Consider the following 57671-nt stretch of genomic DNA (forward strand, 5'->3'; position numbering starts at 1 on the left):
GAGGAGCAGAGGCGAGCGGGGCTCGTCCAGGTCGGCCACCGCCTTCGCCAACAGTTCGTTGAAGCGGGCGACCTCGGCGGCGAAGGGAGCGTCCGACTCGGCGCGCACGTTGGGGATGACGGGGAGGACGACCATCCGTACGCGCGCGTTCGCCGCCCGCGCCCCGGCGATGAACTCCCGCACGTTCCCCGCCGTCTGCTCGGCGTTCGTGTAGAAGCCCAGGTCGATCAGGCCCAGCGACACCAGCAGCACATCCGCCCGGCAGGACCGCACCGCCTCGCCGATCAGCGGCGCCATGTGCAGCCAGCCCTCGCCCCAGCCGGCCAGATGGGCGCGGGGGAAGTCGGGGTCGGCGTACTCGTACGACGTGGGCGTGTCGGTCGCCTTGTCGTACAGCGTCTCGCGCGGGCCGACGAGGGCGAAGGGGCCGCCGTACGTATCGCGCAGGTGCTGCCACATGCGGTAGCGCCATGTGTGTTCGCCGGCGCTGCCGATGGTCATGGAGTCGCCGACGGGCATGAACCTGAGCATCCGCTCATGATGGACGATCACTACCGGGCGGTAGGGGCGGGAGGGGTGTGAAGCGCACCACGCTGTGAGGGGCCGCCCCCACCGCCCGCCTCGCCTTCGAACCGCCGAACCGCCGAATCGCCGGAGCGGATGGCAGTCTTGGGGCATGCGCCGACCGTTCGCCCTTCTCGCCGGGATCCTGCTCGTGGGTACCTGTGCCCTGCCCGCCTCCGCCGCCGACGGCGACGAGGGCTTCACGATCAAGGACCCGCGCATCACGGAGTCCAGCGGCCTCGCCGCCTCACGTCAGCACCCGGGCATCTACTGGACGCACAACGACCAGGACAAGGGCGCCTATCTCTACGCCGTGGACAGCAGCACCGGCGAGACGGTCGCGACGATCACCATGACGGGCGTCGGCACCCCGCGGGACGTGGAGGCGATCTCCATGGGTCCGAACAACGAGCTGTGGGTCGGCGACATAGGCGACAACGACGGCCTGCAGTGGCCGTATGTGTGGATCTACCGTCTCCCCGAGCCCAAGACCCTCAAGGACCAGACGATCCGGGCCACGCAGTACGTGGTGAAGTACTCCGACGGCAGCCGCGACGCCGAGTCGATGGCCGTGCACCCCAAGACCGGACGGGTGTACATCATCGACAAGCAGGAGGAGGGCGGCCACCTGTACGAGGGGCCGGCCGAGCTCTCCCCCTCGGGCGCCAACGTCTTCAAGCCCACGGTCCCCGTCGACCTGTGGGCCACCGACGCCGCCTTCTCCCCGGACGGCGGCACGCTCGCCGTACGCGGCTACCTGGGCGGCATCGCGTACGACTGGAACGGCGGCAAGCTCAAGCGCCTGGATCGCATCAGCGTGCCCCTCGGCACCCAGGGCGAGTCCGTCACCTACACCCCCGACGGCACCAAACTCCTACTCGGCAGCGAAGGCGCCGACAGCGAGGTGGTGGCCAAGGACGCCCCCGCCGCCGGGTCCTCCGACTCCTCCTCCGGCAGCGGCAGTTCGGCCTCCTCCGACGACGACGGCAACGGCCCCGACGGCAACCTCAAGGTCGGCGCCTTAGCCGTGGTCGTCGCGTGTGTCGTCCTGTTCGGGCTGCGGCGGCTGTTCCGACGGGGGTGAGCCGGGGGCTGATAGCTTCACCGGGGCCCAGGACGCGATCTTGTACGAAGGTTCAACCGTCTCCTCATGGACAATCCACCCATAGCACCCGACACCGCGCAGGTGCTCAAACACAACCGCACGCTGCTCCACCGGCACATGGCCACGCGCCTCACGCTGGCCGTCGCCCTCTTCGCCGTGCCGTATGTGGCGCACCTGGTCGGTTATGACGCCGCCATGCCCGCGTTCGCCGTCCCGGGCGGCTTCTTGGTGCTGATCTTTCTCCTGCTCCGGTTGCGCCACGGGTCGCGGCTCAAGGTGTGCGAGAAGGTACTGCGCACCTACCCCCTGGAGTACCGCACGCGGGTGTCCAAGAAGAGCTCGGAGTGGAAGTACCTCGGCGATGTGTACACCGTCCGGCTCTCGGTGCGCGGGCAGCACGGTGCCCCGTCGCTGCGTGCGGTCAACGCCTCGACGGTGCGCGGCTGGCCGAAGGGGGCCGAGGAGGGCGGCGCCTGGTTCGCCGGTGACCCGGCCTTCGGCGGTGTCATGATCGTGCCGGGGAGCAACGCCATGCTCTTCGTGCAGCCCACGCCCTGGGCGAAGTACGAGCAGGAGCGCGCGCAGGCCGGTCCGCAGCGCGCGGCGCTTGCCGAACAGGCCGGAATCTTCCGGCTGTTGGAGAGGGAACCGAACATCATGGTGGGCGGATGAAGCGCGTCCTCGGGTGGGTGTGCGGTGTCGCTCTCGCCCTCGTCGGCACGTTCTGGTTCGTCACCGCCACCGCCGACCTCGCGCTGTCGGCCGGGATCTACGGCACCGCGGGCACGTACCGGGTGGAGCGCTGCTACGACACCGACCTCAGCGGCAAGAACTCCGAGTACGACTGCCACGGGAGCTTCACGCCGGACGGCGGCACCGCTGCCGACGCGGAATACGTGCGCCTGGAGAGCACCGGACACGACTACCCCGACGGCTACGAGTTCGACGCACGGCAGGGCATCGAGCCGGACACGGTTCAGCGGGTCGGGTTCTGGGGCGTCGTGGGCGAGCTCTGGCAGGTCGCGGTCTGCGTGGTGATCCTCGCGGTTCTCGCGTACCAGGCGATCAAGCCGCGCGGGCAGGCCGCACGCCGCGAGTCCCACCGCCGCGAGCCGTCCCGGCGCCAGAAGGTCGCCGACCGGGTGGGCTACGCCGTCGTGGTCGCCCTCCCCGTGGCCGTCCTGAGCTGGATCGCCATGGTCGCCGAGCCGACGCCCTAGCGCATCTGGCCCTGTCCCTGAGCGGGACCCTCCAGCGGCCGTACCTCATAGTGCAGTGTCGCCGTCCCCATCAGCCGGTGCGTCAGGGGTACCACCACGCCCTGCAGGACGGGGTGCTTGTGGCGCAGGAGCTTCGCCGCGCGCTGGTCCTCCGCGCTGCCGGGGTCCAGCAGCCGGGCCCGGGCGTGGATCTCCGGGCCGGTGGTGCGGCCGCGGAAGGTGGCGGGGGCGACCTCGATCCCGGGATCGCGGCGCAGGCGTCTGACCTTGCCCGCCTTGCCCGGGGTGCGGAAGTACGCGTGGTCGCCGTCGACGGCGATGTTCACGGGGGTGCCGACGCCCGTGCCGTCCCCGCGATGGCTGGTGAGCAGCACGGCCCACTGCTTGACGAAGGGGGCGAGCTCGGGGACGGCGGGCTCGGTGCGCGGAGGGTTCATGTCTCCATGGAGGCACCGCCGGGCCCGCTTGTCATCCCTTCCCGCCCTGACCCTCCGTCCGTCGGGCGACGAAGGCCTCCAGCCCGTCCAGGATCCGCTGCAGCCCGAACTCGAAGTGGTCGAAGTCGGGGCCCCAGGTGTTCTCGTCGAGGGAGGCCATGAGGGGGTAGCGCCCGGTCGCCAGGACCTCCTCCAGGATGGGGGCCTGCGCCGCCCAGAACTCCGTGTCCGTCAGTCCCGTCCGGCGCTCCGCCTCCTGGTGGTAGAGCTGGGTGCGCGCCGCGCCGACCACATAGCCGTCGATCATGATGATCGCGGAGACCAGCTCGACGTCGGGCAGGCCCATCGGACGGATGCGTGAGAGCACCTTCTCCATGCCGTCCAGGGCGCTCGGGCCGAGGATCGGGCGGGACTGGTTGACCTGGAGCAGCCAGGGGTGGCGGCGGTAGAGGTCGAGGGTCGCGCGGCCCAGCGCCTCCAGCGCCGAGCGCCAGCCGCCGTCGCCGAGGTCGGCCGGGTTCTCCGAGGGGCGCTGGACGCGGTCCAGCATCAGGTCGAGCAGTTCAGCCTTGCCGGGGACGTACCGGTACAGCGACATGGCGCCGGTGCCCAGCTCGGCGGCGACCCGGCGCATGGACACCGACTCCAGGCCCTCGGCGTCCGCGACCCGGACGGCCGCTTCCACGATCTTGTCCAGGGTGAGCGTCGGCTTGGGCCCCCGGCTCGGGCGCCGGCCCGTGTCCCACAGCAGCTCCAGCGTGCGGACGATGTCGCCGCTGCCGCTGGTCTCCGTACCGCTGGTGCCGCCCTTGCCGCTCGTCATGTGACTCAGCTTAAGTCCTCGGGAAAAAACTGGGTACGGTGTACTCGCAATCGGGTACGCTGTACTCAGTTTGTGGATCGATTTGTAGATCGATTTATGGATCGGTCTGTGGATCGCTTTATGGAGAGGGGGACCCGACCTATGGGTGACGACGGATACGCGGTACGGGCCGAGGGGCTGGAGAAGCGTTACGGCGAGAAGCGCGCGCTCGACGGCTTCGACCTGACCGTCCGCGAGGGCACGGTGCACGGCCTGCTCGGGCCGAACGGCGCGGGCAAGACCACCGCCGTACGCATCCTGTCCACGCTGATCAGGCTGGACGGCGGCCGCGCGACGGTGGCCGGCCTGGATGTGGCCCGGCAGTCGCGCGAAGTGCGGGCGCGCATCGGCCTCACCGGGCAGTACGCCGCGGTGGACGAGGTGCTCACCGGCCGGCAGAACCTGGAGATGTTCGGCCGGCTCTTCCACCTCGGCGGCAGGCGGGCCAAGCTGCGCGCCACCGAGCTGCTGGAGCAGTTCGACCTGACCGACGCCGGCGACAAGGGCGTCGGCAAGTACAGCGGCGGCATGCGGCGCCGCCTCGACCTCGCCGCCTCGATGATCCTCGCCCCGGCCGTCCTCTTCCTGGACGAGCCGACGACGGGGCTCGACCCGCGCAGCCGGGGTGAAGTCTGGGAATCGGTACGGGCGTTGGTGGCGAGTGGCACGACCGTACTGCTGACGACCCAGTACCTGGAGGAGGCCGACAAGCTGGCCTCGCACATCACCGTGATCGACCAGGGCCGGGCCATCGCCGACGACACCCCGAACGGACTGAAGGGCCTCGTCGGCGGCGACCGTATCGAGGTCGTGGTCGCCGAGCGGTCCGACATCCCGCGTGTGGTGAAGGCCGTGGCCCGGGTCTCGGACGGCGAACCCGAGGCGGACGAGGAGGAGTCGCGGGTGCACGCTCCGGTCGTCGACCGGGTCCTCGCCCTGACGGAGGTCGCGCGGACGCTGCAGGACGAGGGCGTCCAGGTCGAGGACATCGGGCTGCGCAGGCCGAGCCTCGACGACGTGTTCCTGCGCCTGACCGGACACCGCACCGAGAAAGCCGGGCAGAACGGGCAGACCGATCAGACCGATCAGAGCGCGAAGGCCGCGAAGGCCGAGAAGACCGCGAAGGGGGCCGTCGCATGACCGCCGTAGACCTGACCGTCCCGGCCGAGCGCGGCCGCCTGTACTGGACCCTCGCCGACGTCTGGAACATCGTCCGCCGCGGCCTGACCCACTACCAGCGCCAACCGATCAACATCGCCTGGCAGTTGGGCTTCCCGATCCTGTCCGTCCTGCTCTACGGCTATGTCTTCGGCAGCGCGATGAAGCCGCCCGGCGGTGGGGACTACACGCCCTTCCTGATGCCGGGCATGTTCGTGATGACGATGGCGTTCGGCTTCATCAACACCGCCACACTCGTCGTCTACGACTCGACGAAGGGCGTGATCGACCGTTTCCGCTCCATGCCGATGGCCTCCTCCGCGGTGGTCGCCGGGCGCGGGATCACCGATCTGCTCGCCGCCTGCGCGGAGCTGGCGATCATGATGCTGACCGCCTTCGCGATGGGCTGGCGGCCGGACGGCGGGCTCGGCTTCCTCGGCGCCTTCGGTCTGCTGCTGTGGCTGCGGTTCGCGCTGATCTGGATCGGGGTGTGGCTGGGCCTGCTGGTCCCCAACCCGGAGGCCGCGGGCGGCCTGTTCGCCGTCGCCTTCCCGATCACGATGATCTCCAGCATCTTCGTCGCGCCGGTGCAGATGCCCGACTGGCTCGGCTGGGTGGCGGCCTGGAACCCGATCTCCTCGACGGCGGCGGCCACCCGCGAGCTGTTCGGGGTGCCGGCCGGGGTCGTGGCCGGGGACTCCTGGGTCGAGCAGCACGCGCTGTTGATGGCCGGGGTGTGGCCGGTGATCCTGACGGCGATCTTCCTGCCGCTGGCGGTGCGCAGGTTCCAGAAGCTGAGCCGGTGACGTCGTAAACGTAAAGCCGCCGTAGTTCTTGACGTGTTCATGTGACCCGACTTCCATGGAGGTGCGGGAGGTGGGAGCGCTCCCATCCGTTCCGGGCCCGCGCCTCCGAGAGGAAGCAGCGACATGTTCCGCAGCTTGCGAAGAGCGCTGTGCGTGGTGGCCGCGGCGCTCCTGTTGCCGCTGGCCGGGGCCGGAGCGCAGCCGGCCCACGCCGCCGGGCCCGGCGCCGCACCGGCCGCCGAGGCGGGCGCCGGCTACTGGCACACCAGCGGCCGGCGGATCCTGGACGCGGCCGGGCAGCCGGTCCGGATCGCCGGGATCAACTGGTTCGGCTTCGAGACCGGCAACCACGTCGTCCACGGCCTGTGGACCCGCGACTACAAGAGCATGCTCGACCAGATCGAGTCGCTGGGCTACAACACCCTCCGCCTCCCCTTCAGCGACGACATCCTGCGGCCCGGCACCATGCCGGACAGCATCAACTTCGCCGACGGCAAGAACGCCGATCTGCGAGGGCTGACGTCCTTGCAGGTGATGGACAGGATCGTGGCGTACGCCGGTCAGGTCGGCCTGAAGATCGTCCTGGACCGGCACCGGCCGGACGCGGGCGGCCAGTCGGCGCTCTGGTACACGGCCTCGGTGCCGGAGTCGACCTGGATCGCCAACCTGAAGACACTGGCCGAGCGTTACCGGAGCGACTCCACGGTCATCGGCATCGACCTGCACAACGAGCCGCACGATCCCGCCTGCTGGGGCTGCGGCGACACGGCGAGGGACTGGCGCCTGGCGGCCGAGCGTGCCGGCAACGCGGTCCTGTCCGTCAACCCAGACCTCCTGATCATGGTCGAGGGCGTCCAGTCGTACGACGGCGCGAACGGCTGGTGGGGCGGCAACCTGATGGGCGTGGCCCAGCACCCGGTGCGGCTCGACGTCCCGAACCGGCTGGTCTACTCGGCCCATGACTACGCGACCAGCGTGGCCCAGCAGCCCTGGTTCGGCGACCCGTCCTTCCCGGACAACATGCCCGGCGTCTGGGACCGGTACTGGGGCTACATCTTCAAGCAGGACATCGCCCCGGTCTGGCTCGGCGAGTTCGGTACGACCCTCCAGTCGACGGTGGACCAGAAGTGGCTGGCGGCGCTGGTGACGTATCTGCGCTCGACGTCGGTGTACGGCGCGGACTCCTTCCACTGGACGTTCTGGTCGTGGAACCCCAACTCCGGTGACACGGGCGGGATCCTTCGGGACGACTGGACGACGGTGGACACGGTGAAGGACGGCTACCTGGCGAGCATCAAGGCGCCGGGCTTTCCCGGAGGCGGGGGAGGCGAGCCGGATCCCGACCCGGGCGGCGGTACGGCTGCCTGCAGCGCCGCCTACGCCGTCAGCAGCGACTGGGGTGGTGGCTTCAACGCCGAGGTGAAGGTGACCAATACGGGGACGACGCCGGTCAACTCCTGGAAGGTGACCTGGACCTGGTCCGGGTCCCAGCGGGTGACGTCCATGTGGAACGCGACGTACACGCAGAGCGGAACGACGGTGACCGCGTCCAACGTCGCGCACAACGGGTCGGTGGCGGTGGGCGGTTCGGCGAGCTTCGGGTTCGGTGGGGCGCCTGGGGGTGGGGGTGTGCCGGTGGTGAGCTGCGCGGCGGCTTGATCGCCCAGCCCCCGAATGGAAATTGCCAGCGGCATGTTCACTCGTACGGCTGATCATGCGGCCGAACGGTCGCGGGACGTGTGTTCGCCCGATTACGTTCCGTCGCATGGTCAGTTCACAGCATGACGCCATACATCGGATCTTCCGACAGGAGCCGGATCTCTTAGCCCGCCTCGTGCCGGAGACGGGCGTCAAGTTCCCCGAGTACAGCTCGATCGAGCCGCTCGACACCGATCTCACCGAGATCAGGCCGTTGGAGCGCCGGGTGGACAGTTCTTCCGGGTCCGTACGGCCAACGACGAAGGCGGGTTTCTGCTCGCTGTCGAGTCGCAGACCAAGCCGGACCCGAGTAAGCACAACAGTTGGACGTACTACTTGGCTCACATTTACGCCAAGTACCGGTTGCCGCCGATTCTGGTGGTGGTGTGCCGGGACAAGAAGACGGCGGCGTGGGCGGAGGAACCCATCCGCATCGGGTGCAGCTTCCACACCAGCATGGAGGTATTTCCCTTGGTTCTCGGGCCGATCGGTGTGCGTCCGATCACCGACCCGGAGGAGGCGGCGAAGGACCTGGCCCTCACCACTTTCTCCATCCTCATTAACGCCAAGGACCCGGGCATCCTTGCGATACTGGACGCGGTGGCGCCGGTGCTGGGGCCCAACGCGGACTGGGCGGAGTACGTCGAGATCGGTCTGGACGAAGGTCCCGGCCGCGAACACTGGAGGGAACTCATGGCCGTCTACACCCCGAACTTCCCCGGCGGCGGCAGCGTGATGGAGGAGGCGTGGCGCGAGGTCCATGCCGACGGTGAGGCGAAGGGTGAGGCCAAGGCCATCCTTCGGGTTCTTGGCGCGCGGGGTGTCGAGGTCCCCGAGTCCGTCCGGGAGCGGGTCATGGCATGCGCCGACCTTGAGGTGCTGGAGACCTGGGTCGACCGCTCCTTGACGGTGACGAGCGCCGAGGAGTTGTTCGTCGAGGAGTGAAGCCGGAGGCGGAGCCGTCGACCCGGGCCGCTGACGAAGGGCGCCCCGCAGGATGTACTCCGCGGGGCGCCCTTCGCTGTAGTACGGGAGACTGCTACTTGCTGACGGCGAAGCGCATCAGGGCGTGCTCGTCACCCTGCTTGATCTTCCCCGTTTCATTGATCACTTCGAGTTTCCACGTGCCGCCGGCCCTTATCGCCTTGGCCACTGCGCAGGCGTTGTCCTGGGTGAGCAGGCTGGGCCAAATGTCGGCGACCTGCTGAGAGCTGCCTCCGGTCGCGTCATAGACCTTGAAGCTGATGTTGCGTGCCTTCTGGAAAGAACTGCCCTTCTTGTACGCGGCGGCCACGAACACGATCGACGTGATGCTGGACGGGAGCGAGGCGAACTCGACGGTTACCGTCTCGTCGTCCCCGTCCCCGTGTCCGGTCTGGTTGTCGCCGCTGTGGACCATCGAGCCGTTGCCCAGGGGGTCGAGGGAGTCGAGACCCGCGAGGCGCACCGGGTCCCCGTCATGCATGGCGATGGCGATCAGGTCGAGGTCGGTGCCCTTCTTCTGGCGCAGTTTGCCCAGCACCCCGCCGCTGGCGCCGACGGTGGGGTCCCAGGAGACCCCGATGGACATGTGGGTCACGCCGTCCAGGTCTGCCGGTCCGTCTTCCTTAGTGAGTGTGATCATGCGTGGGCCATCCCCTTGTCAAGGCGGTCTGATGACGAACGCCCGGCGGTCTGGTCGCCGGGCGCCCTCGTCGTCGTACGAATGTGAAACGCCGTACGGGAGGCTGTAGTTTCTCGATCACATGATCGACACGCTTGGGCAGTGTCAGTAGCAGTTACGGATCTTCCACACCGGAGACCAGTTGTACTGGCCACTGGCGTTGATCGGGACGTTCTTCAGCACGTTGCCGCTGGAGCCGTAGAACGTTGCGGTGGCGCGGCTGCCGGTCTGGTTGTTGTAGTAGTAGCCGGTCCCGTTCCAGTACGACAGGGAGTAGGTGCGGCACGTGTAGAGCTTGAACACCTTCCACGTGTCGGGCCTGGTGGGGTCGTTCACGGCAAGGCAGAGATTGCCCGAACCGCAGTTGGTGCTGTTCCCCTTCTTGACGTACGTGTACGGCGCGGACGGTGACACTGTCGGCGACTTGGCCGCCACCGTCTGGCCGTCCTTGGCCGACGCCGGAGCCTCCGCGGCGCTGGCGCCGGGGGCCAGGGCCGCGACCATGAGACCTGCGGCGGCAGCCGCCGTACCGAGAATCGAACGCGTGCGCATGTGTGTGAATCCCCCTACCTCAGCGTGAGGTTGTTGCGGTCGGCTCCATCATGCGAGTGGGGGAAGGACATGACATCCTCGGACAAACGAGGTTGTGGCCGGGACTACACGCTGTTACGCACATGCGGCACGTACTAAGGGCGCCGGGCGATGTCTCGCCGGGCGCCCTTCGTCGTCGTACCGCTCGGGATGGCTACAGCTTCTCGATCACATGGTCGACGCACTTCGTCAGCGCCTCGATGTCCGCCGGGTCGATCGCCGGGAACATCGCCACGCGGAGCTGGTTGCGGCCGAGCTTGCGGTAGGGCTCGGTGTCGACGATGCCGTTGGCACGCAGGACCTTGGCGACGGCGGCGGCGTCGACCTCGTCCGTGAAGTCGATCGTGCCGATGACCTGGGAGCGCTTGGCCGGGTCGGTGACGAACGGGTTGGCGTACTTGATGTCCTCGGCCCAGCCGTACAGCGTGCGGGCGGAGGTGGCGGTGCGGCGGACCGCCCAGTCGAGGCCGCCCTGGCCGTTGATCCACTCGAGTTGCTGGTTCAGGAGGAAGAGGGTGGCCAGCGCCGGGGTGTTGTACGTCTGGTTCTTGCGGGAGTTGTCGATCGCTGTGGGGAGCGAGAAGAACTCCGGGACGTGGCGGCCGCTCGCGTGGACGCGCTCGGCGCGCTCGATCGCGGCCGGGGAGAACACGCCGATCCACAGGCCGCCGTCGGAGGCGAAGGACTTCTGCGGGGCGAAGTAGTACACGTCCGTCTCCGACACGTCCACCGGGAGGCCGCCGGCGCCCGACGTGGCGTCGACCAGGACCAGCGCGCCCTCGTCGGCGCCTGCCACGCGCTTGATGGGCATGGCCACACCGGTCGAGGTCTCGTTGTGGGTGAAGGCGTACACGTCCACGCCCGCCTGCGCGACCGGCTCCGGGTGCGTGCCGGGGTCGGCGGAGATGACGTCCGGCTCGGCGAGCCACGGGGCGAGCTTTGCGGCCTTGGCGAACTTGGAGCTGAACTCGCCGAAGGTGAGGTGCTGCGACCTGTTCTCGATCAGTCCGTGCGTCGCGATGTCCCAGAAGGCCGTCGAGCCGCCGTTGCCGAGGATGACCTCGTAGCCGTCGGGGAGCTGGAACAGGTCGCGGATGCCCTCGCGCACCTGGCCGACCAGGTTCTTGACCGGGGCCTGGCGGTGGGACGTGCCCATGAGGGAGGTACCGGTCGCGGCCAGCGCGTCCAGCGCTTCCGTCCGCACCTTGGAGGGGCCAGCGCCGAAACGTCCGTCGGCGGGCTTGATGTCAGCGGGAATCTGGATCTCAGCCACGAAGGGGAGCGTAGCCGTTTCGGGAAACCTGGGCGAAACGTCGTCCGTCGGATGAGACGGCGTTGTCGCGTTCACCCACTGGGGGCTGCCACCCCCAGTGGGTGGGTGGGGGATCAGTCCCTGGGATCATGTGCCGCTACCGCTTACGCCGGGAGACACGAACCGCCGGTGAAGAGGGGAGATGTGGTACTCGGGCTCGCCCGGCATCCCGATGTCCTTGACCGCAGGCATGATCTGCTCGGTCAGGAAGCGGTCCCAGTCCGCCTGGCTCTCCCAGACGTCGATCACATGCATCCCGTCGTCTTCGAACCATGCCTCATGCAGAACGATGCCGGGAGGGGGCTGTTCCTCCCAGCGCACCCTCTGCCGCGCGGCGTCGTACTGCTCGGGTGTTGCCCCGGCCCATCGCATCGACATCACAACAGACATGACGATCCCGTCCTCCTCGCTGTGACCTTCCGTACGGCCACAGGTCTGTGCTGTTACAAGTGACGCTAGGCAACTGCGGTCGGAAGCGCGCGCTGTGACGGCCGGGCGGGGGACACCGGGGCTCAGCCACACGACGGTGCCGCACAGCCGGTGCCGTTCTCATCCTCATACGTCAAACGGGCCGGGCCAGACGGCCGAGGCGTCGTCGCGGTGCGGGGCGGGCAGGTGGACCGGGCGGACGGGAAGACGGCCGATGCGGCCCTCGGTGGTGACCGTCCAGGGGGCCGGGCGGCCGGAGTAGCACAGGGTGGTGAGGGCGAAGACGCCGTCGGCGTAGACCTCGACGTACTCGCCGACGGTGAGGATGCGCAAGGACGCGGCGGGTTCCGGCAGGAGGGTTTCGCCGAGGCGGTCGCCGTCGGGGCCGGTGACCCAGAGGTTCTTGCCGTCGCAGCCGACCGTGAGCGCGGGGCGGTCTGAGGCGGAGACATGTGTGCGCAGGGTGATCTCGGTGCGGCCCGAGATGTCGAGGTCGCCGACCGCGTGCAGGGGGGCGTCGGCGTCGTACGTCTCCTCGCCGAGCCAGCGGTCCAGGCCCGGCCACCACTCCAGGCGGGGTGCCGAATCCCGCGGCACGACAAGGGACTTGGGCTGCGCGAGCATGCCGCGGCAGCGGTCGCCGGTGTCGGTGAGGCCGACGCGGCGCGGGGTGGTGTGCAGCACGACGCGGGAGCCGTCGGGGGCGGGGATGACGCGGGGGGCGTAGGAACCCGTCGGGCCCAGGGGGCCGCGGCGGGTCCACGGGCCGCGCAGGCGCGGGGCGGTCCACGCCTCGAAGCCCCGCGCGGCGCCGATGGAGCCGAGCAGCAGCCAGCCGCCGTCGTCGAGGCGTTCCAGGACCGGGCACTCCAACTCATCCACGTCGCCGGGGGAGATGAGCGGCGGGTGGACGGTCCAGTGCTCCAGGTCCTCGGAGGTGGCCAGCGCGACGCAGCCGCTCACCTCGACGGGCAGCGAGACATCGCTGGCGCAGATCACCATGGCCCAGCCGTCGGACTCGTCGTCGCGCACCACGAACGGGTCCCGCCAGCCCATGCGTTCGCCCGTGCGGTACCAGCGCGCGTCCGCCTCGACGACCGGACCCGTGCCGTGGCGGCGCCAGCCGGTACCGTCGGTGTGGTCGGAGTGGGCCAGGCCGACCGACTGGAGCGGCCAGCCGTCCGGGGTCAGTCCGGAGACGCCCGTGTAGAACATCGCCAGCCCGGCGCCGTGCGGGAAGGCGTGCATCGTCCACACCGCCTGCTGGTCGAAGCGGCCGGGCAGTCCGTTGCCGAAGGCCGTGCCCTGCGGCTCCCAGCGGACCAGGTCGGTGGAGGTGGCCCGGCCGTACGACGTCTCCATGCGCAGGTGGTCGAACTCCGTCGTCCACGGGCCCTGAAGGTGCAGCACGGTGTACGTGCCGTCCGCGTCGCGCAGGAGGTCGAAGTCGTTCACGCAGAGGCCGGGCGGGGCGTATCGCATGGACAGGTCCTGTCTGCCGGCAGCGGTACTCAAACGTGTGCGCTGCGTTCTGGCTGGTGAGCGTTTCTCTGAGAGTCAGCCGAAGTAAATCTGAACGCAAACGCTTGCGCAACCGGGTGGGCGGGTTTACGGTCTCGTCACTCGCCCCTCACGCCGACGTGAAATCCGAGAACGTGAATTCCGAACCCTTCACGTGACCCTTCACTCGGCGTGCACCTGATCAAGGAGCGTCCCGTGACGGTCAGCATCACCGATGTCGCCGAGGCCACCGGGGTCTCGGCGTCCACCGTGTCCCGCGCCCTGCGCGGTCGCCCCGGAGTGTCGGAGGAGATGCGGGCACGGATCGTCGCGGCCGCCGCCGAGCTGGGCTACACCGCCTCGCGCTCGGCCTCCAGCCTGGCCAGTGGGCGCACCTACACCATCGGCGTCGTCGTCCCGTACGTCGGCCGCTGGTTCTTCGGCACCGTCCTGGACGCCGCCGAGAAGGCCTTCAGCGCCGCCGGCTACGACGTCCTGCTGTACAACCTCGGCTCACCGGAGGCACGCAAGCGCTTCTTCACCAAGCTGCCCATCCGCAAGCGGGTCGACGCCGTGCTGTCCCTGCTGATCCCGGACCCGGAGGAGACCGCCGCCCTGCTGTCCCTCGGCGTCCCGCTGGCGACCACGGTCGGCGGCGCCAGGCCCGGCTTCATGGTGGTCGGCATCGACGACCGCGGCGGGGCGCAGAGCGCCGTACGGCATCTGGTGAACCTCGGCCACCGGCGGATCGGCATGATCTCCGGGGCGAGCGAACCGCTGCACTGGACGACGCCGCTCGACCGCCGGCAGGGCTACCTGGACGTACTGGCCGACGCCGGCATCGAGCACGACCCCGACCTGGAGGCGGACGGCGGCTACACGGTCGAGGGCGGCGAGCGGGCCATGACCGAGCTGCTGGCCCTGCGCCACCCGCCGACCGCCGTGTTCGCCCAGTCCGACGAGATGGCGATGGGCGCGCTGCGCGCCCTGCGCCGGCACCGGCTGAGGGTCCCGGAGGACGTGTCCGTCGTCGGCTTCGACGATCACGAACTGTCCGAGGTGGTCGGCCTGACCACCGTGTCCCAGCCGGTCGCGGCCCAGGGCCAGGAGGCCGCCCGGCTGCTGCTGGCGCGGCTCGACGGCCCGGACGCCGGGCCGCGCCGCCCCGTCGAGATGCCCATCCGCTTCATCCTCCGGGAGACGACCGCCCCGCCGAACCCCGGCCGACAACGCTGATCCCGCACCCCATCGCACCCCCTCGCCCCTCAGATTCCTCGCACCCACCGCACACCCCGCACGGAGGCACAATCATGATCACCGGCCCCAGAAGGTACCGTCGCACGGGCCTGACAGCCCTGGCCCTCCTTCCCCTGGCCGCGCTGGCCGCCTGTGGCGGAGGAGGCGGCGGCAGCGACACCTCCGCCGAAGAGGGCAGCGGCAAGGGCACCATCAGCGTCTGGGCCCACCAGGGCCAGACGAGCGAGGCGACCGCGCTGCAGAACGCGGTGAAGTCCTTCAACTCCTCGCAGAGCGACATCAAGGCCGAGCTGAAGCTGATCCCCGACAACGACTACACCAAGACCATCACGGCCACCGACGCCTCCGAGCTGCCGGACGTGCTGGAGTTCGACGGCCCGACGATGGCGAACTTCGTCTACAACAGCAAGCTCGCCCCGCTCGACGACTACCTCTCCGCCAAGACCCTCGACAACGCCACCGACGCCATCAAGGCGCAGGGCGAGATCGACGGCAAGCACTACGGCCTGGGCATGTTCGACTCCGGTCTCGGCATGTACGCCAACAAGAAGCTGCTGGACGCGGCTGGCGTGAAGTACCCGACGAGCCTGGACGACGCCTGGACGGCCGAGGAGTTCGACAAGGCGCTCGCGGCCCTCAAGGCCAAGGACTCCGACGGCAAGGTCCTCGACATCCAGGAGGGCAACGGCCTGGCCACCGGGTGGGGCACCTACGGCTTCTCCCCGATCGTCTGGTCGGCCGGCGGCGCCCTGCTGAAGGACGGCAAGGCCGCGGGCGCCCTCGACAGCCCCGAGGTCGTCTCGGCGCTGAAGACCTTCCAGTCCTGGAAGCCGTACGTCGACCCCAACACCGACGGCAACGCCTTCGCCAAGAGCAAGGTGGCGCTGAGCTGGGTCGGCCACTGGATGTACCCGGCCTACAGCGAGGCCCTGGGTGACGACCTCGTCGTCCTGCCGCTGCCGGACTTCGGAGGCGGCACCAAGACCGGGCAGGGTTCGTGGGCCTGGGGCATCGGCGCGGGCAGCAAGAACGGCAAGGCCGCGGGCGCCTTCCTGGACTACCTCCTGAACGACACCAACGTCGGCGCGATGACGAAGGCCAACGGCGCGGTGCCCGCCACCGAGTCGGCCCTCGCCAAGAGCGAGCTGTACAAGCAGGGCGGCCCGCTCCAGCTCTTCGCCGACCAGCTCGCCAAGGCGTGCGGCGACAGCGACATCAGCAAGTCCTGCGTCGCCGTCACCCGCCCCGTGACCGCCGGATACCCCACGGTCACCGCCAAGTTCAGCGAGGCCCTGAACTCGATCTACGGCGGCGGTGACCCGAAGGAAGCCCTGGAGAAGGCCGCCCGCGCCATCGACCGGGACTTCACCGACAACGCCGGCTACGAGATCCCGTAACCCGCAGGACGCATCGGCCGGGCGGGCCGTCGGCAACGTAGCGACGTACACGTAGAGACGCATGCATAGCGACGCATGCGTAGAGACGCATGCATAGCGACGCACACGTAGCGACGTACACGTAGCCACGTCACCGACCACGCCCGCCCCCGCCGGAAAGAGGACCCTCCCGTGAAAACCGTGGAACCCGCGCCCGCCGCGGCCCCCGGCGGGGCGCAGACCGCATCGTCCGCGCCCTCCGCGAAACCCTCGCGCCCGTCGCGCGGGAACCGTGACTGGCTGCACGGGCTGCTGATGTCCGCCCCGGCCGTGGGCGGGCTGATCGCCTTCGTCGGCATCCCGTTCGGCTACGCCGTGGTGCTCTCCTTCTACAACGTCCGCCTCGGCTCGCCGCTGGAGCCCACCTTCTTCGGCGTGGAGCACTACCGGCGGCTGTTCACCGACCCCGACCTGTCCGGCCCGTTCCTGCGGGCGCTGCTGAACAACCTGACCTTCGCCGCTGTCGTCGTACCGCTCCAGACGGGTCTGGCACTGGCGCTCGCGATCCTCCTCAACCGCAAGCTGAAGGCCATCGGCCTGTTCCGGTCCTTCTTCTTCATGCCGGTCGTCTTCCCGATGGCGCTGGTCGCCGTGATCTGGCGGCTGATCCTCGCCCGCAGCGAGCAGGGCATGCTCAACTCCCTGCTGGACGCGGTGAGTTTCGGCAACTGGGGAGCCTTCGACTGGCTCGGCGACGGCCTCACCGCGATGGCCTCGATCATCGTGCTGTCGGTGTGGCAGGGCGTCGGCTTCCAGATGGTCATCCTGCTGGCCGGCCTCCAGCAGATCCCGGGCGAGCTCTACGAGGCGTCCCAGCTGGACCGGGCCTCGCGCTGGCAGCAGTTCCGGCACGTCACCCTGCCCGGCATCCGCGGCACCCTCGTGTTCGTCGCGATGCTCACCTCGGTGCTGTCCTTCCGGGTCTTCGACCAGGTGTACATCCTCATCCGCGGCGGCGGCCTGGACGAGGGCGCCACCCGCACGGTGATGTACCAGGCCGTCACCACGGCCTTCGACCAGAACAACATCGGGCAGGCCGCGGCCATCACGGTGGTGTTCTTCCTGATCGTCGTCGCCCTGACGATCGTCCAGCGCCGCGTCGTCCGGCCCGACAACGAGGACTGACCCCACCATGGCCATGACCCGTACGCCCGTACGCCGCGTCGTCGACTACACCGTCCTGAGCGTGCTGGCGTTCATCTTCGCCCTCCCCGCGCTCTACCTCTTCCTCGGCAGCCTCAAGCCGTCCGACGAGGTCCTCAACGGCCTGTCCGGCTTCCTGCCCACCCACCTCTCCTTCGACAACTACGCCGCCGTCTTCGACAGCCTCAACTCCGACAGCACCGGCTACTTCTGGCAGTTCATGGGCGTGTCGGTGCTGCTCGCGTTCGTGGTGGTCACGGGCGGGCTGATCGTCAACTCGATGGCCGCGTACGGGCTGACGCGGCTGAAGTGGCGGGGCCAGAACGCGGTGTTCACGCTGGTCCTGCTGCTGATGCTGATCCCGTTCGAGTCGGTGGCGGTGCCGCTGTTCTACATGTTCAACGGCCAGCGCAACACGATCTACATCCAGGCGCTGCCGTTCATCGCCAACGCCTTCGCCATCTACCAGTTCCACACGTTCTTCCGGAAGATCCCGCCGAGCATCGAGGAGGCGGCCCGGCTGGACGGCGCGGGTCCCTGGCGGACCTTCTTCGCGATCATCGTGCCGATGTCCAAGCCGGTGTTCGCCTCGGTCGCGATCCTCACCTTCCTCATCCAGTGGGGCTCCTTCCTGTGGCCGGTGCTGATGGTGTCCGACCCGTCGGTGCGTCCGCTCCCGCTCGAGATGAGCGTCTTCCAGGGCCAGCAGCCCCCGGACTGGGGCCAGATCCTCGCCTTCGGCGTGCTGCTGGTGCTGCCCGTGCTGATCGTCTTCGCGTTCTTCCAGCGGTGGTTCGTGGAGGGGGTGGCCAGTTCCGCCGTGAAGGGCTGAAGGCTGAGATCTGAGATCTGCTGGGACTGAGATCTGAGATCTGAGGGCGGCCGGTCCGTCACTGTCAGTGGTCGGATGCATCCTGGATGCATGACGGATCTCGAAGCGCAGTTGCGGGCCGTTGTCCGGGGTGACGTGGGGTTCGACGTCACGTCCCGGGCGCTGACGACCATGGACGCGTCCAACTACCGGCGGGTCCCGCTGGGCGTGGTCGCGCCGCGTGACGCCGATGACGTGGCGGCGGTGCTCGCGGTGTGCCGGGAGCGCGGGGTGCCGGTGGTCGCCCGCGGTGGAGGCACGTCCATCGCCGGGCAGGCCACCGGCACCGGTGTCGTCCTGGACTTCACCCGGCACATGAACCGGCTGCTGTCGCTCGACCCCGGGACCCGCACCGCCGTCGTCCAGCCCGGCCTCGTCCTGGACCGCCTCCAGGAGGCCGCCGCCCCGCACGGCCTGCGCTTCGGCCCCGACCCCTCCACCCACAGCCGCTGCACGTTCGGCGGGATGATCGGCAACAACTCCTGCGGCTCGCACTCGGTGGCGTGGGGGACGACCGCGGACAGCGTGCGCGAGCTGGACGTGCTCACCGCGCGCGGGCAGCGGCTGCGGCTCGGGCAGGGGTGGGCCGGGGCGCCGGAGGGGCTGCGGGAGGTGGCCGAGGGGGAGTTGGCCCGGCTGCGGACCGGGTTTCCCGAGCTGCCCCGCCGTATCTCGGGGTATGCGCTCGACGCGTTGCTGCCCGAGAAGGGTGCCGATGTCGCCCGGTCCTTCTGTGGCTCGGAGGGGACGCTGGGGGTGCTGACGGAGGCGGTCGTACGCCTCGTGGAGGCGCCACGCGCGCGTGCGCTCGCCGTGCTGGGGTACGGCGACGAGAGCGCGGCCGCGGAGGCGGCGGCCGGGCTGCTGCCCTATGGGCCGCTGACGGTGGAGGGCATGGCGGCCGACCTCGTGCCCTCGGCTGCCGTGCTCCCCCGGGGCGGGGCCTGGCTGTTCGCGGAGACGGGCGGCGAGTCGGAGGCGGAGGCACGCGCGCGTGCGGAGGCGATCGTGCGGGCGGCCGATGTCGTCGACGCGCTGGTGGTGACGGACCCGGGCGGGCAGCGGGCCCTGTGGCGCATCCGGGAGGACGCCAGCGGCACGGCGACCCGGATGCCGGACGGCAGCGAGGCCTGGCCGGGTTGGGAGGACTGTGCCGTGCCCCCACACCGCCTCGGCGCGTATCTGCGGGACTTCCGCGCGCTGCTGGCCGCGCACGGGCTGCGCGGGACGCCGTACGGGCACTTCGGGGACGGCTGCATCCACGTCCGTATCGACTTCGACCTGCTGACGGAGGGGGGCATCGGCAGCTTCCGGCGGTTCTCGCAGGAGCTCGCCGAGGTGGTCGTGGCGCACGGGGGCTCGCTGTCCGGGGAGCACGGGGACGGGCAGGCGCGGGCCGAACTGCTGCCGAAGATGTACGGGACGGAGATGGTCGCCCTCTTCGAGCGGGCGAAGGGGGTGTGGGACCCCGACGACCTGCTCAACCCGGGGATGCTGGTCCGCCCGGCGCCCCTGGACGCCAACCTCCGGTTCGCTGTCCTGCCCCGCGAGCCCGTGGACGTGGCCTTCGGCTACCCGGCCGACGACGGCGACTTCTCGGCGGCGGTACGGCGCTGCGTCGGGGTCGCCAAGTGCCGTACGACATCGGTGACCGGCTCGGCCGTGATGTGCCCGTCCTTCCGGGCGACCGGCGAGGAGGAGCACTCCACGCGCGGGCGTGCCCGGCTGCTGCACGAGATGCTCGCCGGGGAACTGGTGACCGACGGGTGGCGCTCGACCGAGGTGCGGGACGCGCTGGATCTGTGCCTGGCCTGCAAGGGCTGCCGGTCCGACTGTCCGGTCGAGGTCGACATGGCCACGTACAAGGCGGAGTTCCTGCACCACCACTACGAGGGACGGCGGCGCCCGGCCGCCCACCACAGCATGGGGCGGCTGCCGCGGTGGCTGCGCGCGGTGGCACGTACGCGTACGGCGCCGTTGGTCAACGCCCTCGCCGCCGTACGGCCGTTGGCGTGGGCCGCGAAACGGGTCGGTGGGATCGCTCCGGAGCGGGAGATCCCGCGGCTGGCGACACAGACCTTCAGCCGCTGGTGGGAGCGGCGGGACAAGACGGCCGCCGTGGGCGACGGCGACCTGGTCATCCTGTGGCCGGACACCTTCACCGAGCACCTCTCGCCGTCCGTGGGCCGGGCGGCCGTACGCGTGCTGGAGGCGGCCGGACTGCGGGTGGCGCTGCCGCCGACGGTGCGCCTGCGTAGGGCGCCGGGCGGTGCGGGAGTGGCGGTGGCCATGGACCCGAAGTCGCTCCTGAGCGGCCGGGAGCGCGTCTGCTGCGGACTGACGTACGTCTCCACCGGGCAGCTCGACCGCGCCCGCGCGGTGCTGCGGCGCACGCTCGACCTGATGGAACCGGTGCTGGAGACGGCCGCCCCGGTGGTCGTCCTGGAGCCGAGCTGTGCGGCGGCACTGCGCGCGGACGTCCCGGAGCTGCTGCACGACGATCCGCGGGCCCGCCGCCTGGCCGACCGCGTCCTGACCTTCGCGGAGGCGCTGGAGCGGCTGGCGCCGGACTGGACGCCGCCCCGCGTGGACCGGCCGGCGGTCGGGCAGACCCACTGCCATCAGCACGCGGTACTGGGCGACTTGCCCGACCGGCGACTGCGCGAGGCCGCCGGCCTGACCGGGGACCTGAGCGGCGGCTGCTGCGGTCTCGCGGGCAACTTCGGCTTCGAGAAGGGCCACTTCGAGGTGTCGGTGGCCTGCGCGGAGGAGCAGTTGCTGCCGGCGGTGCGGGAGGCGGGGAAGGGCGCGGTCGTGCTGGCGGACGGATTCTCGTGCCGGACGCAGGTGGAACAGCTCGCCGGGGTGCGGGGGCGGCATTTGGCGGAGGTTCTTGCGGAGGGGCTGTGTGGCGATGCGGTGGGCGAACTGTGAATCGACTCGACCTGCATTGCCTACCGATCAGTCATGTTTTAGGCATGCGATCAAAGAGCTCACGCAGAACGCAAGAACGCATAAGTGAGCAGAACGCATAAGTGAAAGGACGGACTCCGCCCAATGAAGCCCCCCACCAAGAAGCCGCTGCGCCGCGCGCTCGCGGTCGCCGCCGCCGGACTCGCCGCAGCGCTTCCCCTGTCCGGCACTGCGTCCGCGTCTCCGCAGGCCCCGCTGTTCGGGCACGCCCACCGCACCGTCACCACGGCCGACGGCGACACCTTCCGGCTGCGGCTGGCCGCCGCGCCCACCGTCCTGCCCGCCGACGGCGGCACGGCGTACGTCGGCGGCACCGGCTACAACCGGGCGCAGGGCGTCTTCCTCGCCTTCTGCGTCGTCCCCGACAGCGTCCGGGTCGGCGACCCGTCGACGTACACCGAGCGGCCCGGGCCCTGCCTCGGCGGCCGGGAGGCGCAGGACGGATCGTCGCGCCGCATCACCGACACCGGCACGGGCACGCCCGGTATCACGATCCCGTACGAGGAAGGCGGCTCCTTCCATACGTCCCTCAACCTCCGGCCCGAGATCGCGGACGGCGTCGTCTGCGACGTGACCGTCCGCTGCGCGATCATCACCCGCGCCGACTTCACAGCCACCGACCTGCGCCTGTACGACCAGTACATCCCGGTCCACTTCAGCCCCGCGCCCGCCGGCTGAGCACACAGCCGTGCGGCTCGCCCTTCGCGCGGATCGGCAATTGGCCCGTTTGGGTCGGCTTCGACGGCCGTGAACAGGCGGGACCGGGGTTGCCGGTGACCCAAAGCGGCCACTCGCTCATGACTGAGCCACCGCTCAACTTCGAAGGCCCCTTGTCGGTCGTCTTCTTGGCCATGACCGGCGAGAGTTCGACGCCGTGCGCCCGGACGCCACGCTGTGCGAGATGGGCGAGAGCGACGGTCATGTGATCAACCGTGCGCGGCAGGCGCTGCGCACGCAGTGAAGAGGGGCCGGAAGTTCGGCCCCTCTCGGTAACACGGTTTGCCCTCGGGGCCGGACCAGGGCAGCAGTCGGGGCGGATGCGTCACGCGACCTCCACCCCGTGAATCCAGTACGGCCCGGGCATGTCCAACCCGAGGGTCGCCATGGCCAGTTCCCGTCGCCGCCGGCGTTGTTCGGTGTTTGCCTCGTCCGGTGAGTAGGAGGCTCACCCGAGTGATGAGATGGCCGATAGGGACTAGGCATGCTAGGGATTCCAGGGATCCCCTGCATCGCGTAGAGCACTAGGCATGCGCATGCTGGTGCGGTGATCGAATTCGTTCCCGACATCCCGCGCTGGCGCCAGGTGGCCGAAGTGGTGCGCGGCCGAATCGCCGACGGCACCTATCCACCGCGTACTCGCGTCCCCTCCGTCGTACAGCTCACGGCGGAGTTCGGGATCGCCAATGCGACGGCCCACAAGGTGCTGCGTGCGTTGCGAGAGGAGGGGCTGACCTACACCGAGCCCGGCCTGGGCTCCTTCGTAGCCAAGCTCCCCGAGAAACCTTCCGAAGCAGGCGACGCCTAGCGTGCCCGGCCGGCTTCCGGTGGATGAGCAACTCGACACTCTGCGCGCGATGCTGTCGCGCAACGACGTCCTGATGGAGGTACTGACCCGGACCGCGACGCTGGAGCTTCCCGGCTGGTACGTGACAGCCGGGTGTCTCTTCCAGACCGTCTGGAACATGGTCACCGACCGTCCGCCGACCCACGGCATCAGGGACTACGACGTCTTCTACTTCGACGGCGCCGATCTGTCGTGGGAGGCGGAGGACGAGGTGATCCAAGCCGGGCGGGAGGTCTTCGCCGGCTTGCCCGCGGAGGTCGAGATCCGCAACGAGGCCCGCGTTCACCTCTGGTACGAGGACAAGTTCGGGGTCCCCTGCCCGCCGTACGCATCCACCGAGGCGGCGATCGACAGCTTCGCGGCGACGACGTGCTGTCTCGGCGTACGCCTGGAGGCGGAGGGACGGTGGCGGGTGTACGCGCCGCACGGTCTGGCGGACGTGTTCAACCTCGTCGTCCGCCCGAACCCGGTGCTCGCCCCGCGGTCGGTCTACGACGAGAAGGCGGCGCGGTGGCTGGAGCACTGGCCCGAGCTGACGGTACTGGACTGGCCGCGGCCGAGATGAGGGGTGGCAGATCGCCTCGTAGGGTGGCAGACGAGCTACCCGAGGAGCCCTGACCATGCCCCTGCACCTGCAGCCCATCTCCCGCGACCAGCACCTGGCCTTCGTGGCGGACCGGGCTTCCGCCAGCCATATGCAGATGCCGTCGTGGGGCAAGGTGAAGGAGGACTGGCGGGCGCAGAGCCTGGGCTGGTTCGACGAGGGCGGGCGGCTGGTGGGGGCGGGGCTCGTGCTCTACCGACCGCTGCCGAAGCTGAAGCGGTACCTGGCCTATCTGCCCGAGGGCCCGATGATCGACTGGCACGCGTCCGATCTCGTCGCGCGCTGGCTGGAGCCGATGCTCGCGCACCTGAAGGGCGAGGGCGCCTTCTCCGTGAAGATGGGCCCGCCCGTCGTCGTGCGGCGCTGGAGCCCGGAGGCGGTGAAGGCGGCCATCGCCGACCCGGCCGCCCGGCGGCTGCGCGACGCGGAGCCGACCTCGTGCGAACAGTCCGCCCTCGACATCGCCGACCGGCTGCGGAGCTCCGGCTGGCGGCAGACCGAGCCGGGCGGCGAGGAGGGCTTCGCGGCCGGGCAGCCGCGGTACGTCTGCCAGGTGCCGTTCGCCGGGCGGACGCCGGACGACATCCACCGCGGCCTCAACCAGCAGTGGCGGCGCAATATCAAGAAGGCCGACAAGGCGGGCGTCAAGGTCGTGCAGGGCGGTTACGACGACCTGCCCGTCTTCTACGACCTCTACGCCGAGACCGCCGAGCGCGACCGTTTCATCCCGCGCCCGCTGCCCTACTTCCAGCGCATGTGGACCGCGCTCACCGCCGAGCACCCCGACCGCATGCGGCTTTACCTCGCCCACCACGACGGCGACACCCTCGCCGCCGCCACGATGCTCACCGTCGGCGACCACGTCTGGTACTCCTACGGCGCCTCCACCAGCCGCAAGCGCGAGGTCCAGCCCAACAACGCCATGCAGTGGCGCATGATGTGCGACGCCCATGAACTCGGCGCCGCCGTCTACGACTTCCGCGGCATCACGGACACCCTGGAGGAGTCCAACCATCTGCTGGGCCTGCTCCGGTTCAAGGTGGGCGCCGGCGGCGAGGCGGTCGAGTACCTGGGGGAGTGGGACTTCCCGCTGAACCGGCTGCTGCACAAGGCGCTGGACCTGTACATGGCACGGCGGTAGACACAGTCCCTCAGTCCACCCGTCCACACTCTGGGACAGTGGCATAACGGGTTCACACACCTGACGTAGTCCATTAATGTGGACTCGGAAGTACAGCACGCTGAACGAACCCGTCCCGAGCCCCTGGAACGCCCGTGAGCACCCCTGACGCCGCCACCACCACACCGAGCGCACCGACCCGTGCCCGGGCCGTCCCCGAGTCGACGGTCGGTGTCCCGCGCCGCTGGGGCTCGATCGGTCCCGTGGGCCTGGTGCTCGCCGGGGGGATCTCGGTGCAGTTCGGCGGCGCCCTCGCGGTGAGCCTGATGCCGCGGGCCGGCGCGCTCGGGGTGGTGGCGCTGCGGCTGCTGGTGGCGGCGGTCGTGCTGCTGGTGGTCTGCCGGCCCCGGCTGCGCGGGCACTCCCGTACCGACTGGGGCACGGTGGTCGTCTTCGGCGTCACCATGGCCGCGATGAACGGCCTCTTCTATCAGTCCGTCGCCCGCATCCCGCTGGGCCCCGCGGTCACCCTGGAGGTCCTCGGCCCGCTCGCCCTGTCCGTCCTGTCGTCCCGCCGCGCGGTCAACTTCGTCTGGGCCGGACTCGCCCTCGCCGGAGTCTTCCTCCTCAGCGGGGGAGGCTTCGACAGCCTCGACCCCCTGGGTGTCGCCTTTGCCCTGGGTGCCGGCGCCATGTGGGCGGCCTACATAATCTTCAGCGCCCGCACGGGCCGACGCTTCCCCCAGGCCGACGGGCTCGCCCTCGCGATGGCGGTGGGGGCCGTACTGTTCCTGCCCCTGGGGATCGCCGAATCGGGCACGAAGCTCACCGACCCGGTGACCATCGCCCTGGGCGCGGCCGTGGCGATCCTCTCCTCGGTCCTCCCCTACACCCTCGAACTCCTCGCCCTGCGCCGCCTGCCCGCGCCGACGTTCGCCATCCTGATGAGCCTGGAGCCGGCCATCGCCGCCACCGCCGGCTTCCTCATCCTCGACCAGGCCCTCTCCGCCGTACAGGCCCTGGCCATCGCGCTCGTCATCGCCGCGAGCATGGGTGCAGTGCGGACGCAGGTGGGGCGGGGGCGGGCGAAGGCGGCCGCGCAGCATCCTCACCATGACGATTAATGCAAGCACGCTTGCTTGTTTTCACCCGCGCTGCCATGCTCCTCACCACGCCGCACCACCCCGCACACCGCCGTGCCCCGAGGGGAGCGCACCGTGTCCGATCCGACGCCCGTGCTCGACGATCTGCGCGAGGAGAGCGAGGAACTCGACCGGCTCGTGGCCGAGCTGAGCCCCGAGCAGTGGGCGCTCGCCACCCCGGCCCCCGGCTGGAGCGTCGCCCATCAGATCGCGCACCTCGCCTGGACGGACCACTCGGCGCTGCTGGCGGTGACCGACGTGGACGCGTTCCACGCGCTGGTGGAGAAGGCGCTGGTGGCGCCGGGATCCTTCATCGACCAGGGGGCGGAGAAGGGGGCCGAGCTGGCGCCCGCCCCTTTGCTGGCGGAGTGGCGCAAGGGCAGGGCGGCCCTCGACACGGCGTTGCGCGAGGCGCCGCGCCGCGCCAGGTTCCCGTGGTACGGCCCACCCATGTCCGCCGCCTCCATGGCCACGGCCCGACTCATGGAGACCTGGGCCCACGGCCTGGACATCGCCGACGCACTCGGTGTGGTGCGCACACCCACCGACCGGCTCAGGCATGTGGTGTGGATCGGGGTACGGACGCGCGACTTCGCCTTCGGTGTGCACGGACTCCCGGCGCCCTTGGACGACTTCCGCATCGAACTCGTGGCGCCCTCCGGTGAGATGTGGGTGTACGGCCCCGAAGACGCCCCGCAGCGCGTCACCGGCCCGGCGCTCGACTTCTGTCTCCTGGTCACCCAGCGCGCCCACCGCGCCGACCTGGCCTTGCGCGCCGAAGGCCCCGACGCCGACCGCTGGTTCGACATCGCCCAGGTCTTCGCCGGACCACCCGGTGAGGGCCGGGCGCCGAAGGGGGCCGCCCGGTGACCGGGCGTCCGCTGCGGATCGGCAACGCCTCCGGCTTCTACGGCGACCGCTTCGACGCCATGCGCGAGATGCTCACCGGCGGCGACCTGGACGTCCTCACCGGCGACTACCTCGCCGAGCTGACCATGCTGATCCTCGGCCGCGACCGGCTGAAGGACCCCGGCGCCGGATACGCCCGCACCTTCCTGCGGCAACTGGAGGAGTGCCTCGGGCTCGCGCACGAGCGGGGCGTGCGGATCGTCGCCAACGCGGGCGGCCTCAATCCGGCGGGACTCGCCGACGCCGTACGGAAGCTGGCCGATCGCCTCGGCGTCCCCGTGCGCGTCGCACACGTCGAGGGCGACGACCTCAAGACCCGGTATCCGGACAGCCTCGCCGCCCACGCCTACCTCGGCGGGTTCGGTATCGCCGCGTGTCTGCGCGAGGGCGCCGACCTCGTCGTCACCGGGCGGGTGACGGACGCCGCCCTGGTCACCGGGCCCGCCGCCGCCCACTTCGGGTGGGGGCCCAGGGAGTACGACCGGCTCGCGGGCGCCGTCGTCGCCGGGCATGTGCTGGAGTGCGGGGCGCAGGCGACCGGTGGCAACTACGCGTTCTTCGCGGAGGGCGACGTCCGCCGCCCCGGCTTCCCGCTCGCCGAGCTCCACGAGGACGGCACCTGCGTCATCACCAAGCACCCCGGCACCGGCGGCTTCGTCGACGTCGGCACCGTCACGTCCCAACTGCTGTACGAGACGGCCGGCGCCCGGTACGCGGGCCCCGACGTCACCGCCCGCCTGGACACCGTACGGCTCACCCAGGACGGCCCCGACCGCGTCCGCGTCGAGGGCGTACGGGGTCAGGCCCCGCCCCCGACCCTCAAGGTCGGCGTCAACCGCCTCGGCGGCTTCCGCGGCGAGGTCGCCTTCGTGCTCACCGGCCTCGACATCGAGGCCAAGGCGGCTCTGGTGCGCGAGCAGATGACGGACGCGCTCGCCAAGACGCCGCCCGCCGAGACCCGTTGGGAGCTGGTGCGCACCGACCGGCCCGACGCGCCGACGGAGGAGACGGCGAGCGCGCTGCTGCGGCTCGTCGTGCGCGACCGGGACCAGGAGACCGTCGGGCGGGCGCTGAGCGGGGCCGCCGTGGAGCTGGCGCTCGCCAGTTACCCCGGCTTCCATGTGCTGGCGCCACCGGGAAAGGGCTCGCCCTATGGGGTCTTCGAGGATGTGTACGTCCCCCATGGTGCCGTCGACCATATGGCCGTCCTCCATGACGGACGCCGGGTTCCTGTGCCACCGGCCCACGACACCGCCGTACCGGACGACGACCTACCCGAGCCACTCGGCCCACTCGGCCCACTCAGCTCACTCGACCCATCCGAGCCACTCCTGCCCCCGCCCCTGCCACCCGGCCCCACCCGGCACGCCCCCCTCGGCCTCGTCGCAGGCGCCCGCAGCGGCGACAAGGGCGGAAACGCCAACGTCGGCGTCTGGGTGCGCACGGACGACGCCTGGCGCTGGCTCGCGCACGAGCTCACCGCCGACCGGTTCCGGCAACTGATCCCCGAGAGCGGCCGGCTGAAGGTCGCCCGGCATGTCCTGCCCAACCTCCGTGCCCTCAACTTCGTCGTCGAGGGCATCCTCGGCGAGGGCGTCGCCGCCCAGCACCGCTTCGACCCGCAGGCCAAGGCCCTCGGCGAATGGCTGCGCAGCCGCCACCTCGACATCCCGGAGACCCTGCTGTGACCGTCCTCGCCTCGACCCTGGACCCGAAGAGCCCCGAATACGCGGCCAACCGCGAGGCCATGCTCGGCAAGCTCGCCGACCTCGACGCCGAGCACGCCAAGGCGCTCGCCGGCGGCGGCCCCAAGTACGTCGAACGGCACCGCGGGCGCGGCAAGCTCCTCGCCCGCGAACGCATCGAACTGCTCCTCGACCCGGACACGCCGTTCCTGGAGCTGTCCCCGCTGGCCGCCTGGGGCAGCGACCACACCGTTGGCGCGTCCCTGGTCACCGGCATCGGCGTCGTCGAGGGCGTGGAGTGCCTGATCACCGCCAACGACCCGACCGTGCGCGGGGGAGCGAGCAATCCCTGGTCGCTGAAGAAGGCCCTGCGCGCGAACGACATCGCCCTCGCCAACCGGCTGCCCTGCATCAGCCTCGTCGAGTCGGGCGGCGCCGACCTGCCCTCCCAGAAGGAGATCTTCATCCCCGGCGGCGCCATCTTCCGGGACCTGACACGGCTGTCGGCGGCCGGCATCCCCACCGTCGCGGTCGTCTTCGGCAACTCGACGGCGGGCGGCGCCTACGTCCCCGGCATGTCCGACCACGTGATCATGGTCAAGGAGCGCGCCAAGGTGTTCCTCGGCGGCCCGCCCCTGGTGAAGATGGCCACCGGCGAGGAGAGCGACGACGAGTCGCTGGGCGGCGCCGAGATGCACGCGCGCGTGTCGGGTCTCGCCGACTACTTCGCCGTGGACGAACCGGACGCCCTGCGCCAGGCACGGCGTGTCGTCGCCCGCCTCAACCACCGCAAGGCGTACGCCGATCCGGGCCCGGCGACGCCGCCCAAGTACGACGCGGACGAACTCCTCGGCATCGTCCCCGGCGATCTGCGCACCCCCTTCGACCCGCGCGAGGTCATCGCCCGGATCGTGGACGCATCCGACTTCGACGAGTTCAAGCCGATGTACGGCACGAGCCTGGCGACGGGCTGGGCGGCCCTGCACGGCTATCCGGTCGGCGTGCTGGCGAACGCCCAAGGCGTCCTGTTCAGCGAGGAGTCCCAGAAGGCCGCCCAGTTCATCCAGCTCGCCAACCAGCGCGACATCCCCCTCCTCTTCCTGCACAACACCACCGGCTACATGGTCGGCAGCCAGTACGAGCAGGGCGGCATCATCAAGCACGGCGCGATGATGATCAACGCCGTCAGCAACAGCCGCGTGCCCCACCTCTCCGTCCTCATGGGCGCGTCCTACGGCGCCGGCCACTACGGCATGTGCGGCCGCGCCTACGACCCCCGCTTCCTGTTCGCCTGGCCCAGCGCCAAGTCCGCCGTCATGGGCCCCCAGCAGCTCGCCGGCGTGCTCTCGATCGTCGCCCGGCAGTCGGCCGCCGCGAAGGGCCGGCCCTACGACGAGGAGGGCGACGCGGCGCTGCGCGCCATGGTGGAGCAGCAGATCGAGTCGGAGTCGCTGCCCATGTTCCTGTCCGGGCGGCTGTACGACGACGGCGTCATAGATCCACGCGACACCCGCACCGTCCTCGGCATGTGTCTGTCCGCCATCCACACCGCGCCGTACGAGGGCGCGCGCGGTGGCTTCGGCGTCTTCCGGATGTGAGGGAACACCGGTGATCACTACTGTGCTCGTGGCCAACCGAGGCGAGATCGCCTGCCGGGTCTTCCGCACCTGCCGTGAGTGGGGAATCCGGACCGTCGCCGTGCATTCGGACGCCGACGACAACGCCCTGCACACACGCGTGGCCGACACGGCGGTACGGCTGCCGGGAGCGGCGCCTTCGGAGACGTATCTGCGCGGCGACCTGATCGTGAAGGCGGCGCTCGCGGCCGGCGCGGACGCGGTGCACCCCGGCTACGGCTTCCTCTCCGAGAACCCCGACTTCGCACGCGCCGTCCTCGACGCGGGCCTGCTGTGGATCGGCCCGCCCCCGGAGGCGATCGAGGCGATGGCCTCCAAGACACGCGCGAAGGAACTGATGGGCTTGGCGCCCCTCGGCGAGATCACCGAAGCGGACCTGCCGGTGCTGGTGAAGGCGGCCGCGGGCGGCGGCGGACGCGGCATGCGCGTCGTCCGGCGACTGACCGACCTGGACGCCGAACTCGAGGCCGCGCGCACCGAGGCCCACAGCGCCTTCGGCGACGGCGAAGTCTTCGTCGAGCCCTACATCGAGAACGGCCGCCACGTCGAGGTACAGATCCTCGCCGACACCCACGGCACGGTATGGACGCTCGGCACCCGCGACTGCTCCCTCCAACGACGCCACCAGAAGGTGATCGAGGAGGCCCCGGCACCGAACCTGACCCCCGAACTGACGGACTCCCTCTACGAGATGGCCGTACGCGCCGCCCGCGCCGTCGGCTACGTCGGCGCCGGCACCGTCGAGTTCCTCGTCGCCGGTGACAAGGCGCACTTCCTGGAGATGAACACCCGCCTCCAGGTCGAGCACCCCGTGACGGAAGCCGTCTTCGACCTCGACCTGGTCGCGGAACAACTCCGTGTCGCCGAAGGCCACGCCCTGCCCGACGAACCGCCACGCGCGCGTGGCCACGCCGTCGAGGCCCGCCTCTACGCCGAGGACCCCGCCCAGGGCTGGGCCCCGCAGACCGGCACCCTGCACCGCCTCGCCGTACCCGACAGCGTCCGCCTGGACACCGGCTTCACTGACGGCGACACCATCGGCGTCCACTACGACCCGATGCTCGCCAAACTCGTCGCGTACGCCCCCACCCGCACGGCGGCCATCCGCAAGCTCGCGGACGCCCTGGAACGCGCCACGATCCACGGCCCCCGCACCAACCGCGACCTCCTCGTCCGCTCCCTGCGCCACGAGGAGTTCACGACGGCCGCGATGGACACCGGCTTCTACACCCGCCACCTCACCACCCTGACCACCCCGACCCCCGACCCCCACGCCCCCCTGGCCGCAGCCCTCGCCGACACCCACGGCCGCTCCCGCTTCGGCGGCTGGCGCAACGTTCCATCACAGCCGCAGGCCAAGCGGTACGCGATGGAGGGCGAGGAGATCGAGGTCCGCTACCGGCACACGCGGGCGGGCCTGGAGGCGGACGGGGTGCGCGTCGTACACGCCGACGCGCGTCTCGTCGTACTCGAAGTGGACGGCGTACGACGGAACTTCGAGGTGGCGAGGTACGGCGACGAGATCCACGTGAACGCCACGCGCCTCACCGCGCTACCCCGCTTCCCCGACCCGACGACCCAGCACGCACCGGGTTCACTGCTCGCACCGATGCCCGGGACGGTCGTACGCGTCGCCGAGGGACTGACCGTAGGAGCGCCTGTACGGGCCGGAGAGCCGCTGCTGTGGCTGGAGGCGATGAAGATGGAGCACAAGGTCACAGCGCCGAGCACAGGCACGCTGACGGCCCTGCACGCCGCCACAGGACAACAGGTGACGGTCGGCGCCCTGTTGGCGGTAGTGCAGCCAACCTCATAGGGGCGCGGGGAACTGCGCGACCAGCCACAACGAACCCGCACCCGGAAGGAGCCCCCATGCCCCCCACTCTCGAATCCGAAGAACACAAGGCCCTACGGTCCGCAGTATCCGCCCTCGGCAAACGCCACGGACGCGACTACGACCGCCAACAACTCTGGTCAGACGCAGCCAAGCTCGGCTACCTCGGCGTCAACCTGCCGGAGGCACACGGCGGTGGAGGCGGCGGAATCGCCGAACTCTCCATCGTCCTGGAAGAACTCGGCGCCGCAGGCTGCCCCCTGCTGATGATGGTCGTCTCACCCGCCATCTGCGGCACCGTGATCGCCCGCTTCGGCACCGAAGAACAACAGCGCGAATGGCTCCCCGGCCTCGCCGACGGCACCCGCACCATGGCCTTCGGCATCACCGAACCCGACGCCGGCTCCAACTCCCACCGCATCACGACCACCGCCCGCCGCGACGGAGCCGACTGGCTGCTCACCGGCCGCAAGGTCTTCATCTCCGGCGTGGACATAGCCGACGCCACCCTCATCGTCGGCCGCACCGAAGACGCCCGCACCGGCAACCTCAAACCCTGCCTGTTCATCGTCCCGCGCGACGCAGAAGGCTTCACACGCCGCCGGATCGACATGGAGCTCGCCGCCGCCGAGAAGCAGTTCGAGCTGACCCTCGACGACGTACGCCTCCCCGCCGACGCGCTCGTCGGCGACGAGGACGCGGGGCTGCTCCAGCTCTTCGCCGGCCTCAACCCCGAGCGGATCATGACGGCCGCCTTCGCGATCGGCATGGGCCGGTACGCCCTCGCGCGCGCCGTCGAGTACGCGCGCGACCGCACCGTGTGGAAGGCCCCCATCGGCGCCCACCAGGCCATCGCACACCCCCTCGCCCAGGCGCACATCGACCTCGAACTGGCCCGCCTGATGATGCAGAAGGCGGCCTACCTGTACGACGCCGGAGACGACACAGCCGCAGGTGAGGCGGCCAACATGGCGAAATACGCGGCAGGAGAGGCCTGTGTCAGAGCCGTCGACCAGGCCGTGCACACCCTCGGCGGCAACGGCCTCACGCGCGAATTCGGGCTCGCCTCGTTGATAACCGCCGCGCGCGTGGCTCGTATTGCTCCGGTGAGCCGGGAGATGATTCTCAACTACGTCTCCCACCAGACCCTGGGCCTGCCCAAGTCGTACTGACCGGCACCGCGCTGTGCCCGTCGCGAGGAGGAACGATGTTCCGCAGCGAGTACGCAGACGTCCCGCCCGTAGATCTCCCCATCCACGAGGCCGTGCTCGGCCGTGCCGCCGAGTTCGGCGAGCTTCCCGCCCTCATCGACGGCACGGACGGCACCACCCTCACCTATGAACAGCTCGACCGCTTCCACCGGCGCGTCGCCGCCGTCCTGGCCGAGACCGGCGTGCGCAAGGGCGACGTCCTCGCCCTGCACAGCCCCAACACGGTGGCCTTTCCGACGGCGTTCTACGCCGCCACGCGCGCGGGCGCCTCCGTGACCACCGTGCATCCGCTCGCCACGCCCGAGGAGTTCGCCAAGCAGCTCAAGGACTCCGCGGCCCGCTGGATCGTCACCGTCTCCCCGTTGCTGGAGACCGCACGCCGGGCCGCCGAACTCGCCGGCGGGGTCCAGGAGATCCTCGTGTGCGACAGCGCGCCCGGCCACCGCTCGCTCATCGACATGCTGGCCTCCACGGCCCCCGAACCCCAGGTCGACATCGACCCCGTGACGGACGTCGCGGCCCTGCCGTACTCCTCGGGCACCACCGGCACCCCCAAGGGCGTGATGCTCACCCACCGCCAGATCGCCACCAACCTCGCCCAGCTCGAACCCGCGATCTCCGCAGGCCCCGGCGACCGCATCCTCGCCGTCCTGCCCTTCTTCCACATCTACGGCCTCACGGCCCTGATGAATGCGCCTTTGCGGGTGGGCGCCACGGTCGTCGTCCTGTCCCACTTCGACCTGGAGACCTTCCTCGCGGCCATCCAGAACCACCGCATCACCGGCCTGTACGTGGCCCCGCCCATCGTCCTGGCCCTCGCCAAGCACCCCCTGGTCGCGCAGTACGACCTGTCGTCCCTGAAGTACGTCATCAGCGCCGCCGCACCCCTGGACGCGACCCTCGCGGCCGCCTGCTCACAGCGCCTCGGCCTGCCGCCGGTCGGCCAGGCCTACGGCATGACGGAACTGTCCCCCGGCACCCACGTCGTCCCGCTCAGCGCCATGAACGACGCGCCCGCCGGAACCGTCGGCCGGCTCATCGCCGGCACCGAGATGCGCATCGTCTCCCTCGACGACCCCGACAAGGACCTCGGCGCCGGCGAGTCCGGCGAGATCCTCATCCGCGGCCCTCAGATCATGAAGGGCTACCTCGGCCGCCCCGACGCCACCGCCGCGATGATCGACACCGACGGCTGGCTGCACACCGGCGACGTCGGCCACGTGGACGAGGACGGCTGGCTGTTCGTCGTCGACCGCGTCAAGGAACTCATCAAGTACAAGGGCTTCCAGGTGGCCCCCGCCGAACTCGAAGCCCTCCTGCTCACCCACCCCGGCATCGCCGACGCCGCCGTGATCGGCGTCTACAACGACGAGGGCAACGAGGTCCCGCGCGCATACGTGGTCCGCCACCCCGCCGCCACGGACCTCTCCGAAGGAGAGGTCATGATGTACGTCGCCGAACGCGTCGCCCCCTACAAGCGCATCCGCCAGGTCACCTTCATCGACGGCGTACCCAGGGCCGCCTCCGGCAAGATCCTGCGCCGGGAACTCAGGGAACGCACATGACGTTGACCGGACGTACACGCGCGCGCGGCGTGGAAACTGTGAGCCTGGACTCCCCGGACACCCGCAACGCGCTCTCGGCGGCCCTGGTGGACGAACTGGCCGACACACTGACGGACGCCGCCAAGGACCCCGACGTACGCGCGATCGTCCTCACCCACACCGGCAACACGTTCTGCGCCGGAGCCGACCTGCGCGACCCCCCGCACCCCGACGCCCTGGTGACCCTGCTCAGGCAGATCGTGGACCTGCCCAAACCCGTCGTCGCCCGAGTCACCGGCCACGTCCGCGCCGGCGGCCTCGGCCTCCTCGCGGCCTGCGACATCGCGGCGGCCTCGACAGCGGCCACGTTCGCCTTCACCGAGGTCCACATAGGCGTCGCCCCCGCGGTGATCAGCCTCCCGATCCTCCCCCGCACCGACCCCCGAGCCCTGACCCGCTACTACCTCACCGGCGAACGCTTCACCGCCCCCGAGGCGGCCCGCATCGGCCTGCTGACCACGGCCGGCGACGACGTCGACGAGACCCTGGCCCCCATCCTGGACGGCCTGCGCCGCTCCTCACCCCAGGCCCTGGCCGAGACCAAGGCACTGCTCACGGCTAGGGTGCTGGAGACCTTCGACCGGGACGCGGCCGACCTGACCGCGCTCTCGGCCCGGCTGTTCTCCTCCGCCGACGCTCGCGAGGGGATGACGGCCTTCCTCGAAAGACGGGATCCGCAATGGGCGGTGTGAGCACAGTCGGCGACCGGGTGGACCGCGTTCCCAAACAGGACCGCAGCCGCGCCACCCGCCAACGGCTCCTGGAAGCCGCCGTGGCCTGCCTCGCCGAACACGGCTGGGCGGGCTCCACGGTCTCCGTCGTCGCCGAACGCGCCGGCGTCTCCCGAGGCGCCGCCCAACACCACTTCCCCACCCGCGAGGACCTCTTCACGGCGGCCGTCGAATACGTCGCCGAAGAACGCTCGACGGCACTGCGCGCCCTCTTCCCCGACGGTGCGGCAGGCGACCGGCACGCCGTCGTCTCCGCCCTCGTCGACCTCTACACCGGCCCGCTGTTCCGCGCGGCCCTCCACCTGTGGGTGGCCGCGTCCAACGAGGACCAGCTGCGCCCCCGGGTCACCGAACTCGAAGCCCGAGTCGGCCGCGAGACCCACCGCATAGCAGTGGACCTCCTCGGCGCCGACGAATCCCTCCCCGGCGTACGCGAAACAGTCCAGGGCCTACTCGACATGGCCCGCGGTCTGGGCCTCGCCAACCTCCTCACGAACGACACCGCCCGCCGGGAGCGGGTGGTGGCGCAGTGGGCGGGGTTGTTGGGGGAGGTGCTGGGCTGAGCGGGCCGCCGACGCGAAGCCCTTCACCGGTACGGCGTGGGAACGCGCCGACGGTCAGTCGTCCTCACCACCATCGTCGTCCCCGTCGTCACCATCATCGCCTCGGTCCTGCTGCACCGCCCGCTGCCTCTCCCTCTCCCGCTCCCGCTCCCTCTCCCGCTCCCGCCGCTCCTGCTCCCGCTTGTCCTCACGGCCTGAGGTCGTCTCCACCGCCGGGCTCGGCGCGGTGACCGTCGACGGGCTCGAGGCCGAGGGGGATGCGGAAGCGCTCGGGCTGGGCGGAGTATCGGTTGTCGTGCCCTCCGCAGCGCTGTTGTCCGGCGAGAACCACCGCATCCCGAGCAGCATCGCGGCCACGAAGAGCGCCGCCGCGGCGGCGGTGACCATCGCCCGCCGGGTCCCGTTGCGGGAGCGGGACCTCGACCGGGAGCGGGAATGGGAATGGGCCCTGCCCTGTCCGGCGCGATCCGGCGGGGCGGACTGGGACGACGGCAGCATGTAGGTCGTCGGGGTGCTGGTCCCGCCCATCTGGTTCGGGCCGGGCGCGGCGGCCATCGCGGCGGTCGTGGACCGTGGGGACGGCGCGGCGGCGTCGGGCAGCGGCTGGGGGCGGCCCTGCCAACCACCGGTGGCGAACCAGTCGGCCGCCTGCTGGGCCGTGGGGCGCTGCTCGGGCTCCTTGGCGAGCAGGCCGAGGAGGTAGCTCTCGAAGGCGGGCGGCAGTCCGGCGACGCCCAGCTCGCGGGGCGGCACGGGAGCGGCGTCGAGGTGCTGGTGGAGGATCGCGACGGCGCTGTCGGCCTGGAACGGCGGTCGCCCGGTCAGGAGCTGGTAGAGCACGCAGCCCAGCGCGTAGACGTCGGAGGCCGGGCCGGCGGGTTGGCCCAGGGCGCGCTCCGGGGCGAGGTAGAGGCTCGTGCCGACGATCTGCCCGGTGGCGGTCAGCGCCGCGCCGGGGTCGTCCATGAAGCGGGCGATCCCGAAGTCACCGATCTTGAGGGTGCCGTCGGCGTCCAGCAGCAGGTTGCCCGGCTTGATGTCCCGGTGGACGATGCCCTGCCGGTGCGCGGCGGCCAGTCCCGCCGCGGCCTGGGCGGCGATCCGGGCCACGCGTTCGGCGGGCTGTGCGCCGGACACCGCCAGCAGCCGGGCCAGGCTGTCGCCCTCGACGAGCTCCATCACCAGGAAGAGCCGGTTGTCGTACTCGCCGAAGTCCCGGACGCCCACCACGTTCGGATGGTCGATCCGTGCGGCGGTCTGCGCCTCCAGGCGGAACCGGGAGGTGGCGGTGGGATCGGAGTCCTGGGGCAGCAGAAGCTTGACGGCCACATGCCGGGCGAGCGTCGCGTCGTAGGCCCGCCAGACCTCCCCCATCCCGCCGCGCCCGATCGTCTCGCCCAGCCGGTAGCGGCCCGCTATCAGCACCTGTTCCCCATCCCCCAAGCCATTTGGACGTCTCGATCGCCGCAGGCCGTGACTCACCACGTGAGAACGGGTGATGGAGGGAGTGCCGCAGCCGCCCCAGCATACTGGCGGAGCGGATCAGTCACGTTCTGTATGCCGTCATCGGCAGCAGCGATCGGCAGGGGTGCGGTCGGCCGCCGCCGAGCGGCATCACGCGGGGCTGTTCGGCCCCGCGTGATGACCGGCCCGCCGGAGGGGTCGGGGGTGATCAGTGCGCGATGTCCGCGTAGCCCTCGATCTCGCGCGGGTCACGCGGGCCCGGGCCGACGTAGCGCGCGGAGGGGCGCACCAGGCGGCCGGTGCGCTTCTGCTCCAGGATGTGCGCCGACCAGCCCGCCGTACGGGCACACGTGAACATGGACGTGAACATGTGCGCCGGGACCTCCGCGAAGTCCAGGACGATGGCGGCCCAGAACTCGACGTTCGTGGCCAGCACCCGGTCCGGACGGCGGGCGTGCAGCTCCGCCAGGGCCGCCTTCTCCAGGGCCTCGGCGACCTCGAAACGGGGCGCGCCCAGCTCCCGGGCGGTGCGGCGCAGAACGCGGGCGCGGGGGTCCTCGGCCCGGTAGACGCGGTGCCCGAAACCCATCAGGCGCTCGCCGTTGTCGAGGGCCTGCTTCACATACGCCTCGGCGTCGCCGGTGCGCTCGATCTCCTCGATCATGTGCAGCACCCGGGAGGGCGCACCGCCGTGCAACGGGCCGGACATGGCTCCTACGGCCCCGGAGAGCGCCGCGGCCACATCGGCGCCGGTGGAGGCGATGACGCGGGCCGTGAAGGTGGAGGCGTTCATGCCGTGCTCGGCGGCGGACGTCCAGTAGGCGTCGACGGCGGCCACGTGCTTGGGGTCGGGCTCGCCACGCCAGCGGATCATGAAGCGCTCGACGACGGACTGCGCCTTGTCGATCTCGCGCTGCGGCACCATGGGCAGGCCCTGCCCGCGCGCGGACTGGGCGACGTAGGACAGGGCCATGACGGCGGCCCGGGCCAGGTCCGCGCGGGCCTGCTCCTCGTCGATGTCCAGCAGGGGTTTCAGGCCCCACACGGGCGCCAGCATGGCGAGCGCGGACTGGACGTCGACGCGGATGTCGCCGGAGTGCACGGGAATCGGGAAGGGCTCGGCGGGCGGCAGTCCGGGACGGAAGGCACCGTCGACGAGCAGCCCCCAGACGTTGCCGAACGAGACATGGCCGACCAGGTCCTCGATGTCGACGCCCCGGTACCGAAGAGCGCCGCCCTCCTTATCCGGTTCGGCGATCTCCGTCTCGAACGCGACGACTCCCTCGAGCCCGGGTACGAAATCGGACATCAGGCGGCTCCTCGTGATGTGTGCGACGGATGGGATTGTGGGTGGAACGACCACAGGTCAGTCGACAGAGGTGGGGCGTACGCCGGTGGATCCACGGTCACGGGCTCTGCGGACTCGCAGTCCGGGCGTACCCCTGTGATGCCCCGTGCGGCCGGCGGTCATCCAACCGGAACGGCACCAGAACGATATCCCTGAGTGCCACCTTTGGGAAACCTTCGCGGCACTCAGTGCCATGTAGTGACGAAGGACACCGTGCCGGACGGCATCCCGCGCATACGGCAAGATGACGGCGTGACCGACCGAGACGCCGTCCCCATCGATCCCGCCGAGTCCGTCCCCGACCCCGCCGCGATGCGCAAGCACTACCGGGCCGAGGGCCTCGCCGAGACCGACCTGGCAGCCACCCCGGTGGCGCAGTTCGCGCGCTGGTTCAAGCAGGCCGCCGAGGAGGCGCACCTCTTCGAGCCGAACGCGATGATCGTCTCCACCGCCGACGCCGAGGGCCGGCCCAGCTCCCGCACAGTACTGCTGAAGCACTTCGACGAGCAGGGCTTCGTCTTCTACACCAACTACGGCTCCCGCAAGGCCCGCGACCTCGCCGAGAACCCGTACGTCTGCCTGCTCTTCCCCTGGCACCCCATGGCCCGCCAGGTCATCGTCACCGGCGTCGCCCGGCGCACCGGACGCGACGAGACCGCCGCCTACTTCCGCACCCGCCCGCACGGCTCCCAGCTCGGCGCCTGGGCCAGCGCCCAGTCGTCGGTCATCCCCTCCCGCGCGGAACTCGACGCCTCGTACGCCGGGCTGGCCGCCCGCTATCCCGAGGGCGAGCAGGTTCCGGTACCGCCCAACTGGGGCGGCTTCCGGGTGGCTCCGCAGACGGTGGAGTTCTGGCAGGGCCGGGAGAACCGGCTGCACGACCGGCTGCGGTATGTGGAGGAGCAGGACGGGGGGTGGCGGGTGGAGCGGCTGAGCCCGTGAGGGCGAGTCGGGTTCCGCAAACGCAGACGACCCGCGAACTCGGGTCCCTCCGCCGGTGGCGGGGGAGCCGGCCGGACGTGCCGGCGAGTTCGCGGGTCGGGTGACTGCGTTGGATTGGCCGGCTGCGTGTATCGCGTACACGCTGGTCCGGCACCGCACTGGGTGTGGTGGCGAGCCGCTAGCCCGCAGCCACCTCGCGCGTCCGGGTTTCACTCATTTACCCGATCACCTCCCTTCCACGTAAGCCACACACTAGGAAGCGTTTGGGCACCGATCAACAGGTTTTTCGAGATGTTGACGGTGGCGATTCTGATCGCGTGCTGTAGCCATATCCATCGCCCCGTTGCAGGAACTTCAGATGCCAGTGGGAGACGTTGATCCTGCCCAGGGGCGTCGTGAGGCTGTGCTGCCCTCTGGCTCGCACCGAGATGCGGCCGGTCCACGTCCCTGCCCACCTGCCGGTGGGCATGACGGCGCGCACGAGATCTCCGGTGACGTATCCGAAGTGCCGCTTGGTGCGGGCGCGGCGCAGGCGGGGGAATCCGTAGCGGTTCGGGGTGGTGCGGGCGTATGAGCCGCGTCCGGTGGCCTTGGCGACGAGGACATGCTGAGGGAACCGTACGATCGCGTCGCCGCTCTCGTGATCCAGGGGCCCGATGCAGAGAGCGTCCAGGGTGTGCGTCTTGGTCAGCCCCGTGGCGTTGCGGTTGTTTCTGGTGCCTTCGCCTGTCCAGGTGTGCACTGGTCTGCCGAGGGTGCCCAGTGCCTCGATGAGTTGCCATCGGGTTGCGTTCATGGCGGAGGCGTCACGGAGGGGTGTCTTGACCTGCTGAAGGATTTGCGCGAGGCGACCGGGTCTGTGCGCCAGGAAGGACTCGACGCGTTGGCTGCCCTTGGACCGGTTGCAGGGGACGCAGGCAAGGACGAGGTTGGAGATGCGGTTCGAGCCTCTTCGGCTGCGGGGTGTGAGGTGCTCGATGTTGAGGGGCACGCCGGTGGCGTCGCAGTAGGCGCAGGAGTTGTTCCATTGGGCTTGCAGATAGGCGCGAGTGTTGGTTCCGGCCAGTGGTCCTTGTGTGTACTCGACGCCGTTGAGGGGGCGGCCTGCGCTCATGCTGTGGGTGTCGAAAGCGACGAATTCCACGTGTATCTCGGTGACGGGTGCGTAGCGGCAGAGGCGGCTGGCCATCGAGAACGTCGTGTCGACGCGGTGGCGCAGGGAGGGTGGTAGCCACCCTTCGGGGTGGGCCCGGTTGTTGGATCTGCGTGCTCGGTAGCGGCAGTTGGCTGAGCGTCGGCGGTGTCGGTAGCCGGCGCGCTGCTGCATGCACTTGTGGATCTGGTCGCCGCGATGTTGGAGTTCGATCGAGACCAGTCCACGCCGGATCTTGACTGTGGCGCCTTGCGCGTCGGTTTCCTTCTTCTCGTCAGTGAGGGCGATGCCTGTGCCTTTGGAGCCGGGGTCGATCCGTAACTGAACGCCGTCGACTTCCGACTCGGCCAGCGTGCGGTCTTTCAGGCGGATGGTGAAGGGCACTTGTCGGGCGACGACGGCCCGACCTTTGGTCAGGAGTTCGCGGGCGCGGGCGGGGTGGCAGGGCATGAGGGGTTGTCCCTCCTTGGAGAGCACGAAGACTCTGCTTGCGCCCAGGCCACCCTCGTACGACTGGACGCGCGGGGGAGCGTCACCGCTCCCGTTCTCTGCCGCCTTCGCTGCCGTGACAGCGCGCTTGGCGTGACGCCGACGGGCTCCGGTGCTGTGCCCGCCGGTCTCTCCTCGCCCGTGTTCCCTGCCGGTGCCCCGCGCGGTGGCGGGATGTCCGTGAGCCGTTTCGTCCCTGCTCCCGGGGGTGTCTGCTCTCACGGATTCCAGAGCAGGCTGCTGAGGAAGCACAGCCTGGTGGGTCTGCTCGCCTGCAGGAAACGTAGTCATCGGGGCACCTCCCTGACCCATTGGGTCGTGATGACTGGGGCTGGTCACTCGACAACCTTGGAGGTGGGGAGCGAGTGACCTCCTTTCTCGCGTGTGAGGTTGACACTAGAGGCCAAGATCCGCGCATCGGGTTGCAGTCTTCAGAAGTCGCCCATTCGTGCGAATCCACTGAATTCCCCGAACGGGTAGTCGATCTAGCTGCTAAATGACCACTGGTCGCCTAGCGTTCCGTGCATGACAAACCAGCAGGTGGGACGGAGGGGAGGCGACCGTCATGGCTGAGCTTCTCGTGGAGCCGGTAGTCGGTGAGTCGATGTTGGAGGAGTGGCGGTACGTCCACAACGTGATCGTGCCGCCCGCCGCGATGGATCTCGACGAGGTGCGGGAGCGCAGCGGGCGGTATCGGCTGCGGAACGCGTACGTCGGTGATGTTCTCGTCGGCTGTTCGACCGTGCGGCCGCCGCAGGGCGAGGACGCGGTGGCGACGGTCATCGCGCGGGTGCTGCCCGAGTACCGGCGGCGCGGATGTGGCTCGGAGCTGTATGAGGAGGGGCTCGCCTGCGCGCGTGGGCTGGGTGCCAGGGCGGTCGAGACCTGTGTGCTGGCCGTCAACGAGGAGGGGCTGCGGTTTGCCCGGGCGCGTGGGTTCGTCGAGGTCGATCGGTATGTGCTGGACGGTGAGACAGATCTGTGGGTGGATCTGCGGCTGGAGTAGCTGGAGCAGTCCTTCGGCGGCTCGTACAACGATTCCTTCAATCTTGGGGAACTCGGTGTGTGCTGGGTCACGTTCCAGTTAGATGATTGCGAGTGAGCGAACCGACGCGTCGTACGTGCGGACGCAGCTTGGCAGGGGGTCCATGTGAGTGCTTCCCGGCGTAGTGGGACCACCGACGAGCTGGGGCCGGACGAACCCGAGCGGGAAGGTCCGGGGGGTTCGTCGGCAGGTTCGGAGGGTTCGGCAGGTGGCTCTGATCTGTTGGCCGCGTTGCTGGACGGGATGGACGCGGCTTTGTGCGCGTTCGACGGGGACGGGGTCGTCACCCACTGGAACCGTGAGGCGGAGCGGATTCTGGGGTGGACGGCGGCCGAGGCCGTGGGGCGGCACGGGTTCGCCGGGTGGGCGGTGCGTGAGGCCGATGCCGAGGAGGTCGAGGGGCGGCTGATGTCCGCCATGCAGGCTCCCGGGAGGCAGGTGCATGAGTTCGCGCTGCTGACCAAGGACGGCGGGCGGGTGCTCGTGCGGACGCAGTCGGCCGCGGTGCGCGGGCCGGACGGGAAGCCCGCCGGGGTGTACTGCGCCTTCAGCGAGGTGCATGCGCAGATCGATCTGGAGCGGTCGATCGCGCTGAGCGAGGCGTTGTTCGAGGACGCGTCGTGGGGTGTGGTGCTGGTCGACGCCGATCTGCGGCCGGCTGTGGTGAACGCGCACGCGGCTCGTGCGCTGGGTATCGGGCGTACGTCGGTACTGGGGCGGCCGCTGGGGGAGCTGCTGTCCCAGGGGGTCGAGGAGCTGGAGAGCGCGCTCACGCATGTGCTGGCGGAGGGTGCGCCGCCGGCGCCCGCCGAGATCTGGGTGCGGGTGCGGACGCCGGACGGTGAGCGGCGTCGCTGCTGGCGGTGTGGTTTTGTGCGGCTGGCGTCGCCGCTGGCGGAGGAGCCGGTGCCGTTGGGGGTGGGCTGGCTCTTCCAGGATGTGACCGAGGGCAAGCAGGCGGAGCAGGAGGCGGCGCTGCTGCGGTTCCGGGTCAATCAGTTGCATCGTGCCGCGCGTGCGGCCGCGGAGTGTGAGGATCCGGCGGAGGCGGCGACGGTTCATCTGGATTTCGCGCTGGCCGGGTTCGCCGATCATGCGTTGATCGACCGGGTCGCGGGTGGTGCGGTGGCGGACGGGGAGGCGGCGGGGCCGGTGCGGCTCGTCCGGGTGGCCGTGACGCCTTCGGGGGCGCCGGGGCCGAGTCTGCTCGGTGGGGAGGCCGGGTTGCCGCTGCGGTATGTCGAGGGGCATCCGGCGTTGCAGTGTGTGGCCCGGGCCGGGTCGGTGCGGGCCGATGCGGGGAGCATGTCGGCGGAGCAGGCGCGTGCGTGGGCGGTGGGGCGGCAGTGGCCGGCGGACGCGGTGCACGCGCTGTGTGCCGTGTTGCGGAGCCGGGGGCGGACGGTGGGGGTCGTGACGTTTCTGCGGGGCGCGGGGCGCAGTGCGTTCGAGCGGAGCGACGCGGTGTACGCGGAGGATGTGGCGGTGCGGATCGCTGCCGCGTTGGATCTGGCGGGGGCTCTGGGCTCGGAGTAGCGCTCAGTGCCGGTAGAAGATCCTGTCGCCGTACTTGTCGAACACCTGGCTGTTCCAGTCGTGCCCGCCGTCGACGTTGCCGGAGCGCAGGAGTGGGGGCTCGATGCCGCGCGCGGCCAGGGTGGCGGCTGCCGTGGCCATGACGGCCTGGAGGAGGGCCGTGGTGACGACGGTGGACGCGGGGGCGAAGGGGGCCGGGATGGTGTCGAGGGTGAGTTCGGCGTCGCCGACGGCGATTTTCGAGTCGAGGACGATGTCGCAGTGGTCCTTGAGGTAGGTGCCGGAGGCGTGGCGGGACTGGGTCTGCGAGGCGTAGGCCACTGAGGTCACGCCGATGACCTTGACGCCGAGGGCGCGGGCGTTGATGGCCATTTCGACGGGGAGGGCGTTGCGGCCGGAGAGGGAGATGATGATCAGGGCGTCGCCGTCGCGGAGGGGGGAGCTGTCGAGGACGGCGCCGGCCAGGCCGTCGACGCGTTCGAGGGCGGAGCCGAGGGTGGCGGGCATGACGTCGACGCCTACGACGCCGGGGACCGTGAGCAGGTTCATCAGGGCGAGGCCGCCGGCGCGGTAGACGATGTCCTGGGCGGCGAGGGAGGAGTGGCCGGCGCCGAAGGCGAAGAGGCGGCCGTCGGTGGCGACGGTGTCGGCGAGCAGGGTGCCGGCGGCCTCGATGTTCTCGGCCTCCTCGGCACGGACCCGGTGGAGCAGGCCGATCGCGGCGTCGAAGAACTGGTCGGCCGGCTTGCTGTCGCTCATGCGGGGCCCTCCGGAGGTGGCGGGTGGGGGTGCGTGGGTGTTGTGTTGCGGATCACTTGCTGCGGATCACCGTGCGGTCTGGACCAGTGCGGTGTCAATACGGCCGGGACGGCGGCCGGAATGGCTGCGGCGGCCCGCTCGGCCGGCCCGGGGTGGGGTTGTCCGACCCTTCGTTTCACCGGCTCGGCGCGGTTGTCTGTGGTATCCGGCAGAATTGAGTGCAGGGCCAGCGCACGCGCCGTGGAGCTGTCTCGCTTCCGGCTGGGCTAATCGCAGAGCTAATCGAGGGGCACGTATGTCCGGACTGATCGACACCACGGAGATGTATCTCCGCACCATCCTCGAGCTGGAGGAGGAAGGTGTGGTCCCCATGCGCGCCCGGATCGCCGAGCGGCTGGACCAGAGCGGGCCCACCGTCAGTCAGACGGTGGCGCGGATGGAGCGTGACGGGCTGGTGTCCGTGGCGACCGACCGGCATCTGGAGCTCACGGACGAGGGGCGGCGGCTGGCCACGCGTGTCATGCGCAAGCACCGGCTCGCGGAGTGTCTGCTCGTGGATGTGATCGGGCTGGAGTGGGAGCAGGTGCACGCGGAGGCGTGTCGCTGGGAGCACGTGATGAGTGAGGCCGTGGAGCGGCGGGTGCTGGAGCTGCTGCGGCATCCGACGGAGTCGCCGTACGGCAATCCGATCCCCGGCCTGGAGGAGCTCGGCGAGAAGGACGGTGCCGACCCGTTCCTGGACGAGGGGATGGTCTCGCTGGCCGACCTGGACCCGGGGGGCGAGGGCAAGACGGTCGTGGTGCGGCGGATCGGGGAGCCGATCCAGACCGACGCGCAGCTCATGTACACGCTGCGCCGGGCCGGTGTGCAGCCGGGCTCGGTGGTGAGTGTGACCGAAGCCGCGGGTGGGGTGCTGGTGGGCAGTGGTGGTGAGGCGGCCGAGCTGGAGGCGGATGTCGCCTCGCATGTGTTCGTCGCCAAGCGCTGAGCGGGTGGCGGCTGTCCGCCCTGGGTTGTCTCCTGAGTTGTCTACTGAGTAATTCCCGGTGCGGGAGCGGGAGTTGTGGCGGTCCGTCGAATGTTTTCGATCCCGGATTCAGTGTGCGGAATCGCAGCGGCCGACGGATTCGCGTGCAAGGCTGTCGCGTGAGGCAGATCACCTGAGGGCTCTGGGCCGTGATCGACAGTGCTGCGTCCGGCCGGGGAGGGGGGCGCGAGGATGTGCCGTGATGCGTGGAGAGGGCCCCGGCGCCGAATGGCGCCGGGGCCTGTCCTCCCCTGTGCTGACCCGGAGCCCCGAGCTCCCAGGGTCATCCCCCTCGGACCGTTTCCCCGAGCGGTCCGCCTCCCGGTGAAGGTCTCCCCTCGGCGGTGGCGATCAATCCTTGGAGGGGGTCACTCGAATGAGGGGTGTTGCCCGCAGCGGCCGCATTTTCGAATAGGGGTTCGATAGTCTGCGCGGGTAACGGATCGTACGGAACGTGCGCTTCAAGTATGTGCGCATAAGATCACGTCAGACACACAGAACAAGCACATCGCGTACGAGGGCACCGACGACGCGTGCGACGCAGGTGGCGGACGGTGCTCGCGTGGGCGGCGGCAGATACGGCAGGCGCGGCAAGCAGGACGCGGATGACAGGACCGGCCGGCTCGAGCGGTCCGAGCGGAGCTAGGGGGGTGCCAGACCAATGGTGCGGCGCATCGACGTGACCGGGGCGGACGGCGTACGGCTCGCGGCATGGGAGTTCGGCGACCCTCCCAAGAACGACCCCACGACAGACCAGGACGGCACGCTCGGTGTGCTGTTACTGCACGGCCTGATGGGCCGCGCCTCCCACTGGGCCTCCACTGCCCGCTGGCTCTCCGAGCGGCACCGTGCCGTCGCCCTGGACCAGCGCGGCCACGGCCGCAGCGACAAGCCCTCCCAGGCCGCCTTCACCCGCGAGGCCTACGTCGACGACGCCGAGGCCGCCCTCGAACACCTCGGCCTCGCCCCGGCCGTTCTCCTCGGCCACGCCATGGGCGCGCTGACCGCGTGGCAGCTCGCCGCCAAGCGGCCCGATCTGGTGCGCGGCGTGATCATCTGCGACATGCGGGCGTCCGCGCTGGGCGCGGCCTCGCAGCGGGAGTGGGCGGACTGGTTCAAGTCCTGGCCCCTCCCCTTCGCCACGCTCGCCGACGTACGGAAGTGGTTCGGCGAGGACGATCCGTGGGTGGAGCGGCCGAATCCCGCGCGCGGGGAGTTCTACGCCGAGGTCATGCACGAGTGCGAGGACGGGTGGCGGCCGGTATTCGAACCGGATCAGATGCTTCGGTCCCGGGAGACGTGGGTGTTCGACGCGCACTGGGAGGAGCTGGCGCAGGTGCGGTGTCCCGCGCTGGTGGTGCGCGGGCTGGACGGGGAGCTGGGCCGGGCCGAGGCCCAGGAGATGGTGCGGGTGCTTCCTCGGGGGGAGTACGCGGAGGTGGCCGATGCGGGGCATCTTGTGCACTATGACCAGCCTGAGGGCTGGCGCACCGCTATCGAGCCGTTTCTGGATGCGGTTCGGTGAGATGCCGGGCGCCTATGAGCTCGGGGCTTGCTGAATGACGGCGGCTGCGGGTTGGTCGTGGTTGATCGCGCAGTTCCCCGCGCCCCTTAGGGGCGTTGCAGGCCCTGTGCGTCAGCAGAAGCCCTCATCCCTTGCTCACCGCCGTCAAGATCTCCGGCAGGCGGGCCGCCGTTCGCGGAGCCGCCAGCCGTAGGCCCAGCAGCGTGATCGCCGCCCCGTACGCCGCGCCGCCCGGCAGCAGCAGCCACGTCCAGTCGTCCCCGCCGTCGCTGACGTTCAGCCAGATCGTCACCGCGATGACGGGGGCGCACAGCAGGGCCGCCGCGATCATGCCGCCGAAGATCGAGATCCAGGCCAGGCCCGCCTGGCCGGGGGCGACGTTCTTGTAGCCCTCCTGGGGGATGGAGTAGGGGAAGCGGGCCGACGTCCAGGCGCCGGTCGCCAGCATCGCGCCGAGGAGGGCGAAGGACAGGCCCAGTACCTCGGGGAGCCTTTGCCAGTCGCCGAGGAGTGCCGTCGTCAGGACGGTGACGAGGGTGGCGTAGGGCAGGGTGATCAGCAGCAGGGCCAGGGCTCGGCCGCGCAGCTCGACGTAGGCGTCCCGGCGGGAGGAGATGGTCAGCGCGACCATCCAGAACGCGGAGGTGTCCTGCCCGAACTGGTTGTACATCTGGATGCCGAGCATCCCGGCGGCGAAGCACGCGAAGTAGATCGAGCCGGTGCCCTGCAACGCGTTGAACAGCGGCACGATCAGGCCGATGGCGAGCGAGGTCACCCAGGCCGCCTTGGTCTTCGGGTCGCGCCAGATGTAGCGCAGGCTGCGTTCCATGGCGGTGCCGGTGCGCCCGGCCGGCAGCAGGCGGGCCAGGCCGGTGGAGGTGCGTTGCCGTACGGCGGTCTCGGTGGCCGCCTGGAGCGTGGAGCCGTCGGGGGAGGTCATCAGGCGGGTGAGGTGGCGGGACCATACGGCGATCAGCGCCACCAAAGCGGCGATGCTCAGGGCGAGTTGGAGGGCGCCGGTGCCGTACGACCCCTCGCTCACCGACTGCACGGCCCCGATCGCGGACGCCGGCGGCACCCAGCGCAGTACGTCCGCCGCCGGGGCGAGTTCGGCCAGGCCCGATGAACCCAGCCGCTGCGCACCGAAGTTCACCACCTGCGCGCCGATCGCGATGACCAGCCCGCTCAGCACCGCCAGATCGCGGCCCTTGCGGCTGGTCAGCAGCCGGATGTTGGCGGCGGCGACGGCCCGCGCCAGCGCCACGCACACCAACAGGGCCAGGACGACGGCGATGACGCCGACGACGTACGCGAGCGAGCCGTGCGCGAGGGCGATCGCCGAACCGGTGAACAGGCAGAGCGTGAACAGCGGTCCTATGCCGACGAGGGAGGCCGCGAGCAGGGCCCGGACCAGGGCGCGGGGGCGCAGCGGCAGCATCACCAGGCGCGTCGCGTCGAGGGTCTCGTCCCCGCCGGGGAAGAACAGCGGCATCACCGCCCAGCCGAGCGCCAGGACCGCGATCAGGATGACGACCAACGAGTCGGCGTGCGCGGTGCCGCGCAGCATGATCAGGCCGAGGAGTTGGAGCGCGGCGAAGAGGAGGACCACGACGGCCGACGCGATGTAGGCGGCGCGGCGGCCGGCGGACTGCCGTAGTCCGTTCCGGAGCAGCGACAGCTTCAGCCGTACGAAGACCGCGGTCACGTCGGTGCTCATCGTGCCCCGCCGCCCAGCCAGTCGAGGTCGGATGCGGCGTCGCGGCCGTTCGCGCCGACGAGTTCGAGGAACGCCTGCTGCAGCGAGGCCGCCTCGCCGCGCACCTCGGCGAGGGGGCCGTGGGCCCGGATGCGTCCGGCGGCCATGACGGCGACCCAGTCGCACAGCGACTCGACGAGTTCCATGACATGGGAGGAGAAGACGACGGTCGCTCCGGAGGCGGTGTAGCGCTCCAGTACGCCGCGGATGGTCTGGGCGGAGACGGGGTCGACGCCCTCGAACGGCTCGTCCAGGAACAGCACTTCGGGGTTGTGCAGCAGCGCGGCCGCGAGCCCGATCTTCTTGCGCATACCGGTCGAGTAGTCGACGACCAGCTTGTGCCGGGCCCCCGCCAGATCGAGCACGTCGAGGAGCTGGGCGGCCCGCTGGTCGACCTCGGCGCCGGGAAGACCGCGCAGCCGGCCCGTGTAGGCGAGCAGTTCCCGCCCGGAGAGCCGCTCGAAGAGCCGTAGCCCTTCGGGCAGCACCCCGATGCGGGCCTTGACTTCAACGGGGTCTCGCCAGACGTCGTGCCCGACGACTTCGACGGACCCCTGATCGGGCCGCAGCAGCCCGGTCACCATGGAGAGGGTGGTGGTCTTCCCGGCGCCATTGGGGCCCACGAGTCCGATGAACTTTCCGGCGGGCAGATCCAGATCGATCCCGGCAACGGCGACTTGCTGCCCGAACCGCTTCCAGAGCCCACGTACGCATACGGCCGACGTCATGCATGCCAACCTAAGGGGCGCGGGACTGTATCGATATGCGGCTCCGCCGCGTGGGCGCGAGCAACCACGTACGACCTGTAGTCGCCGAATTACCGGTCCCGCCCACACGCATAGGCGAGCGGCGAGATCAACTCCTCCGCATCCGGCAACCACCGATTCGCCGGCGTGGGCCGGCACGCCCACTGCACGGCCCCACGGGACCCGAACCGGGTAGGCGGCCCGGCGACCCACGCCCCCTCCCCGAGCGCGACCAGATCCAGCGACCCCAGCGACCACCCCAGCTTGCGCACCAGGTCGGGCACCTTCACCGCGGCGCCCGGCAGCACGAAGAAGTGCATCCGACGATCCGGCGTCAACGTCACCGGCCCCAGCGACAGCTCCATCCGCTCCATCCGGGCCAGCGCGAGGAACCCGGCCGTCTCCGGGACGGAGATCGAGTCGAAGGTACGTCCCGTCGGCAGCAGGATCGACGCGCTCGGCTGCTTCTGCCACATCCGGCGCGCGACCGTCGCACTGCCGGTCGCCTGCGTCGCCCAGTCCGGGCGCGCGGGGTGCGCACCGGGCGCGGGGCACGCGGCGTCACCGCAGGAGCAGTACTGCACGCCGTCGACGGCTTCCAGCCACGTGCCGGGGAACACGTCCCAGTGGCGCTCCTCGGCGTAGCGAACGGCGGTTTCCAGCAGCGATTCCCCGCGCTGCTTCGGAATCTGTGCGGCTTCGGTGGCCGGGATCGTCTCTTCCACGCTGAACACAACTCCCGCACCCACCCCGGGTTACGGGCATAACGCGCGCGGGGAAGGAGCATTGATTCCTCGTCTGGGGCGCATGGGTGCATGTGTGGGGGCGCGCGGGAGGATCCGTGGCCGGTGCTGGGTAGCCCCCAGTGGGGTCGGCTTCCGCCTTTACCCCGGCAATCCTCGCAAGCCTCGCATTTTCGGTATGCCGACGGGGCATTGATCTTCACGGCCGGAACGTTGCGGTGCACTGCCGGTGCCCCGGGCCGGATTCGGCGATGGAAGAACGTCAACTCGGTGCGTGGGCAGGCACCGCAGCCACAGGGGGTACGCCATGGCCGCAAGGCCTCTCGTCGCGCGACAGCCGAATGAACGGCTGCAGGCGCTCATCCAGGAAGCGGGTTGCTCGAACGCCGGGCTGGCCCGCAGGGTCAACATGTGCGGTGCCGAGCACGGTCTCGATCTGCGCTACGACAAGACGTCCGTGGCCCGTTGGCTGCGCGGACAGCAGCCGCGGGGACGGGCACCGGCGATCATCGCCGAGGCGCTCGGCCGCAAACTGGGCCGTACGGTCACGATCGACGAGATCGGCATGGCCAACGGCAAGAACCTCGCGTCCGGCGTCGGTCTCCAGTTCTCGCCGACGGTACTGGGGGCCATTGAGCAGGTGTGTGAACTGTGGCGCAGCGACGTGGGCCGCCGGGACTTCCTGTCCGGCTCCTCCGTCGCCGCGTCCGCGCTGGTCGAGCCCAGCCGCGACTGGCTGATCTCGTCGCCGGACTCGCAGGTGGCGCGCTCGGCGGGGCCGCGCGTGGGGCCCTCCGACGTGGCGGCCGTGAAGGCCATGACCCAGGCGCTCGTGGAGCTTGATCACCAGTACGGCAGCGGGCATGTGCGCCCGGTCGTCGTGCACTACCTCAACAGCGTCGTCTCCGGGCTGCTGGCCGGCTCCTACCGGGAGGCGATCGGGCGGGAACTCTTCGCCGCCGTCGCGCGGTTGACCGAGCTCGCCGGGTACATGGCCGTCGACACCGGGCAACCGGGGCTCGCCCAGCGCTACTACATCCAGGCGCTGCGCCTCGCGCAGGCCGCGGGCGACCGGGGGTACGGCGGGTATGTGCTGGCCGCCTCCATGAGCCATCTCGCCGCGCAACTCGGGAACCCGCGGGAGATCGCGCAGTTGGCGCGGGCGGCGCAGGAGGGGGCGCGGGGGCGCGTGACCCCGCGCGCGGAGTCCATGTTCCATGCGGCCGAGGCGCGCGGGCATGCCCTGATGGGCGATGCCCGGGCCGCCCAGGCGGCGTCCGGACGCGCCGTGACCGCGCTGGAGTCGGCGGACGCGCAGTCCGGCGACGACCCGGCGTGGATCGCGCACTTCGACGAGGCCTATCTCGCCGACGAGTTGGCGCACTGCCACCGCGACCTCGGCCAGGCCGAGGCGGCGGCGCGGTCCGCTCAGGAGTCGCTGGCCGGGCTTCCGGAGACGAAGGCGCGGCGCCGGGCCATCGGTTATGTGTTGCTCGCCACAGCGCAGGTGCAGAAGCGCGAGATCGAACAGGCCTGCCACACCGGGCTGCAGGCCGTCGAGCTCCTGGAGACCCTGCGGTCCAACCGGGGCGCCGAGTATCTGGAGGACTTCCAGCAGCGCCTGGAGCCGTTCCGGGACGAGCCGGTGGTCAGGGAGTTCGGGGCGCGGCTGGACCTTCAGGCGGCCGCGTGAAACCTCGGGGTACCGGGGCGTGAACGACAGGGAAATGAAGGTGCCGGTGGCGGAAGGGGGCCGTATATAGGGGGTGGGGGACCGAGGTGTTAGCGCGGTCACAGGGACGCAGGTCACGTCCTGGGCTGCGTAGCACCGGGATCGGCGGAGCCGGTAGCGTGAGCCGACGATTCACAAGGTCCCCCATTAGTAGGAGTCCCGGTGACGCAGAGTGGACGGGGCGAGGAGCCCTCGGCGCGGCCCGCGCACGAAGGCATCGTGCTGCCCTCCGACGGCGGTGAGCCGTTGCTGCCGGGCATGACCGGCGGGCAGGACGGCCGGCCGACGTCGGTACCGGCCACGCCGCCGACCACACCCCCGCCCTCGGCGCCGCCCGGCGGCCAGGCGTGGGGCACCCCTTGGGGACCCGACCAGAACCCGCCCGCGCCGCCGGCCGCACCGGGCCAGTCCTGGGGCGGGCAGCCCGGCCAGTCCTGGGGCGGGCAGCAGGAACAGCAGTACCAGTCCCCGCCGCCGGCCCAGTGGGGCACGACACCGGACGCCACCGGTACGCCGACGCCGTCGCCGTACGGCCATGGCGCCCCGTCCGGATCACCGACGCCCGCGCCGCAGCCGACGTATGGACAGGGCGGCGTGCCGTCGGCACCGCTGCCGGCCGAGGGGCAGTACGGGCAGGGGTGTGCGCTTCCGCCCGAGGGGCAGCAGTACGGGCAGGGCGGTGGGCGGCTGCCGCAGCAGGGCCAGCAGGGCCTGGAGGGTGCGCTGCCGACCGCCGGTGCGGGGGGTTACGGGGCCCCGGGGTCCGGTGGACCTCTGCCGCCGCCCGTCGCCTCCGGCGGGGCTCAGCCGCCTGTCGGTGCGGGTGGTTACGGCGCTCCCGGCTCCGGCGCACACCTGCCGTCCCCCGCCTCCAGTACAGCTCAGTCGCCCGCCGGTGCGGAGGGCTACGGTGCTTCCCTACCGTCCCCCGCCCCCGGTGCGGCCCAGCCGCCCGGCGGTGTCGGTGGGTTCGGGGCGCCGCTGCCGCACGCCGATGAGGGGGCCACTCAGTACATACCGCCGGTCGTCGGCGGCGACGAGCAGGCCACCCGTTACATACCGCCCGTCGCCGACGAGGGGGCGACGCAGTACATACCGCCGGTCGGACCGGGGGCGCTGCCGCCCGAGGTGTCCAGCGAGAACACGCAGTTCCTGGGGCGGTCCCGGCAGGCGGGCGGCGCGGGACCGATGCCGCCGGTCTCCGGCAGCGACGCCGACGCCACCCAGTACATCCCGCCCGTGACCGGGCAGCCGGGCGCGGCTCCGCAGCCGGGGCGGCAGCCGCTCTCCGACTTCGACAGCCTCTTCCGCAGCGAGCCGGGCGGCGAGCCCCCGGCCCAGGCCACCCAGCAGTTGCCGCGCTTCCAGCAGCCCCAGCCGCAGCACAACCCGCACGAGCAGGGGTACTTCCCGCCCGGCGGCCCGCACGGCCCCGGTCCCGGCCCCGGTGACGACGACGGCCGGGGCGGTCGCGGCGGCCGTACCGGATCGCGGGTGCCGCTCATCGCCGCCGTCGGCGTCGGTATCGCCGTCCTCGGCATCGGCGCGGGCGCGCTGCTCGCCGGTGGGGGCGGGGACGAGCAGAAGAGCGACGACAACAAACCCGTGTCCGCGACGGCCCCGGTGACCGAGGGCTCCCCCTCGCCGTCCGCCGACGCGGCCGAGCAGCAGGCGACGGCGCTGGACAAGCTGCTGGCCGACAGCGGCGACAGCCGTACCACGGTGATCAACGCGGTCGCCGATGTGAAGTCCTGCGACAACCTTGCCAAGGCCGCCCAGGACCTGCGCGCCGCGGCCAAGCAGCGCAGCCGGCTGGTCACCGACCTGTCCAAGCTCTCCGTCGATCAGCTCCCGAACCACACCGCGCTGACGACCGCGCTGACCAAAGCGTGGCAGGCGTCGGCGTCCGCCGACAACCACTACGCGGCGTGGGCGGACCAGGTGGCGGCCAAGAAGGGAAAGCTCTGCAAGGAGGGCCAGGCCCGCTCCACCAGCCAGACCCGGGCCGGTAACCGCGCCAGCGGCACCGCCAGCGAGCAGAAGAAGACGGCCGCCGGGCTGTGGAACTCGATCGCCGAGAAGTACGGCCTCACACAGCGGCAGCCGACCCAGCTCTAGTGCCGGTCAGTTCAGTTTGGCGCCCTCGAGCGTCTTCGTCACGTCGATGAAGCCCTTGCGGGCGGCCACCAGCCGGCCGTCCCGGACGACCTGGAGGGACACCGCGCGGTTGACCAGACGGGGGTAGCCGACGGAGGCCAGGACGTCCTGGAACTTCCACCGCAGGGTGGGTGTGAGCCCGCCCGTGGAGACCTTCAGGCCGCTGTTCAGGGCGCTGCGCACGGTGTCGGCGCTCACCTCGCCGTCGCCGAGCGACTCCACGACCTTCTTGAACACCGTGTAGGCGATCCACGTGGTCTGCACGCCGGCGTCCGCGGGGTCGATGCGGTTGTCGCCGAAGGCCTGCTCGCTGATCACCTTCTTCATCGGGTCCCAGCGCGGATCGCTCGCGACGGGGTACCAGCCGGTGATGTACGAACCGTCGTACGTCGAGGCCCCGCCGGTCGAGTTGATCACGGTCTGGTCGACGTTGCCGAGGACGGTCGCGGTGCGCACGTCCGGGTACTCCTCGCGGGCCCGGCGGAAGGAGTCCATGAAGGTGCTGGTGCGGTCGCCGAGGGCGGGCACCACACAGCCTGCGTTCGACGGGTTCGTGGTGGAGTACTCCAGCGCCCGCACCGACTGGCGCGCGTACTCGGTGGCCCTCTCGTCGGCGAGCTGGTTGGCCGCGTCCGAGTGCCCGCCCGCCTTGAGGCCGGAGTTCAGCAGCGGCGGCAGTTCGTCGCCCGCGATGCTGTCGGGCCGTACCAGCGCGACCGGGCCGCAGTCGCGGGCCAGTTCCCTGCCGAGGCCGGCGAGGAGGGTGGGCTGGCCGCCGTTGACGGGATAGGAGAGCGGGCTGGTGAACTCGGCGTTGGTGACGCCGTAGCCGCCTATGTAGGGGATGCCCGCGCCCTCCAGCGAGGGCAGGAAGGTGTCGCCGTACTGGCTGTAGGAGCCGACGACAGCGACGACGTCCTCGTCGATCGCGCGGTCGGCGCACTTCGCCGCGGCCACGCTGTCGTTGCGGTCGTTGCAGGTGAGGACCTTCAGCTTGCGGCCGCCGATGCCGCCCTGGGCGTTGACCCAGCGGGCGTAGGCCTGGGCGAAGGCCGGCATTCCGGGCTTGTTGGTCGCCTTGGTGTCCTGTGGCGCCCAGGTCATGACGGTGATCGTGTCACCCCCGGAACCCCCCGTGGTACCGGGGATGACACCACACCCGACGGCGAGCGACGCACACGCCACCAGCGCTGCCGCCGCCCGAGCGGTCGCTTTGACGGGCCGGTCGGTGATCGTGGGGAAGTGAGGACTGCGCATGTGGGGCCTGCCGGTCATGGTCCAGCACGATTCCGCCACACAACAAACCCGGGCGTGACCCATGGTTATCGACGGGTGACCGGAAGGTGAATTGCAGGGGTCCGCGATGCGCGCGTGGAGGGGAACGTACGATCGATGACCGTGCAAGGTTCGGATAGCTCTTCCCGTCGCGGCCGTCGCTCATCCACCATGGGCGGCATGCCACTCAACGACATGCCGTGGTGGCGCTGGCGCAGCAATGTGCGCTCCGCGCTGCACATGCTCTCCGACCAGGTCTTCCAGCGGGACGTCTGGCTCGCCGGCGTGGACGGGTACGGCGACGTGACCGACGCCGTCTACCGCCTGGTCGAGGACACCTGGCTGGACAACTGGTCCGCCGAGAAGTACGTCGGCACGATATTCCGGGACTCGCAGGAGGCGGCGCTCGTCGACACCGCCGTGCTGCGGGTGCTGCGGATCATGCACCAGGTCGGTCCGGACGCGCCGGTCTCCGCCTACCTCGACCACCAGGGGTGGCCGGAGGCGGTGCGGGCGGCGCGGGACGCGCACGTCCGGATGGCCATGGCCGACGGCGAGGACCCGGACGCCGCGCCGCGCACGCTCGAGGTGCTGGCGATCATGACCCGGTCCGCGTAACGGAACGGCTGCCCGCCGGAGGGCCCGGATATGGGACCCTGTGCTGCATGAACGAGCAGTCCACCCGAGCCGCGGTCCCCGCCGACCAGTACGTCCTCATCCTGTCCTGCCCCGACAAGCAGGGCATCGTGCACGCCGTGTCGAGCTACCTCTTCATGACCGGCTGCAACATCGAGGACAGCCAGCAGTTCGGCGACCACGACACGGGACTGTTCTTCATGCGCGTCCACTTCTCGGCGGAGGCGCCGGTGACGCTGGACAAGCTGCGGGCGAGCTTCGCGGCGATCGGGGACTCCTTCCAGATGGACTGGCAGATCCATCGGGCCGAGGAGAAGATGCGGGTCGTGCTGATGGTCAGCAAGTTCGGGCACTGCCTGAACGACCTGTTGTTCCGCGCCAGGATCGGGGCGCTTCCTGTGGAGATCGCCGCCGTGGTGTCCAACCACACCGACTTCGCCGAACTCGTGGGGTCGTACGACATCCCCTTCCACCACATCCCGGTGACCAAGGACAACAAGCCGGAGGCGGAGGCGCGGCTGCTGGAGATCGTGCGGGAGCGGGATGTGGAGCTGGTCGTGCTGGCCCGCTACATGCAGGTGCTCTCCGACGATCTGTGCAAGCAGCTCAGCGGGCGGATCATCAACATCCACCACTCGTTCCTGCCGAGCTTCAAGGGTGCGAAGCCGTATCACCAGGCCCATGCGAGGGGCGTCAAGCTGATCGGCGCGACGGCGCACTATGTGACGGCGGATCTCGATGAAGGGCCGATCATCGAGCAGGAGGTCGAGCGGGTGGGGCACGACGTCACGCCGGACCAGCTCGTCGCGATCGGGCGGGATGTGGAGTGCCAGGCGCTGGCTCGGGCGGTGAAGTGGCATGCCGAGCGGAGGATTTTGCTGAACGGGCGGCGGACGGTCGTTTTCGCCTAGTAGCTCGGGTTCAGCAGCTTTGACGGCGGCTGCGGGTAGTCGGTGGCTTGTCGCGCAGTTCCCCGCGCCCCTTAAGTACGTGCAGTGGACGTACCTGTAGGGGCGCGGGGAACTGCGCGAGCAACCACAACCAACCCGCAGCCGCCGACGAATCCCCAACCATCCCCTACATCCGGCTCAGGCTCGCCGCCGCGAACAGTACGTCCCGGATCGCGGCCCGATCCCCGACCTGCCCCGCCGCCGCCTCCTCCGGCGGCACATGACCCGCCGCCAGTCGGCAGAACTCCGCGCCGTCCAGGGCCACATGCGCCACCTCGTGCTCGGCGGAGCCCACCGCCGCCGGGGAGTCCAGCGGGATCAGCCACTCTCCACCCCCCGACCCCTCGATCTCCAGCCGCAGGCTGCGGCCGGGCTCGCCCGCAGGGACAAGGTGCCGGCCTGCCGGCGGCGGTGCCGCCAGACCCGCGCGGCGGCGGGCCGACAGGACCGTGGGGAGCAGGCGGGCCGCCAGGTCGACCAACTGGTGCAGGTCGTTGCCGGACGGCGCCTCGTAGGGGTAGTCCACCGCCTCGGCGATGTCCTCCGCGTGCACCCAGCACTCGAAGGCGCGGTCCAGCATCGCGTCGTGCAGCGGCAGCTCGAAGTCGCCGTACGGGACGCAGAGCCCGCCGGTGCCGCCGCCCGTGAAGGACACCGTGCGGACCAGGTCGTGGCTCTGCTCCCGCCAGGGTGCGCGCACGGCGCGCGTCGGCGGGTAGTGCGAGGCCCGCCAGTACGCCTCCGTGCGCCCGGCGGGGG

The 57671-nt window shown here is 70.6% G+C and carries 52 protein-coding genes (2 of these 52 running past the window's edge); 34 read left to right on the plus strand and 18 right to left on the minus strand.

Features of this window, described 5'->3' with window-relative positions; genetic code table 11:
* Positions 1-531, minus strand: the 5' portion of a protein-coding gene (locus ACP4J3_RS34020; RefSeq protein WP_426540107.1) for an SGNH/GDSL hydrolase family protein. The gene continues 144 nt to the left of window position 1, outside the view; 531 of the gene's 675 nt are visible here — the first part of the coding sequence; the start codon lies at positions 529-531; its stop codon lies off the left edge, out of view.
* 145 nt (positions 532-676) lie between these two features.
* Here ACP4J3_RS34020 and ACP4J3_RS34025 point away from each other — a divergent pair, with 145 nt between their 5' ends.
* From ACP4J3_RS34025 to ACP4J3_RS34035, 3 genes are all read left to right on the plus strand, one after another.
* Positions 677-1648, plus strand: a complete 972-nt coding sequence (locus ACP4J3_RS34025) for a WD40 repeat domain-containing protein (protein ID WP_426540109.1) — start codon at positions 677-679, stop codon at positions 1646-1648.
* Positions 1649-1714: 66 nt separating this feature from the next.
* On the plus strand, positions 1715-2341 hold the full coding sequence (locus tag ACP4J3_RS34030; protein ID WP_426540111.1) for a hypothetical protein: 627 nt from the start codon (positions 1715-1717) through the stop codon (positions 2339-2341).
* Positions 2338-2889 carry a hypothetical protein gene (locus ACP4J3_RS34035; RefSeq protein WP_426540113.1) on the plus strand — a complete coding sequence of 184 codons (552 nt, stop codon included), beginning with the start codon at positions 2338-2340 and terminating at the stop codon, positions 2887-2889. Before ACP4J3_RS34030 ends, ACP4J3_RS34035 begins: the two co-directional genes overlap by 4 nt.
* On the opposite strand, the gene ACP4J3_RS34040 is transcribed toward ACP4J3_RS34035, so the two are convergent.
* Positions 2886-3326, minus strand: coding sequence for a PPOX class F420-dependent oxidoreductase (locus ACP4J3_RS34040; RefSeq protein ID WP_426540115.1), 441 nt, complete (start codon positions 3324-3326; stop codon positions 2886-2888). The two genes, ACP4J3_RS34035 and ACP4J3_RS34040, sit on opposite strands and share 4 nt — an antisense overlap.
* Before the next feature lie 31 nt (positions 3327-3357).
* A complete protein-coding gene (locus ACP4J3_RS34045; protein WP_426540117.1) occupies positions 3358-4149 on the minus strand; it encodes a TetR/AcrR family transcriptional regulator in 792 nt (263 codons plus the stop codon).
* Between the two features lie 141 nt (positions 4150-4290).
* On the opposite strand from ACP4J3_RS34045, the gene ACP4J3_RS34050 reads away from it, so the two are divergent.
* From ACP4J3_RS34050 to ACP4J3_RS34065, 4 genes are all read left to right on the plus strand, one after another.
* Positions 4291-5328, plus strand: a complete 1038-nt coding sequence (locus tag ACP4J3_RS34050; protein ID WP_426540119.1) for an ATP-binding cassette domain-containing protein — start codon at positions 4291-4293, stop codon at positions 5326-5328.
* Positions 5325-6152 carry an ABC transporter permease gene (locus ACP4J3_RS34055; RefSeq protein WP_426540121.1) on the plus strand — a complete coding sequence of 276 codons (828 nt, stop codon included), beginning with the start codon at positions 5325-5327 and terminating at the stop codon, positions 6150-6152. Before ACP4J3_RS34050 ends, ACP4J3_RS34055 begins: the two co-directional genes overlap by 4 nt.
* 123 nt (positions 6153-6275) lie before the next feature.
* Entirely contained in the window at positions 6276-7811 is a 1536-nt protein-coding gene (locus ACP4J3_RS34060; protein ID WP_426540123.1) for a cellulase family glycosylhydrolase, read from the plus strand.
* 375 nt (positions 7812-8186) lie between these two features.
* Complete coding sequence (locus tag ACP4J3_RS34065) at positions 8187-8795, plus strand: hypothetical protein (protein ID WP_426540125.1); 609 nt, start codon at positions 8187-8189, stop codon at positions 8793-8795.
* 94 nt (positions 8796-8889) lie between these two features.
* Here the strand turns inward: ACP4J3_RS34065 and ACP4J3_RS34070 are convergent, their stop codons facing one another.
* From ACP4J3_RS34070 to ACP4J3_RS34090, 5 genes are all read right to left on the minus strand, one after another.
* A complete protein-coding gene (locus ACP4J3_RS34070; protein WP_426540127.1) occupies positions 8890-9474 on the minus strand; it encodes a TerD family protein in 585 nt (194 codons plus the stop codon).
* Between the two features lie 144 nt (positions 9475-9618).
* On the minus strand, positions 9619-10065 hold the full coding sequence (locus tag ACP4J3_RS34075; RefSeq protein ID WP_426540129.1) for a hypothetical protein: 447 nt from the start codon (positions 10063-10065) through the stop codon (positions 9619-9621).
* A 193-nt stretch (positions 10066-10258) separates the two neighbouring features.
* Entirely contained in the window at positions 10259-11377 is a 1119-nt protein-coding gene (serC, locus tag ACP4J3_RS34080) for a phosphoserine transaminase (protein WP_426540131.1), read from the minus strand.
* A 126-nt stretch (positions 11378-11503) separates the two neighbouring features.
* Entirely contained in the window at positions 11504-11806 is a 303-nt protein-coding gene (locus ACP4J3_RS34085) for a hypothetical protein (protein ID WP_426540133.1), read from the minus strand.
* A 165-nt stretch (positions 11807-11971) separates the two neighbouring features.
* Complete coding sequence (locus ACP4J3_RS34090) at positions 11972-13327, minus strand: mucin-1 (RefSeq protein WP_426540135.1); 1356 nt, start codon at positions 13325-13327, stop codon at positions 11972-11974.
* 234 nt (positions 13328-13561) lie between these two features.
* Here ACP4J3_RS34090 and ACP4J3_RS34095 point away from each other — a divergent pair, with 234 nt between their 5' ends.
* The 6 genes from ACP4J3_RS34095 to ACP4J3_RS34120 all read left to right on the plus strand — a co-directional run bounded on the left by ACP4J3_RS34095 (position 13562) and on the right by ACP4J3_RS34120 (position 21703).
* The gene (locus ACP4J3_RS34095; protein ID WP_426540136.1) at positions 13562-14581 is read left to right on the plus strand and encodes a LacI family DNA-binding transcriptional regulator; all 1020 of its coding nucleotides are present in this window, start codon (positions 13562-13564) and stop codon (positions 14579-14581) included.
* A gap of 74 nt (positions 14582-14655) precedes the next feature.
* A complete protein-coding gene (locus tag ACP4J3_RS34100) occupies positions 14656-15999 on the plus strand; it encodes an ABC transporter substrate-binding protein (RefSeq protein ID WP_426540138.1) in 1344 nt (447 codons plus the stop codon).
* Between the two features lie 171 nt (positions 16000-16170).
* Positions 16171-17163: a carbohydrate ABC transporter permease gene (locus tag ACP4J3_RS34105; protein WP_426540140.1), complete on the plus strand. Its 993-nt coding sequence runs from the start codon at positions 16171-16173 to the stop codon at positions 17161-17163.
* Between the two features lie 7 nt (positions 17164-17170).
* On the plus strand, positions 17171-18013 hold the full coding sequence (locus ACP4J3_RS34110) for a carbohydrate ABC transporter permease (protein WP_426540142.1): 843 nt from the start codon (positions 17171-17173) through the stop codon (positions 18011-18013).
* Positions 18014-18103: 90 nt separating this feature from the next.
* Entirely contained in the window at positions 18104-20986 is a 2883-nt protein-coding gene (locus ACP4J3_RS34115; RefSeq protein ID WP_426540144.1) for an FAD-binding and (Fe-S)-binding domain-containing protein, read from the plus strand.
* A gap of 123 nt (positions 20987-21109) precedes the next feature.
* Complete coding sequence (locus tag ACP4J3_RS34120) at positions 21110-21703, plus strand: hypothetical protein (protein ID WP_426540146.1); 594 nt, start codon at positions 21110-21112, stop codon at positions 21701-21703.
* Here ACP4J3_RS34120 and ACP4J3_RS34125 read toward each other — a convergent pair.
* On the minus strand, positions 21681-21947 hold the full coding sequence (locus ACP4J3_RS34125) for a hypothetical protein (protein ID WP_426540148.1): 267 nt from the start codon (positions 21945-21947) through the stop codon (positions 21681-21683). The genes ACP4J3_RS34120 and ACP4J3_RS34125 overlap by 23 nt on opposite strands.
* 342 nt (positions 21948-22289) lie before the next feature.
* Between ACP4J3_RS34125 and ACP4J3_RS34130 the strand changes: the two genes are divergently transcribed.
* The 12 genes from ACP4J3_RS34130 to ACP4J3_RS34185 all read left to right on the plus strand — a co-directional run bounded on the left by ACP4J3_RS34130 (position 22290) and on the right by ACP4J3_RS34185 (position 35629).
* The gene (locus ACP4J3_RS34130) at positions 22290-22550 is read left to right on the plus strand and encodes a GntR family transcriptional regulator (protein ID WP_426540150.1); all 261 of its coding nucleotides are present in this window, start codon (positions 22290-22292) and stop codon (positions 22548-22550) included.
* Between the two features lies 1 nt (position 22551).
* The gene (locus ACP4J3_RS34135) at positions 22552-23154 is read left to right on the plus strand and encodes a nucleotidyltransferase family protein (RefSeq protein WP_426540152.1); all 603 of its coding nucleotides are present in this window, start codon (positions 22552-22554) and stop codon (positions 23152-23154) included.
* A 55-nt stretch (positions 23155-23209) separates the two neighbouring features.
* Positions 23210-24334: a lipid II:glycine glycyltransferase FemX gene (locus ACP4J3_RS34140; RefSeq protein ID WP_426540154.1), complete on the plus strand. Its 1125-nt coding sequence runs from the start codon at positions 23210-23212 to the stop codon at positions 24332-24334.
* Between the two features lie 134 nt (positions 24335-24468).
* Positions 24469-25437 carry an EamA family transporter gene (locus ACP4J3_RS34145; protein ID WP_426540156.1) on the plus strand — a complete coding sequence of 323 codons (969 nt, stop codon included), beginning with the start codon at positions 24469-24471 and terminating at the stop codon, positions 25435-25437.
* A 93-nt stretch (positions 25438-25530) separates the two neighbouring features.
* Positions 25531-26325: a TIGR03084 family metal-binding protein gene (locus ACP4J3_RS34150; RefSeq protein ID WP_426540158.1), complete on the plus strand. Its 795-nt coding sequence runs from the start codon at positions 25531-25533 to the stop codon at positions 26323-26325.
* 59 nt (positions 26326-26384) lie between these two features.
* Positions 26385-28052, plus strand: coding sequence for an acyclic terpene utilization AtuA family protein (locus tag ACP4J3_RS34155; protein ID WP_426540217.1), 1668 nt, complete (start codon positions 26385-26387; stop codon positions 28050-28052).
* Complete coding sequence (locus tag ACP4J3_RS34160) at positions 28049-29647, plus strand: acyl-CoA carboxylase subunit beta (protein WP_426540160.1); 1599 nt, start codon at positions 28049-28051, stop codon at positions 29645-29647. Before ACP4J3_RS34155 ends, ACP4J3_RS34160 begins: the two co-directional genes overlap by 4 nt.
* Before the next feature lie 10 nt (positions 29648-29657).
* Entirely contained in the window at positions 29658-31502 is a 1845-nt protein-coding gene (locus tag ACP4J3_RS34165) for a biotin carboxylase N-terminal domain-containing protein (protein WP_426540162.1), read from the plus strand.
* Between the two features lie 56 nt (positions 31503-31558).
* A complete protein-coding gene (locus tag ACP4J3_RS34170) occupies positions 31559-32692 on the plus strand; it encodes an acyl-CoA dehydrogenase family protein (protein WP_426540164.1) in 1134 nt (377 codons plus the stop codon).
* Positions 32693-32727: 35 nt separating this feature from the next.
* A complete protein-coding gene (locus tag ACP4J3_RS34175) occupies positions 32728-34296 on the plus strand; it encodes a 4-coumarate--CoA ligase family protein (protein WP_426540165.1) in 1569 nt (522 codons plus the stop codon).
* The gene (locus ACP4J3_RS34180) at positions 34293-35027 is read left to right on the plus strand and encodes an enoyl-CoA hydratase family protein (protein WP_426540166.1); all 735 of its coding nucleotides are present in this window, start codon (positions 34293-34295) and stop codon (positions 35025-35027) included. Before ACP4J3_RS34175 ends, ACP4J3_RS34180 begins: the two co-directional genes overlap by 4 nt.
* Positions 35015-35629, plus strand: a complete 615-nt coding sequence (locus ACP4J3_RS34185; protein WP_426540167.1) for a TetR/AcrR family transcriptional regulator — start codon at positions 35015-35017, stop codon at positions 35627-35629. Before ACP4J3_RS34180 ends, ACP4J3_RS34185 begins: the two co-directional genes overlap by 13 nt.
* Positions 35630-35683: 54 nt before the next feature.
* Here ACP4J3_RS34185 and ACP4J3_RS34190 read toward each other — a convergent pair whose 3' ends face one another.
* The gene (locus ACP4J3_RS34190) at positions 35684-37054 is read right to left on the minus strand and encodes a serine/threonine-protein kinase (protein WP_426540169.1); all 1371 of its coding nucleotides are present in this window, start codon (positions 37052-37054) and stop codon (positions 35684-35686) included.
* 247 nt (positions 37055-37301) lie between these two features.
* Entirely contained in the window at positions 37302-38402 is a 1101-nt protein-coding gene (locus ACP4J3_RS34195; protein ID WP_426540170.1) for a citrate synthase 2, read from the minus strand.
* A 291-nt stretch (positions 38403-38693) separates the two neighbouring features.
* Between ACP4J3_RS34195 and pdxH the strand changes: the two genes are divergently transcribed.
* Positions 38694-39383, plus strand: a complete 690-nt coding sequence (pdxH, locus tag ACP4J3_RS34200) for a pyridoxamine 5'-phosphate oxidase (protein ID WP_426540172.1) — start codon at positions 38694-38696, stop codon at positions 39381-39383.
* A 274-nt stretch (positions 39384-39657) separates the two neighbouring features.
* Here the strand turns inward: pdxH and iscB are convergent, their stop codons facing one another.
* The gene (gene iscB / locus ACP4J3_RS34205; RefSeq protein WP_426540174.1) at positions 39658-41013 is read right to left on the minus strand and encodes an RNA-guided endonuclease IscB; all 1356 of its coding nucleotides are present in this window, start codon (positions 41011-41013) and stop codon (positions 39658-39660) included.
* Between the two features lie 577 nt (positions 41014-41590).
* Between iscB and ACP4J3_RS34210 the strand changes: the two genes are divergently transcribed.
* Together ACP4J3_RS34210 and ACP4J3_RS34215 are read left to right on the plus strand one after the other, a co-directional pair.
* Positions 41591-42031: an N-acetyltransferase family protein gene (locus ACP4J3_RS34210; RefSeq protein ID WP_426540176.1), complete on the plus strand. Its 441-nt coding sequence runs from the start codon at positions 41591-41593 to the stop codon at positions 42029-42031.
* Between the two features lie 144 nt (positions 42032-42175).
* A complete protein-coding gene (locus tag ACP4J3_RS34215; RefSeq protein ID WP_426540177.1) occupies positions 42176-43606 on the plus strand; it encodes a PAS domain-containing protein in 1431 nt (476 codons plus the stop codon).
* Between the two features lie 3 nt (positions 43607-43609).
* Here ACP4J3_RS34215 and ACP4J3_RS34220 read toward each other — a convergent pair whose 3' ends face one another.
* The gene (locus tag ACP4J3_RS34220) at positions 43610-44365 is read right to left on the minus strand and encodes an SIS domain-containing protein (RefSeq protein ID WP_426540178.1); all 756 of its coding nucleotides are present in this window, start codon (positions 44363-44365) and stop codon (positions 43610-43612) included.
* A gap of 295 nt (positions 44366-44660) precedes the next feature.
* On the opposite strand from ACP4J3_RS34220, the gene ACP4J3_RS34225 reads away from it, so the two are divergent.
* Together ACP4J3_RS34225 and ACP4J3_RS34230 are read left to right on the plus strand one after the other, a co-directional pair.
* Positions 44661-45353: a metal-dependent transcriptional regulator gene (locus ACP4J3_RS34225; protein ID WP_426540179.1), complete on the plus strand. Its 693-nt coding sequence runs from the start codon at positions 44661-44663 to the stop codon at positions 45351-45353.
* Between the two features lie 700 nt (positions 45354-46053).
* Entirely contained in the window at positions 46054-46917 is an 864-nt protein-coding gene (locus tag ACP4J3_RS34230; RefSeq protein WP_426540180.1) for an alpha/beta fold hydrolase, read from the plus strand.
* Between the two features lie 124 nt (positions 46918-47041).
* Here the strand turns inward: ACP4J3_RS34230 and ACP4J3_RS34235 are convergent, their stop codons facing one another.
* The 3 genes from ACP4J3_RS34235 to ACP4J3_RS34245 all read right to left on the minus strand — a co-directional run bounded on the left by ACP4J3_RS34235 (position 47042) and on the right by ACP4J3_RS34245 (position 50153).
* On the minus strand, positions 47042-48634 hold the full coding sequence (locus ACP4J3_RS34235) for a transporter (protein WP_426540181.1): 1593 nt from the start codon (positions 48632-48634) through the stop codon (positions 47042-47044).
* Positions 48631-49401 (minus strand): ABC transporter ATP-binding protein, encoded by a 771-nt coding sequence (locus ACP4J3_RS34240; protein ID WP_426540182.1) that lies wholly within the window; start codon positions 49399-49401, stop codon positions 48631-48633. Before ACP4J3_RS34240 ends, ACP4J3_RS34235 begins: the two co-directional genes overlap by 4 nt.
* Before the next feature lie 89 nt (positions 49402-49490).
* A complete protein-coding gene (locus ACP4J3_RS34245; RefSeq protein WP_426540183.1) occupies positions 49491-50153 on the minus strand; it encodes a bifunctional DNA primase/polymerase in 663 nt (220 codons plus the stop codon).
* A gap of 316 nt (positions 50154-50469) precedes the next feature.
* Here ACP4J3_RS34245 and ACP4J3_RS34250 point away from each other — a divergent pair, with 316 nt between their 5' ends.
* A complete protein-coding gene (locus ACP4J3_RS34250) occupies positions 50470-51855 on the plus strand; it encodes a transcriptional regulator (RefSeq protein ID WP_426540184.1) in 1386 nt (461 codons plus the stop codon).
* A gap of 201 nt (positions 51856-52056) precedes the next feature.
* Positions 52057-54012 carry a hypothetical protein gene (locus tag ACP4J3_RS34255; protein ID WP_426540185.1) on the plus strand — a complete coding sequence of 652 codons (1956 nt, stop codon included), beginning with the start codon at positions 52057-52059 and terminating at the stop codon, positions 54010-54012.
* A gap of 6 nt (positions 54013-54018) precedes the next feature.
* On the opposite strand, the gene ACP4J3_RS34260 is transcribed toward ACP4J3_RS34255, so the two are convergent.
* Complete coding sequence (locus ACP4J3_RS34260) at positions 54019-55326, minus strand: ABC transporter substrate-binding protein (RefSeq protein ID WP_426540186.1); 1308 nt, start codon at positions 55324-55326, stop codon at positions 54019-54021.
* A gap of 117 nt (positions 55327-55443) precedes the next feature.
* Between ACP4J3_RS34260 and ACP4J3_RS34265 the strand changes: the two genes are divergently transcribed.
* Positions 55444-55944 (plus strand): SCO4402 family protein, encoded by a 501-nt coding sequence (locus ACP4J3_RS34265; RefSeq protein ID WP_426540187.1) that lies wholly within the window; start codon positions 55444-55446, stop codon positions 55942-55944.
* A 47-nt stretch (positions 55945-55991) separates the two neighbouring features.
* Positions 55992-56873 (plus strand): formyltetrahydrofolate deformylase, encoded by an 882-nt coding sequence (purU, locus tag ACP4J3_RS34270; protein ID WP_426540188.1) that lies wholly within the window; start codon positions 55992-55994, stop codon positions 56871-56873.
* 166 nt (positions 56874-57039) lie between these two features.
* On the opposite strand, the gene ACP4J3_RS34275 is transcribed toward purU, so the two are convergent.
* Positions 57040-57671 carry the 3' portion of a zf-HC2 domain-containing protein gene (locus tag ACP4J3_RS34275; protein WP_426540218.1) on the minus strand. It continues 622 nt past the right edge of the window, so only the last 632 of its 1254 coding nucleotides appear in the window; the start codon falls outside the window, past its right edge; its stop codon occupies positions 57040-57042.

Origin of the sequence: Streptomyces sp. UG1 (assembly GCF_049974585.1) — a bacterium.
Taxonomy (GTDB): Bacteria; Actinomycetota; Actinomycetes; order Streptomycetales; family Streptomycetaceae; genus Streptomyces.

Bases quoted from the DNA above. Each gene is read 5' to 3' on its own strand.
- ACP4J3_RS34125 (WP_426540148.1), bottom strand. From the start codon at position 21,947: ATGACCGTCGCTCTCGCCCATCTCGCACAGCGTGGCGTCCGGGCGCAC.
- ACP4J3_RS34025 (WP_426540109.1), top strand. From the start codon at position 677: ATGCGCCGACCGTTCGCCCTTCTCGCCGGGATCCTGCTCGTGGGTACC.
- purU (WP_426540188.1), top strand. From the start codon at position 55,992: ATGAACGAGCAGTCCACCCGAGCCGCGGTCCCCGCCGACCAGTACGTC.
- ACP4J3_RS34170 (WP_426540164.1), top strand. From the start codon at position 31,559: ATGCCCCCCACTCTCGAATCCGAAGAACACAAGGCCCTACGGTCCGCA.
- ACP4J3_RS34240 (WP_426540182.1), bottom strand. From the start codon at position 49,401: ATGACGTCGGCCGTATGCGTACGTGGGCTCTGGAAGCGGTTCGGGCAG.
- ACP4J3_RS34220 (WP_426540178.1), bottom strand. From the start codon at position 44,365: ATGAGCGACAGCAAGCCGGCCGACCAGTTCTTCGACGCCGCGATCGGC.
- ACP4J3_RS34185 (WP_426540167.1), top strand. From the start codon at position 35,015: ATGGGCGGTGTGAGCACAGTCGGCGACCGGGTGGACCGCGTTCCCAAA.
- ACP4J3_RS34175 (WP_426540165.1), top strand. From the start codon at position 32,728: ATGTTCCGCAGCGAGTACGCAGACGTCCCGCCCGTAGATCTCCCCATC.
- ACP4J3_RS34195 (WP_426540170.1), bottom strand. From the start codon at position 38,402: ATGTCCGATTTCGTACCCGGGCTCGAGGGAGTCGTCGCGTTCGAGACG.
- ACP4J3_RS34250 (WP_426540184.1), top strand. From the start codon at position 50,470: ATGGCCGCAAGGCCTCTCGTCGCGCGACAGCCGAATGAACGGCTGCAG.
- ACP4J3_RS34050 (WP_426540119.1), top strand. From the start codon at position 4,291: ATGGGTGACGACGGATACGCGGTACGGGCCGAGGGGCTGGAGAAGCGT.
- ACP4J3_RS34085 (WP_426540133.1), bottom strand. From the start codon at position 11,806: ATGTCTGTTGTGATGTCGATGCGATGGGCCGGGGCAACACCCGAGCAG.
- ACP4J3_RS34225 (WP_426540179.1), top strand. From the start codon at position 44,661: ATGTCCGGACTGATCGACACCACGGAGATGTATCTCCGCACCATCCTC.
- ACP4J3_RS34040 (WP_426540115.1), bottom strand. From the start codon at position 3,326: ATGAACCCTCCGCGCACCGAGCCCGCCGTCCCCGAGCTCGCCCCCTTC.
- ACP4J3_RS34120 (WP_426540146.1), top strand. From the start codon at position 21,110: ATGAAGCCCCCCACCAAGAAGCCGCTGCGCCGCGCGCTCGCGGTCGCC.
- ACP4J3_RS34180 (WP_426540166.1), top strand. From the start codon at position 34,293: ATGACGTTGACCGGACGTACACGCGCGCGCGGCGTGGAAACTGTGAGC.
- ACP4J3_RS34235 (WP_426540181.1), bottom strand. From the start codon at position 48,634: ATGAGCACCGACGTGACCGCGGTCTTCGTACGGCTGAAGCTGTCGCTG.
- ACP4J3_RS34070 (WP_426540127.1), bottom strand. From the start codon at position 9,474: ATGATCACACTCACTAAGGAAGACGGACCGGCAGACCTGGACGGCGTG.
- ACP4J3_RS34035 (WP_426540113.1), top strand. From the start codon at position 2,338: ATGAAGCGCGTCCTCGGGTGGGTGTGCGGTGTCGCTCTCGCCCTCGTC.
- ACP4J3_RS34210 (WP_426540176.1), top strand. From the start codon at position 41,591: ATGGCTGAGCTTCTCGTGGAGCCGGTAGTCGGTGAGTCGATGTTGGAG.
- ACP4J3_RS34155 (WP_426540217.1), top strand. From the start codon at position 26,385: ATGCGCGAGATGCTCACCGGCGGCGACCTGGACGTCCTCACCGGCGAC.
- ACP4J3_RS34045 (WP_426540117.1), bottom strand. From the start codon at position 4,149: ATGACGAGCGGCAAGGGCGGCACCAGCGGTACGGAGACCAGCGGCAGC.
- ACP4J3_RS34030 (WP_426540111.1), top strand. From the start codon at position 1,715: ATGGACAATCCACCCATAGCACCCGACACCGCGCAGGTGCTCAAACAC.
- ACP4J3_RS34090 (WP_426540135.1), bottom strand. From the start codon at position 13,327: ATGCGATACGCCCCGCCCGGCCTCTGCGTGAACGACTTCGACCTCCTG.
- ACP4J3_RS34110 (WP_426540142.1), top strand. From the start codon at position 17,171: ATGGCCATGACCCGTACGCCCGTACGCCGCGTCGTCGACTACACCGTC.
- ACP4J3_RS34265 (WP_426540187.1), top strand. From the start codon at position 55,444: ATGACCGTGCAAGGTTCGGATAGCTCTTCCCGTCGCGGCCGTCGCTCA.
- ACP4J3_RS34075 (WP_426540129.1), bottom strand. From the start codon at position 10,065: ATGCGCACGCGTTCGATTCTCGGTACGGCGGCTGCCGCCGCAGGTCTC.
- ACP4J3_RS34140 (WP_426540154.1), top strand. From the start codon at position 23,210: ATGCCCCTGCACCTGCAGCCCATCTCCCGCGACCAGCACCTGGCCTTC.
- ACP4J3_RS34230 (WP_426540180.1), top strand. From the start codon at position 46,054: ATGGTGCGGCGCATCGACGTGACCGGGGCGGACGGCGTACGGCTCGCG.
- ACP4J3_RS34060 (WP_426540123.1), top strand. From the start codon at position 6,276: ATGTTCCGCAGCTTGCGAAGAGCGCTGTGCGTGGTGGCCGCGGCGCTC.
- ACP4J3_RS34115 (WP_426540144.1), top strand. From the start codon at position 18,104: ATGACGGATCTCGAAGCGCAGTTGCGGGCCGTTGTCCGGGGTGACGTG.
- ACP4J3_RS34260 (WP_426540186.1), bottom strand. From the start codon at position 55,326: ATGACCGGCAGGCCCCACATGCGCAGTCCTCACTTCCCCACGATCACC.
- ACP4J3_RS34100 (WP_426540138.1), top strand. From the start codon at position 14,656: ATGATCACCGGCCCCAGAAGGTACCGTCGCACGGGCCTGACAGCCCTG.
- ACP4J3_RS34055 (WP_426540121.1), top strand. From the start codon at position 5,325: ATGACCGCCGTAGACCTGACCGTCCCGGCCGAGCGCGGCCGCCTGTAC.